Below are 53,046 nucleotides of genomic sequence, written 5' to 3' on the forward strand. Positions count from 1 at the left end.
TAGGCGGCATCGATGGCCTTGGTCGCTTCCGTCGCGTCGGTCAGGAACGCGCCCATCGTGGCCTGCCGGTAACGCGGCGCCCAGATTTCCGATGCGGCGTTGAAGGGGCTGGCCATGCCGCGCAGATAGATGCGGGCGATGCGTTCTGCCTCGGGGTCGCCGCCATTTTCCAGCGGGGCGTTCCAGCTTGACCGGTTGAGGAAGCTGGTCGGGTGGACGAAGAACACCGCAAAACGCTGCTTCGGTTCGGCAGGCGTGGGCAGCAGGCCGCGATCGCTGGCATAGGCGGGCTGCCAGCGGGCCGGATCGCTCACCCCGATGCCGGGGCGCGAATACCACAGCCTGGGGTCTTCATAGGCGTTGTCTTCAAGCGGCTTGACCGGTGCAAACTCCGCCGAAGGCACCAGCGCGATCTGGGCCAGCTCGTCCTGAAACAGCTCGTAGGCAATCCGCCCGGCGATGAACAGGACGATGAAGAAAGCGACGATATAGAGGAACTTGCGGGCCATGGCTCAGCGCGCCTTTCAGCTATTGCGCGGCAGGCTTGGCAGCAGTGCCTTCGGCCTGCGGCGGGCGCAGGGTGGTCCAGGCCCGGTCACCGCGCAGGCTGGAGAACCAGCTTGCCGGGTTCCAGGTGGTGGAGCCATCGAGGCTGAAGGTGATGAACTCCGCCCGTCCGCCGATATTGGCGAGGGGCACCGCGCCGCCCAGCCCGCTTTCCTCGGCGGCAGCGCGGCTGTCGGCGCTTTCGTCGCGGTTGTCGCCCATCACGAAGACATGGCCTTCGGGCACGGTGTAGGGCCCGTAATTGTCGAGCCGCTGGTCGGTGTAATCGATGGTGAGATAGGTCGCGCCATTGGGCAGGGTTTCGCGCCAGGTGGGCGGGGCGAAAAAGTCTTTCCCGTCAGGGCCGGTCTCGCGGTAATTCTCGAAGGCGCTGAGGCACGGCGCGCCGCGGCACAGCAGGTCGGGTTCGAACGGCAGGCGCACCGGCGGCACCACCTCGCGCTTGATTGGCACCCCGTCGAGGATGATCTGCCCGCCGCGCACTTCGATGGTATCGCCCGGCAGCGCGACCACGCGCTTGATGTAGTCCTCGTCGCGCAGGGGATGCACGGGGATCACGATATCGCCGTATTCAGGTGTGCCCGCCCAGATGCGCGTGTCGCTGCGCGGGAGGAGGTGGAAGCTCGCCGAGGCCCACGACCAGCCATAGGGATACTTGCTCACCACCAGCCGGTCCCCCACCCACAGGCTCGGCATCATCGAGGTCGAGGGGATGTAGAAGGGCTTGGCCACAAGACTGTGGAAGGCGAGCACCGCCAGCAGCATGATCGCCAGCCCGCGGATTTCCGCGATCCAGTCAACCTTTTCGGCGGGTTGCGTAGTGTCGGTGGTTGCCATTGATGGAGCCGCTTCAGAGAGGGATGGCTTCGATGATCACGAAGGCCTGCGCCCAGGGGTGATCATCGGTGAGGGTCAGGTGGATGCGGGCCTCATGGCCTGCCGGGATCATTTCTTCAAGCCGCTTTGCCGCGCCGCCGGTCAGCGCCAGCGTCGGCGCGCCCGAGGGGGCGTTGACGACGCCGATGTCCTTCATGAACACCCCGCGCTTGAACCCTGTCCCGACCGCCTTGGAGAAGGCCTCCTTGGCGGCGAAGCGCTTGGCATAGGTGCCGGCAATGGTGAAGGGCCGGCGGCGGGCCTTGGCAATCTCGACCTCGGTGAACACGCGGTTCTCGAACCGCTCGCCATAACGCGCGAGGGAATTGCCGATCCGCTCGATATTGCAGAGGTCGCTGCCCATGCCGATGATCACGACGGCTCCCCCAAGCCGTCGCCCCGGACTTGATCCGGGGTCCCGCTTCCTTGATCGCAACGCTTCATTTGAACGCTCTTATGATAACAGCCACCAGCAAGCCGACCGCCACCACGTGCAGCATCACCTGCGCCTTGAACAGCGGGTGAGCGAAGTCGCCCTTGGCGACGCGGCCTGCGCCGACGAAGCCGAAAATCATCAGCGCCAGCCAGCCGACCGCAAAGACCTTCATCACGCCGGTGTTGAGCGCAAAGCCCAGAAAACCCACCGCCAGCAGGAACAGCCCGGCGGCGGCAAAGGCCCAGCGCTTCTGCTCGCCGGAAAGGGCAGGGAGGTCAGGCTCGCTCACCGCACCTCGTCCATCAGCTCGCGCATCCGGCGGATCGCGCCCTCAAGCCCGACGAACACCGCCTCGCCGATCAGGTAGTGGCCGATGTTGAGTTCGGCGATCTGCGGGATGGCGGCGATGGGCTGGACGTTGTCGAAGGTGAGGCCGTGGCCCGCGTGCGGCTCGATCCCGTTCTTGGCAGCCAGCGCAGCCATGTCGGTGATGCGGCGCAATTCGCGCTCCACCCGTTCGCGGTCGCCATCAAGGAAGGCGTGGGCATATTCGCCGGTGTGGAATTCCACCACCGGCGCGCTCAATCGCAGGGCAGCGTCAAGCTGCCGCTCGTCCGCCTCGATGAACAGCGAGACGCGGATGCCGGCACTGCGCAGTTCTTCGCAGATCGGCACCAGCGTGTTGTGCATCCCTGCCGCGTCGAGCCCGCCTTCGGTGGTGCGTTCCTCGCGCTTTTCGGGGACAATGCAGGCAGCGTGCGGCTTATGACGCAAGGCGATGGCGAGCATTTCCGGCGTCGCGGCCATTTCGAGGTTCAGGGGCAGGCTGGTCGCCGCCTGAATACGTGCCAGATCCTCGTCACGGATATGGCGGCGGTCTTCGCGCAGGTGTGCGGTGATCCCGTCCCCGCCCACGGCCGCAACGATTTCTGCCGCGCGCACCGGATCGGGATGATCCCCGCCGCGCGCGTTGCGGATCGTCGCGACGTGATCGATGTTCACGCCGAGACGAAGTGGGCGGGGATGGGCGGTCTGGTTCATTCTTTCCTGCTTCCGGGCTTTGTCACTTCTACGCGTGCCAAGGCCTCGGGGATGTCGCTTTCGTCGTATGTCGGAAAATCAATGGCGAGCAGCGGGTAGAACGGCACGCCCAGATCGACCGAACCGCAAGACCGGTCGATGATGGCGCATTCGGCGATCACCTCGCCGCCTTCACGCGCTACGGCAGCGATGGCCTCGCGGCTGGAAAGCCCTGTGGTGACGACATCTTCCACCATCAGCACCCTTGCGCCCTTTTCCAGCGCGAAGCCGCGGCGCAGGTGGAACACGCCTTCGGGCCGTTCAAGGAAGAGTGCATCCTTGCCCAGCGCCCGGCCGACCTCATGGCCGATGATGATCCCGCCCATCGCGGGCGAGACCACCACATCGATGGAATCGCGCACCGCCGCGGGGATGCCTGCGACCACCGCTTCGGCCAGCCGGGCAGCGCGGGCGGGGTTCATCAGCACGCGGGCGCATTGCAGGTAATGTCCACTATGGCGGCCTGAAGACAGCTTGAAGTGGCCTTCGAGCAATGCACCCGAGGCGCGGAATTCGGCCAGCACTTCATCTTCGGTCACGGGCGAACTCCTCGGAATACAAAGGGGAAAATGCCGACTTGCGCGGCAAACATGGAGGCTTGCATAATTTTCTCCCTAGAAGCGCTTGAGGCACTCGGCAAGCGCGGCTAAGGGCGAGGATGAAGCTGGCCTATGGGCTGGCCAAACGCTGTCATGCATACCGATCCGAGGGGGCCGGACTGCGGGCAGTATGGGATCAGATTCGAACCACTTGGGCACATGATAATGGGTCAGAGGCACACCCGTATGAAAAAGGCTATTCTGGCAGTTCTGGCTGCCGGGTTGACGGCGTTTGCGCCGATGACCGTTGCGGCGCAGGACGCCGCCGCTCCCGCTCCTGCTGCTGTCGAGGCGGCGGCCACGTCGGTCGCCACGCAGGCCACCGCGCCCGATGCCGCGACAGTCGAGGCGGTGGCTGCGGCCTCGACCGAGACTGCGGGCTCCTACACCCCGATGGCTCCGACCAAGGGCAAGGGCATGCCGACATCGTATCAGGATGATGCGATGAAGAGCCTGACCTTCCAGGACCAGTATTCCGATAACGGCGCCTATGCGCTGTGGATGCACGACGCGATCCTGCTGCCGGTGATCACCTTCATCAGCCTGTTCGTGCTCGGCCTGCTGCTCTACGTGGTGGTGCGTTTCAATCGCCGGTCCAATCCGGTCGCTTCGAAGACCACGCACAACACCATGATCGAAGTGGTCTGGACGATCGTTCCGGTGATCATCCTGGTAATCATCGCCGTGCCCTCGATCACGCTGCTGGCCCGCCAGTACGAAACCCCGCCGGCGGACGCGGTCACCATCAAGGCGACCGGCTACCAGTGGTACTGGGGCTACACCTACCCCGATCACGGCGAGATCGAAGTGATCTCGAACATGCTGCCCGAGGAAGAAGCGCTGAAGCGTGGCGAGCCGGGCCAGCTGGCGGTCGATAACCGCATGGTCGTGCCTGCCGGCGTGCCGCTGCGCATCCAGACCACTGCCACCGACGTGATCCACGCCTTCGCGGTGCCGTCGCTGTGGTTCAAGATGGACGCGGTGCCGGGCCGTCTCAACGAAAAGCTGCTGACCATCAAGGAGCCGGGCGTCTATTACGGCCAGTGTTCCGAACTGTGCGGCGCGCGTCACGCCTACATGCCCATCGCCATCGAGGCGCTGCCCCCCGAGCAGTTTGCCGAGTGGGTGAAGTCGCAGGGCGGCTCGATGCCGGGCGCCGAGGAAGCTGCTCCGGCAGCGGCGCCGGCCCCGGCCGAAGCGGCTGCGCCGGTCGCCGGCTGAGCTCCGCGTCAAGACGTTTGAACGAATAACATCAGAGAGTATCTGCAAATGGCTACCACCGCAGAAGGCTTCGATATCCATGATCACGGGCACGACGCCCACGATCATGCGGATCACAAGCCGGGCTTCTTCGCCCGCTGGTTCATGTCCACCAACCACAAGGACATCGGCACGATGTACCTGATCTTCGCGATCATCGCGGGGATCATCGGTGGCGGCATTTCGGGCATCATGCGCGTCGAACTCGCCGAGCCCGGCATCCAGTACCTGCAGTGGTGGGCCGAATTCATGGGCGGCGGGAACGATCTCAACACCGCGCTGCACATGTGGAACGTGTTCATCACCGCGCATGGCCTGATCATGGTGTTCTTCATGGTCATGCCGGCGATGATCGGCGGCTTCGGCAACTGGTTCGTGCCGCTGATGATCGGCGCACCGGACATGGCCTTCCCGCGCATGAACAACGTGTCGTTCTGGCTGACCGTGGCGGGCTTCTTCAGCCTGCTGTTCTCGCTGTTCGTTCCCGGCGGCTCCGGCCCCGGCGCGGGCACCGGCTGGACGGTCTATGCCCCGCTGTCGACTTCGGGCTCGGTTGGCCCGGCGGTCGATTTCGCGATCTTCTCGCTGCACCTTTCGGGTGCCGGCTCGATCCTGGGTGCGACCAACTTCATCACCACCATCTTCAACATGCGCGCGCCGGGCATGACCCTGCACAAGATGCCGCTGTTCGTTTGGTCGGTGCTGGTTACCGCCTTCCTGCTGCTGCTCGCGCTGCCGGTGCTGGCCGCTGCCATCACCATGCTGCTGACCGACCGCAACTTCGGCACCACCTTCTTCGATCCGGCCGGTGGCGGTGATCCGGTGCTCTATCAGCACCTGTTCTGGTTCTTCGGTCACCCCGAAGTCTACATCATGATCCTGCCGGGCTTCGGCATGATCTCGCAGATCGTTGCCACCTTCTCGAAGAAGCCGGTGTTCGGTTACCTTGGCATGGCCTACGCGATGGTCGCGATCGGCGTCGTCGGCTTCATTGTCTGGGCGCACCACATGTACACCGTGGGCCTCGACGTGAACACCAAGATGTACTTCACCGCCGCGACCATGGTGATCGCTGTGCCGACCGGCGTGAAGATCTTCAGCTGGATCGCGACGATGTGGGGCGGCAGCCTCAGCTTCAAGTCGCCGATGGTCTGGTCGCTGGGCTTCATCTTCCTGTTCACCGTGGGCGGCGTGACCGGCGTGGTGCTGGCCAACGGCGGGATCGACGACAACCTGCACGACACCTACTACGTGGTGGCTCACTTCCACTACGTGCTGTCGATGGGCGCCGTGTTCTCGATGTTCGCGGGCTTCTACTACTGGTTCCCGAAGATGAGCGGCCGGATGCACTCCGAACTGCTGTCGCACATCCACTTCTGGACCTTCTTCGTCGGCGTGAACGTGATCTTCTTCCCGCAGCACTTCCTCGGGATGCAGGGCATGCCGCGTCGTTACCCCGACTATCCGGAAGCCTACACCTACTGGCATGAAATCAGCACCTTCGGGTATTACATCATGGCCGGTTCGATGGTGTTCTTCTTCGTCAACATCCTCTACGCGCTGGTCGCCGGCAAGAAGGCCGAAGCCAATCCGTGGGGCGAAGGTGCGACGACGCTCGAATGGACCCTGCCGAGCCCGCCGCCCTACCACCAGTTCGAAACGCTCCCCGTCATCACGGATGCGCACGACTACCACGATCACCGTCCGGTGACGGCCTGATCGGCTCCCTCACCGGAGCATGACACAAGGGCAGGAGCGCGGCTGAACCGGTCGCGCTCCTTGCCGATGGAACCTGGAACACGATGGCAAGCACAGCACCCAAGAGCGCCGCGATGCTCCCGACGGAATGGCGTGATTTCTTCGCGCTGACCAAGCCGCGGGTGATGACGCTGGTGATCTTCACCGCGATCTGCGGCGTGCTGGCCGCGCCGGGTTCGATCCACCCCGTGATCGCCTTTACCGCAATCCTTGCCATCGCCATGGGCGCGGGCGGATCGGCGGTGCTGAACATGTGGTGGGAAGCCGATATCGACGCCGGAATGAAGCGCACCATGAGCCGTCCGCTGCCCGGCGGGCGGATGCGGCGCGAGGATGCGCGCGATTTCGGCATCTTCCTTTCCGGCGTGTCGATCGTGCTGATGGGCCTGGCGGTGGGCTGGCTGGCGGCGGCGCTGCTGCTGGGCGCGATCATTTATTACGCTGTCATCTACACCATGTGGCTGAAGCCGCGCACCCCGCAGAACATCGTCATCGGTGGCGGCGCGGGCGCCTTTCCGCCGCTGATTGGCTGGGTCGCGGTGACGGGCGAGATCACCGCCATGCCGCTGCTGCTGTTCGCGATCATCTTCTTCTGGACCCCGCCGCATTTCTGGGCGCTGGCGCTGTTCGTGCAGACCGATTACGCGAAGGTCGGCATCCCGATGCTGCCGGTGGTTGCGGGCGAGAAGGCCACGCGTCGCCAGATCATGGGCTACACCCTGCTGCTGGCCCCGATCGCAATTGCGCCCTGGGCCATCGGCGGGACAAGCTGGATCTACGGCTCGGTTGCGGTGGTGCTTTCGGCGCTGTTCGTGGCGCTCGCCATGCCGGTCTTTACCCGTATGCGGGCAGAGGCCGACGCGATGCTGCCCGAAAAGAAGCTGTTCAAGTTCTCGATCGTCTATCTCTTCGTGCTGTTCGCAGCCCTCGTGGCGGACCGTGTGGCCGCCTATCAGGGGTGGACCCTATGACGCCCGAAGAAGAGGCCGAATTCACCCGCCGCCGCAAGGCGCGCAACTGGGTGGTGGCCGGCACGCTGCTGTTCTTCGTGATCCTGTTCTATGCGATCACCATGGTGCGCATCGGAGGGCAGGGCTGATGGCCACGCTTCCGCAGACCGATAGCCAGACCGCACGCAGCAACCTGCGTGTCGGGCTGATGGCGTTTGCGGGTGCCTGCGCGATGCTGGGGCTGGGCTATGCCTCGGTGCCGCTTTACCGCCTGTTCTGTCAGGTCACCGGATTCGGCGGCACGACCATGACCGCCACCGAGGCGCAGGCCGCCAACGCGGCGGCTCTGGCCACGGGGCAGAAAATCTCGATCCGCTTCGATGCCTCCGCGTCGAGCGATATGCCGTGGACCTTCCGCCCTTCGCAGGCGACCGACACCGTCACCATCGGCGAGCGTGACATCGCGACCTATGTGGCGAAGAACGAAGGTTCGAAAGCTGTCACCGGCATGGCGACGTTCAACGTCACCCCCGAACAGGCGGGCAAGTATTTCAACAAGATCCAGTGCTTCTGCTTCACCGAACAGACGCTGGCACCGGGGCAGGAAGTGACCATGCCGGTGCTCTATTTCGTCGATCCGGCGATGCTGGATGATCCGAACATGGCTGGCGTGGAGCAAATCACGCTCAGCTACACTTTCCACCGCGTGAAGGAGCCGCTAGCAGCGGCGCCCGAAGGCTCGAATTAATCGCACATCCTAGGGACGGGAACGACCAATGGCTGGCAAGGCAAACCACGATTACCACATTCTCGAACCCGATATCTGGCCGCTGGTCGGCTCGATCTCGGCGCTCACCTTCACCAGCGGCATGGTGCTCAGCTGGCACCCCGCGCTGTTCGGCAATGCCGCCAGTTTCGTGATGTGGGCGGGCCTTGCGGGCCTGATCGCCACCTTCTTCATGTGGTTCAAGAACATCGTGATCGAAGCCGAGCGCGGCGATCACACCCCCGTGGTGCAGTTGCACATGCGTTACGGCATGATCCTGTTCATCGCGTCCGAAGTGATGTTCTTCGTCGGCTGGTTCTGGAGTTTCTTCGACTTCGCGCTGTTCCCGACCCCGCTGACCTATGACGCGGCGGCCGGCACCACCACCAGCCTGTTCGGCGAGGCCGGGGCGATTGCGAGCTTCATCCCCGAAGGGATGGAGGTGCTCGATCCCTTCGCGCTGCCGCTGCTCAACACGCTGATCCTGCTGTGTTCGGGCACCACGGTGACCTGGGCGCACCATTCGCTGATCCATGGCGACCGCGAGGGCCTCAAGCAGGGTCTGTGGGCGACGATTGCGCTGGGCGTGCTGTTCAGCTGCATCCAGGCCTATGAATATGCGGTCGCGCCGTTCGGCTTCGGCGGCAACACCTACAGCTCGGCCTTCTACATGGCGACCGGCTTCCACGGCTTCCACGTGGCGATCGGCACCATCTTCCTCGCCGTGTGTCTGTTCCGCGCCTACAAGGGCCACTTCACCCCGCGCCAGCACTTCGGCTTCGAAGCGGCGGCGTGGTACTGGCACTTCGTTGACGTGGTGTGGCTGTTCCTGTTCGTCGCCATCTACGTGTGGGGCGGCTGGGGCGCTGAATACCACTGATGGAGGCTGCCCACCCCGCTGCGACTAACCTCGCCTGCGGCTCGGCAAGTCTCGCTCCCCTCCCGCTTGCGGGAGGGGTTGGGGGTGGGTCCTGAAATGGCCCACCCTTCGCTTTTCCGGGCTGCCTTTTCCGGTTTGTGCCCCCGCTGCGGCGCCAAGACCCTGTTCGCCGCGCCTGCTGCGCTGGCAGATGAGTGCGCCAAGTGCGGGCTGGATTTCCGCAAGCTGGAGCGCGGCGGGCGGTTTGTCGGCATCCTGACGATGCTGCTGGCGCTGGTGCTGATCCTCGCCGCGCTGGGCGTTGACGAATGGCTGAGGCCACCGCTGTGGGCCAGCGTCCTGTTCTGGGGGCCGGTGACGGTGGGGAGCGTCATCGGGGCCTTGCGGTTCTACAAGACCATGTGGGTCTATCACCAATACGAGGAACGCGCTGAATGACGCGCCGCATCCCCATCATCCCGACAATCATCGTGCTGGCGGCGGTGGCGACGATGATTGCGCTGGGCGTGTGGCAGTTGGGGCGCAAGGCCGAGAAAGAGGCGCTGATTGCGCGCTACGAGGCGGCCTTGCGGGACAATGCCGAAGTGCCCTGGCCGATGCCTGCCGATTATGAGAACTCCCTGTTCCGCCGCACGACGATCGACTGCGACGTGGTGCGCGGCATTGATCCGATTTCCGGCAAATCGGCCACGGGCCGCTCGGGTTGGGTGCATGTCGCACGGTGCAGCCATGCGGGTAAGGGTGTTGCAGATGTGACCATCGGCTGGTCGCGCTCACCTGACGCGCCGCAGTGGGAGGGCGGACCTGTTACGGGACGGCTTGCCACCTACGGCGAGACCATCCGCCTTGTCGCAGAGACGCCGCAGGCCGGGCTTGAACCTCTTGCAGCCCCCGATCCCGGCGATCTGCCCAACAACCACTTGGCCTATGCCGGGCAGTGGTTCTTCTTCGCGCTGACCGCGCTCGTCATCTACGTGCTGGCATTGCGCCGCAAGCGGCGCTAACCCGCGCCCCCATGCAATACGTCTCGACACGCGGCAGCGCACCGGCGCTCGATTTCGAAGGGGTGACCCTGGCAGGCCTCGCCAGCGACGGGGGGCTGTATCTGCCTGACCAGTGGCCGCGCTTCAGCGAGGCAGAGATCCGGGCGATGCGCGGGCTGGCCTACCCCGATCTCGCCGCGCGGATCATGGCGCCCTTCGTCGCGGGCAGCCTCACCGACGACGAGCTCTCCGCGATCTGCCACAAGGTCTATGGCGATTTCGGCCACGCCGCGGTCACCCCGCTGGTGCAGATGGACGCGCAGCACTGGCTGCTGGAGCTGTTCCATGGCCCGACGCTCGCTTTCAAGGACGTCGCGCTGCAACTGCTCGGCCGTTTGTTCGAGACCTTCCTCGAACGCCGGGGCGAAAAGCTCACCATCGTTGGCGCGACCAGCGGAGACACGGGTTCTGCCGCGATTCAGGCGGTGGCGGGGCTCGACCGGGTCGAAATCTTCATGCTCCACCCCAAGGGGCGGGTCAGCGATGTGCAGCGCCGCCAGATGACCACGGTGCGTGCGCCCAATGTCCACAACCTCGCGATCGAAGGCAGCTTCGATGATGCGCAGGCCCATGTGAAGCGGATGTTCACCGATGCGGACGTCACGGGGCGGCTCAACCTCGGCGCGGTCAATTCGATCAACTGGGCGCGGCTGATGGCGCAGGTGGTCTATTACTTCGCCAGCGCGCTGCAACTCGGCGCGCCCGACCGGACGGTGGCCTATTCCGTCCCCACCGGCAATTTCGGCGATGTCTTCGCAGGCTATGTCGCCGCAAAGATGGGGCTGCCGATCGAACGCCTGATCGTTGCCACCAACATCAACGACATTCTCCACCGCGCCCTGTCGAACGGGGATTACTCCGCAGGCGGTGTCACGCCGACCATTACCCCTTCGATGGACATTCAGGTGTCCTCGAACTTCGAACGCCTGCTGTTTGACGCCGGCGGGCGTGATGGCGCCGCGATGGTGGAGCAGATGCGCGCTTTCGAAGCATCGAAGGCGATGCAGCTCACCAATGCGCAGGCGGAGGGCGCTTCGGCCCTGTTCGCCTCGGCGCGGGCCGATCAGGTCGAAACCGCGCGCGCCCTGCAATGGGCATGGCGCCATGCGGGGCAGGTGATCGATCCGCACACAGGTGTCGGCCTGCACTGCGCGCTGGCGGTAGCGGCGGCGGGGACCGTGCCTGCGGGCGTGCCGCTGGTGACGCTCGCCACCGCGCATCCCGCCAAGTTCCCCGACGCGGTCGAACGCGCCATCGGCGTGCGCCCGGCGCTGCCCGCCCGCGTGGGCGACCTGTTCGGGCGCGAGGAGGCCTTCACCGAACTCGCCGGCGATTATGCCACCACCCGCGATTATGTGCTGGCGCACGCGGCGGGCGCGAAGGGCTGATGGCCGACCTCGTCCAGCAACCGCTGGTGATGACCTGCGAGGGGTGGGATGGTTACCGCCTGCTCGACAGCGGGGCAGGGCGCAAGTGGGAGGCGTTCGGCCCGCACAGCTTCATCCGTCCCGAACCGCAGGCCCTGTGGCAGCCGCGCCGCGAGGACTGGCAGGCGGCAGGCGAATTCATCCCCGGTTCCGACGAGGACGGCGGCGGGCGCTGGAACTTCACCGAACGACTGCCCGACGAAGGCTGGGAGCTGGCGTGGAACGAGGTCCGCTTCACCGCCCGCCCCACGCCCTTCCGCCACCTGCAATTCTTCCCCGACATGGCCCCCGTGTGGGACTGGATGCGCGGCCAGCTCGAAGGGATGGACGCCGCGGAGACGCTCAACCTGTTCGGCTATACCGGCCTTGGCACGCTCGCGCTGTCGCGGCACGGCAAGGTCACCCATGTCGATGCCTCGAAGAAGTCCGTGGCGCAGGCGCGCGAGAATGCCGCGCTGTCTGGCATGACCGATCGCCCGATCCGCTGGCTGACCGACGATGCGGCGAAATTCACCGCGCGCGAGGTGCGGCGCGGCAGACGATATGACGGGATCATCCTCGATCCGCCCAAGTTCGGGCGCGGGCCGGATGGCGAGGTGTGGCGGCTGGAAGAGCATCTCCCCGGCCTGATCGCCGATTGCGCGAAGCTGCTCGACGCGGATAGCCGCTTCCTGTTCCTCACCGTCTATGCCGTGCGGATGAGCAGCCTTGCGATTGCGGGCCTGCTGCATGAGGCGCTTGGGGCGCTGCCGGGCCGGATCGAACACGGCGACCTTGCCGTGCGCGAGGAAGGGGCCAAGGAACCGGGGTGCAGCAGGCTGCTGCCCACTGCGATTTTCGCCCGCTGGTCGAACGTCTGACAGGCGCAGGCCCACCCCGCTGCGACTAGGCTCACCTTCGGTTCGCCAAGTCTCGCTCCCCTCCCGCTTGCGGGAGGGGCAGGGGGTGGGCGCGAGCCTAGACTGGACTTAAGTGCCCCATCCTGCCAACGGGCGCGGCAATGACCGATACCCTTACCCTTGAAGTCAACGATCTCGTCGTCGATGTCCTCACCGGCATCTATTCCGAGGAGACCGGCAAGCCCCAGCCGCTGCGCATTTCGATCGCGGCGCGCTATGCCGTGGCAGAGCGCTATGATCCCGAAACCCCGCTCGATGCCTCGAAGAACTACATGGACCTGAAGTTCGCGGCGGGCGACGGCCTGCCCAAGGGCGTGCATTTCACCCTGATCGAAGCGGTGGCCGATCACATCTGCCAGACCCTGTTCGTGCAGGATGCGAAGGTTCAGGCGGTGACGGTCAAGATCGTCAAGCTGGCGATTGCCGAGGCGGGTGAGCAGATCGGGATCACCCTGCACCGCGAACGTCCCGCCAGCCACGGGGCCTGACCGGGTGCAGCGGCAGATCGAAGCCGGACTGCTGCCCGACGGCGCACTGGATGCGGGCGCCGCTTTCATGGCGTTTCACCTGCCCGCCGCCCGCGCCATGCTGGCCGAGGCCGATTGCACCGCGCTGGTCATCATCCTGCCGCCCGCCGCACATGATCACCGCGACTGGCGGCTGGCGCTGGCGCGCGATCTGGCGCGCGAGGCCGCGCCCAAGCGGGTCAATGTCGTCGCAGGCCATGCGGGCGAGTCGCTGGCCGCGACGCTGCGCTTTTTGGCAGATGCACCGGGGGTGACAGGCCAGTATCTGTCATGCCATGACCAATGATGTGCCCATCCACGCGCCCCGCAAGCCCGATCTGATCCTGCTGCGCGATCCGGCAGAGGCACCGCCGCCGCTGGTGGACAGCTTTCAGCGCCGCATCACCTATCTGCGCCTGTCAGTCACCGACCGCTGCGATCTGCGCTGTTCCTACTGCATGCCCGAGCGCATGACCTTCCTGCCCAAGAAGGAGGTCCTCAGCCTTGAGGAACTCTATGATCTCGCCACCGGCTTCATCGCCCGCGGCGTGACCAAGATCCGCATCACCGGCGGGGAGCCGCTGGTGCGGCGCGACATCATCGACCTGTTCAGCGCGCTTGGCCGCAGGCTGGGGCATGATCTGGCCGAACTGACGCTGACGACCAACGGCACGCAGCTGGCGACCCATGCCGAAGCGCTGGCGAGGGCGGGCGTGCGGCGGGTCAATGTCTCGCTCGACACGCTCGACCGTGAACGCTTTGCCGCGCTGACCCGGCGCGACAGCCTGCCGCAGGTGCTCGAAGGGATCGCGGCGGCCAAGGCGGCAGGGCTGAAGGTCAAACTCAATGCCGTGGCGCTCAAGGGCGTCAACCAGGGCGAGCTGCCCGATCTGATCGCATGGGCGCACGCGCAGGGGCATGACATGACCCTGATCGAGGTCATGCCGCTCGGCGATGTCGAGGAGGAACGGCTCGATCAATACCTGCCGCTCGATGATGTGCGCCGCCAGCTGGAAGCGCGCTGGACGCTGAAGGACATTGCCTACTCCACCGGCGGCCCGGCGCGCTATGTCGAGGTGGCCGAGACCGGTGGCAGGCTCGGCTTCATCACGCCGCACACGGGCAATTTCTGTTCGGGCTGCAACCGGCTGCGGGTGACGGCGACGGGGCAGCTCTACCCCTGCCTTGGCGGGGGCGAGCGGGTGGACCTGCGCGCCGCGCTGCGGTCTGACGCGCCGGAGGCAAACCTCGCCGCCGCGCTGGACGAGGCGCTGCGGATAAAGCCCGAAAAGCACCATTTCCGCATGGACAGGCGCGGGGCCGATCCGGCACTGCCGCGGCATATGTCGATGACGGGGGGATAGGGTGATCACCGTGGTTCTGCTGGGCAAGCTCGCCGATCTCGGCGGTGCGCCGGTGCTGCAAGTGGCCGGCCCGCTCGACTGGGCGGGGCTGGCAGAGGCGCTGCCAGCGGCGCTGGCCGAAGCCATTGCCGACCCGCGCAACCGCGTGGCGGTGAACGGTGCGCTCCTGGCCGACAAGGCCGCCTTGCAGGCGGCCAATGGCGACGAGATCGCGCTGCTCCCGCCGGTATCGGGGGGCTGAGGCCGTGCGCGACATTCGCCTGCTCCACCAGATGTTCATTCCCGGCACGCTGATCGGCCCCTTCACGCAGGCCAATCCGGGGCTGGGCGGGGTGTGCACCTTCGTGGGCGAGGTGCGCTACGATCAGGGGGTCGAGGCGCTGGAGCTCACCTATTACGAACCGCTGACCCTGCCGGGGATGCATGAACTGGCCGACCGGGCGTTCGAACGCTTCGAACTGATGGGCCTCCTCATGGTCCACCGCGTCGGCATGATGCGCCCGGGCGAGCCGATCGTCTGCGTCTCGGCGGCCGCGCTGCATCGCCGCGATGCGATCGATGCGGTCGATTTCTGCATGGATCACCTCAAAAGCGCCGCGTGGTTCTGGAAGCGCGAGAAGCGCGCTGACGGGTGGCACTGGATCGAACCGCGCGCACAGGATCACAGCGATCTGGCGCGCTGGCAAAACTGATTTGATCCCGATCAAGGCACCGGTGCGCCTCGCCCGGTAATTCTCCGTCCAACATTACGGAGGATCACCCATGAGCCATATCGTCCACAATCTTATCGCCCGCGGGGATGCCCGCGTTGTCGATCTGCCCGCTGATGCGCCGGTGCGCCATCAGGTCGAGGCGGATCGCAATTTCGGCCTTCCCACCGCGCTCTATGGCGCGACGATTGCCTGCTATCTCGGCTTTCTGGTGATCGTCGGCAGCGCCTTTGCCAATCCGGTGCTGGCGATCCCGATGGCGATCATCGTGCTGCTGATCGCGGCGTTTTTCGGGGTTCCGGCGGTGTGGACGCGGCTGAAGGGCAATGTGTCGCAGCCGCAGACGCTGGGCGAATTCGAGACCCGCGGGATCATGACCAACACCGGCCGCCTGAGCGCGGGCGAGGCGAGCGCGCAGGTGCTGGTGCTGCCCGTGCTGCTGGTGTGCTGGGGCCTCGCGATTGCGGTGATCGCCGCGATTGTGACCTGACAAGCTCCCCTCGGGGCGGCATCCCTCTCCCATGATGCCGCCCCGAAACCTTCTTTGGGGCCACCTTCGGTGGCGCAGACCACCCGCCCCGAAACCTTACCTTCCCGAAATCTCGTGCAGCAGTTCCGGATCGCGCAGCGCGATGCCGCGTTTGCCCTCGCGCCGGATCGCGCCCATGTCTTCCAGCTCGCCCAGCTTGCGGCTGACCGTTTCGATGGTGAGGCCGAGCATGTTGGCAATCTCGCCGCGGGTCAGCGGCAGTTCGAAATGCTGCGCCAGATGGCACGAGCTTTCGCTCGCCGCAGCGGCGAAATCGTGGAGCAGCGCCGCCAGCCGCGCCTCGGCGCTGGCGTGGCCGGTCAGTTCGAGCAGATTGCGCGTCGCCAGGAGATCGGCCTGGCTGCGGCGCAGCAGGGCGCGGGCGAGGGCGGGGTAATCCTCGATCGCGCGTTCGATATCGCGGCGGGCGAAGGTGCACAGGCGGCTTTCGGTCAGCGCCACCACATCGTGATGGGCAAAGGGCGCGAACAGCTCGCCGATGAAGCCCGCAGGATGGACCAGCGCGAGGATCTGTTCATTGCCATCGGCATCCACCGCCGACACCTTGAGCGCGCCGCTGAGCAGCGTGGCGCAGGCGGCTTCCTCGTCCCCGGCGGCGAACAGCATTTCGCCGCGCTTCAGCACGCGGGTGCGCCCGGCGGCGGCCATGGCGTCGCGCTCCTCGGGGGTCAGCACCGCGCAGGCGGCCGTCTCTCTCACCGGACAGGTGCTGCACGCGAGGTTCATGATCCCATTATCTCCCACAATTGCGCCAGCGCCTCGTCCTCGCGCACCATCAGCGCGGTGACTTCCGCCTGAGCCGCCGCGATCGCCGGATCGGGGGCGAGCGCGGTATCGGCCCCGGCCCGCAGCACATCGAGATCGGCCAGCACCGCAACGGTGGCACCGCGCTTTGACGCGAGATCGGCCATCGCCACCAGCGCCGCAGCACGCTGGCGGCTTTCGAGCGGCTGGCCGGTAGCGGCGCGGGCGAGTCGGGCGGTGCTGTCGCGCGCTGCCATGAAGGCGGCATGGGCACTCGCTGCGCGGGCGCGCAGGTCAGCCAGCGTGGCAGGGTCGGTCGCAGGGCGAATCGGGGCAGGCGGCGATGCGGGTGGGGCGCTGGCCGTCCCGGTTTCGAACGGCCGCAGCGCCAGCGAGGGATAGCGCCCGTCGCTCCCCGCACAGGCGGAAAGAGACAGCAGCAAACCTGCAAAAGCAGAAGTTTTCATCCCGACTTGCATAAAAATCCCATGTCTCGTTACCATGACACCTGCAAATGGCAAAGCCGGCTGTCAGAATCCTCTACCAGACCTTTTGGTGATGTTTCACGGCGGTCAGGCGTTGACTTGGCGGCGCCTTTCACCTAACGGCACCCATCTTTGACGGGGGTGCACCCTTGCACCCCTCGCATTGCCGTCCGGCTGGCGGGGCGTTTCCTGCCCATCCGGACACCGCACAGTTTTGAGAGTATAAAGCCATGTTCGCTGTAGTGCGCACTGGCGGCAAGCAGTACCGTGTTGCCGCCGGAGACAAGATTGCCGTTGAAAAGCTCGCAGGCGAAGCCGGCGACACGATCACGCTGGGCGATGTCCTGCTGGCCGGTGAAGGCGAAACGCTTGCCGATGCCAAGTCGGTGACCGTCTCGGCCGAAATCATCGCCCAGGCCAAGAGCGAGAAGGTGGTCGTTTTCAAGAAGCGTCGCCGCCACAACTATCGCCGCAAGAACGGCCATCGCCAGCAGATGACCCTGCTGCGCATCACCGCCGTGGGCGCGGGCGAAGCCGCCAAGCCGGCCAAGAAGGCCGCTGCCAAGAAGACCAAGACCGAAGCCGCCGAAGCGGCTGCCTCGGCTGAATAAGGAGCGACTGAACCATGGCACACAAGAAAGCAGGCGGTTCGTCGCGTAACGGTCGTGATTCGGCCGGTCGTCGCCTTGGCGTGAAGAAGTTCGGCGGTCAGGAAGTGATCGGCGGCAACATTATTATCCGTCAGCGCGGCACCCGCGTGTATCCGGGCGTGAACGTGGGCATGGGCAAGGACCACACCCTCTACGCGCTCGACGCCGGTGTGGTGCGCTTCCACGCAGGCAAGCTCGGCCGCAAATACGTCTCGGTAGACGTGATGGCCGAAGCCGCCGAGTAAGCGGACGATTCGCTGAAGGGATCGTCCGCAAGGATGGTCCCGGCGGGTGCAAGACCCGCCCATTGAGGGAGACAGGACCATCCTCGCCAGAGGGGGTCCGTCTCCCTTTTCGCGTTCTCCCTCGCCATATCTGCGGAATCATAAAGTTTCGCGGCCTTAAAATTGTCATGCGTCACCTTTAGAGGCGGCGCGGGGCATGGTTGGGAGTGATCGCGTGTTCCATCGCACCGAGAGACTGTTCCTGAGACCGGCTTTTCCCGAGGATTGGCAAGCCGTGCACGCCGCCATCACCGATGATGCGGAACTGGCGCGCAATCTCGCCCGCGCTCCGTGGCCCTATGGCGAACAGGCGGCCCGCGATTTCGTCGCCCGGTCGCAGGACTGGCGCCTGCCGCATTTCCTCGTCACGCTGCCCGGCACCGGGGTGATCGGCAGCACCGGGCTGGGCGATCTGACCGGCGTGGCAGAGCTGGGCTACTGGATCGCGCGCCCCTATCGCGGGCGCGGCTATGCCACCGAGGCGGCGGCGGCGGTGCTGCGGATTGCGCAGACCATCGGCCACCGGCGGCTGAGCGCGGGACACTTCATCGACAATCCGGCTTCGGGCAAGGTGTTGAGGAAGCTCGGCTTTGCGCCGACAGGCAGGATTGTCCCCCGGCACAGTCTGGCACGCGGCGAAGCGGTGGAGACGGTCGAATATGCGATCGACCTTGGCGAAGAGGGCGCGATGCCGCCGGTAAAGCGCGCTGCCTGACAAAAAGGGGCAGGGCGCATGCCTTGTTCGCCCCCGCGAAAAGGGTTAACGCCTGCCAAATCATGAAGCCACGCAGACGTCTTTCGCCCGAGGAATCGCGCAGTTCCGCGCTTGAGGCAGCGCGTGCGCTGCTGATCGAGACGGGGCCGCAATCGGTGACGCTGAAGGCGGTCTCGGCCCGGATCGGCCGCACCCATGCCAACCTGCTGCACCATTTCGGCTCGGCATCGGGGTTGCAGAAGGCGCTGGCCGAACATCTGGCGCGCACCGTGTGCGAAACGATCATCGATGCGGTCCGCGCCAGTCGCGCAGGGCTTGGTTCCCCCCGCGAAGTGGTTGATCTGGCCTTCGATGCCTTCGACCGCGAAGGCGCGGGCGCGCTGACCAGCTGGATGCTGCTGACCGGCAATGAAGATGCGCTCGATCCGATCATTTCGACCATCCACGATCTGGTCGATGAACTTGCGCCGGGCGAGGCGGATCACGCGGGCGGCGAACAGCGCATCCACAACGACACGCTGGCACTGGTGCTGATGGCGCTGGGCGATGCGCTGATCGGCGGCGCGCTGGCAAAATCGCTCGGCCTGCCGCGCGATTCGGCCCGCGCCCGCGCCACGGCGATGCTCGAAGCGAGCCTCGCCGCGCACCAGACTGCCTAGGCGTCGGTCGCGGCCACGCCGGCGCGCTGCCAATCGGGCAGGGCAGCAGGATCGAGGGTTTCGACCCGCAGGTGATCCACCGCCCACCCCAGTTCGGGATAGGCCGCCACGCGCCGCGCTTCGTCGGACTGCGGCAGCGGCACCACCACCAGCCGGCGATTGACCTTCTGCCGCCAGTTCATGCGCGCGGTGTTCTCCTGCCCGACATAGCAGCCTTTGGTGAAGCTGACCCCGTTCAGTTCCACGGCGTTGGTTTCCAGCCACAGAATATCGCCCAGCTCGGCGCGGCCTTCGGGCACGCCGAGCGACAGGCGGTGGGCGAGGTAGATGCTATCCGCGCTCTCGCCATCGGGCGCGGCGAGCCAGCGGTGACCGAGCGCAGGCAGGCGCGGATCGGGGGCGGCACCGCCGCGCGGTTCGATGCTCCAGTGCACGGCGAGGCTGTCGTCCCGCGCAATCGCGATTCTGCGGCGCAGGCGATACATCGACAGGCGCTTGACCAATTCGTCGGCGTGGGCGGCTTCGCAATCGAGCAGCAGCCCTGCAGCATCGCCCTCCCACACCAGAAAATCGAACAGGTGCTTGCCCTGCGCCGAAAGCAGCGCGGCATAGCAGGGCAGCGGGCCTTGCACATCATTGGTGACGAGGCCTTGCAGGAAGGCGGCGACATCCTCGCCCGGTTCGAGCGGGGTGAGGCGGATGATGGCGCGGGATACGAGGCAGGTTGCAGTCATGCGTGACAGATAGGATCGCACATGGCTAAGGGGAAGCCATGACCGACCGCCTCACGATCCGCCGCCCCGATGACTGGCACCTGCACTTCCGCGATGGCGACATCATGCGCGAGGTGGTGCCTTACACGGCCCGGCAGTTTGCGCGGGCGATCGTCATGCCCAACCTCACCCCGCCGGTGACGACCACCGCGCTTGCCGCGGCCTATCGCGACCGCATTCTTGCCGCAGTGCCGGAAGGCGCGGCGTTCGAGCCGCTGATGACCTGCTATCTCACCGACCACACCGATGCCGATGATCTGGCACGCGGCGCGGCCGAGGGCGTGTTCACCGCGGCCAAGATGTATCCGGCCAATGCCACCACCAATTCGGCGGCAGGCGTCACCAATGTCGAAAACCTCTATCCCGTCCTTGCCCGGATGGAGGCCGAGGACATCGTGTTGTGCATCCACGGCGAGGTGACCGATCACAGCATCGACGTGTTCGATCGCGAAAAGGAATTCATCGAGAGGCACTTGCGCGGCATTGTTGCTGCCTTCCCGAAACTGCGCGTGGTGTTCGAACATATCACCACATCCGATGCGGTCGATTTCGTGATGGCCGCAGGGCCCCAGGTTGCCGCGACCATCACGCCGCAGCACCTGCACATCAACCGCAATGCGATGCTGGTGGGCGGGATCCAGCCGCACAATTACTGCCTGCCTGTCGCCAAGCGCGAGGAGCACCGGCTGGCGCTGCGCAAGGCGGCGACATCAGGCAGCCCCAAGTTCTTCCTCGGCACCGATTCCGCCCCGCACCTGCGCAGCGCCAAGGAAAGCGCCTGCGGCTGCGCGGGGATTTTCGGCGCGCCCTTTGCGCTCGAATCCTATCTCACCGTGTTCGACGAGGAAGGCGCGCTGGAGCACTTCGAAGGCTTTGCCTCGCTCCACGGCCCGGCCTTCTACAAGCTGCCCGTGAACACGGACACCGTAACGCTGGAGCGGGCCGAAGTGCCGGTGCCGCCCTGCCTGCACGTGACGGGCGAGGAAATTGTGCCCTGGCACGGCGGGCAAGTGTTGGGATGGCGGTTTGTTGGTTGATTAGCGCGCCGCGCGTTTCCTCGCCCACAAATCCGCCACGAAGATCGCCACCGCCACCCAGATCAGCACGAAGCTGAACAGTTTCACCGGCGACAGCGGCTGTTCGAACACGAACAGGCCGAGGAAGAACACGATGGTGGGGGCGAGATACTGGATGAAGCCCAGCGTCGAATAATCCATCCGCCGCGCCGCAATCGCGAACATCAGCAGCGGCACGGCGGTGACCACGCCGGAAAACACGATCAGCAGGCTCAGCCACGCATCATGGCCAAAGGATGATCCGGCAGGGCTCGCGCCATACCATGCGGCAATGCCGATGGCCGGCAGCAGCAGGATGGCGCTTTCGATCGTGAGGCCGGGCAGCGATCCGACCGAAACCTGTTTGCGGACAAGCCCGTAAAGCCCGAAGCTCAAGCCCAGCGTCAGGCTGATCCACAGGCTGGTGAGCGCACCCGCCGCCAGCAGCACCACCGCCGACAGCGCGATGGCCACCGCCAGCCACTGCCGCTTCGACAGCCGCTCGCCCAGAAACAGCGTGCCCAGCAGGACATTGATCAGCGGGTTGAGATAGTAACCAATGCTGGTGGCATAGACCTCGCCCGCCATGATCGCCCAGATATAGACGAACCAGTTGATCCCGATCAGCACCGCGCTCAAGGCCAGAGCCAGCATCGCGCGCGGCGATTTCAAGGCGGCCAGCAACTCGCCGAACTGGCGGCGGAAGGCGACGATGGCGAGGCACAGCGGCAGCGTCCAGATGATCCGCCAGCCGACGAATTCGAACGCCGGAACGCTCTCCACCAGCATGAGATAGAGCGGCAGGAAGCCCCAGATCACATAGGCGCCGATGGCGTGGGGCAGACCCGATGCGGGCGCGGCGGAAGCGGGTGAGGGGGCGGTCATGGAGGCCCGCCGTTAGGCGCGGCGGCGCACAGGCGCAAGCATCGCGGGCGGCTGAACGAAGGCTGTCAGTCATCAAGCCGATTCGTTCAGGAAGGCCGCAGTATAAATGAACGAAAGCGAGCTTGCGGCCATTCCCACCAAATGGTCGCCGGCGCGGGGCGAAGCGCCTCGCGGGAAACGCCTTCGGGTTCCAGCCGGAATCCGGAGGCGTTTTCATGTGAAGCCAGAGGCGGAATTTTAACCATCCTGTGGCAGGGCAGTCCCATGCGCTGTGCCATTGCCCCGATCCTGTGCCTGCTCCCCGTGCTTGCCGCCTGCGGTGATCCCGCCGAACAGGCGGCCGCCGATGCCGCGCTGCTGGCGAAAGACCCGGTTATGGCCCGCGCCCTCAACGATCCGCTGATGAGCGATCCCGATCTTGCCACCCGCAACGAAGCCAATGCTGCGGTCGGTTTTGCCGATAGCAGCGCCTTGCCGACGTTCCCCGCTTCGGGCGCGGCGGCGCAGGCGGCGCGCGATGCGGCGCGGCGCGAACTGCTGGACGAGGGCAGCATCCCGGATCTGCCGCTGCCGAGCACCACGCCGCGGGGCGAGCCGCTGGGGCCCGCGGCGAAGGCAGATGAACTGGTCGCCGCCCTCGGCGCGCCTGCCAGCTGCGCTGCGCAATTGCAGCAGGATTTCGGCTACTCCGCCAGTCTCCCGCCGGTCGCCTCGGTGATGCCGCATGGCATGGTGGTGCAGGCCGCCGGCGCCGACACCCCCACCTGCGGGCTGCGGATCATCCGTTACCAGACCGCCGCGCTTCCGGCCGATGTGCTGGAATACCACCACGCCCGCGCCGTGCGCGCCGGGCTGAGGGCGCTGCGCTACACCGCGCCCGAAGACATCATCGCCGCCGATGGTGCGCGCGAGGAAAGCCTCGTCGTCCACGTGCGCAAGGGCGCCGGTGGCCTCAGCGCCGTAACCCTGCTCTACCGCGCCCCCTAAGGACGAAGGCCCACGCCGATATTGGCGCGCGGCTGATCCATTTCGGTGCTGGCGACGGGATAGGCGCAGTAATCCGCGGCGTAATAGGCAGCCGGGCGATGATTGCCCGAAAGCCCGATCCCGCCAAACGGGGCCTTGGACGAAGCGCCGTTGGTCGGCCCGTTCCAGTTGATGATCCCGGCGCGGATATTGGCCCAGAACCGCCCGTAATCTTCCGGCGTGCCCCCGATCAGCGAGGCCGAGAGGCCGAAGCGGGTGTTGTTCGCCTCGGCAATCGCGGAATCGAGATCGGGCACGCGGATCACTTGCAGGATCGGGCCGAACAGTTCGATGTCGGGCCGTTCGGGAATGTCGGTCACATCGATGATGCCGGGGGTCAGGAACGGCAGATCGGGCACGGTGCGGCGCATGTGCAGCAGCGCCCGCCCGCCGCCGGTCATCAGCGCGACAAAGCTTTCGGACAAGAGATCGGCGGTTTCATTGTCGATCACCGGCCCCATGAAGGGCTGCGGTTCGCCCAGCGGATCGCCGACCATCAGCTTGCGGGTCAGCGGCAGCAACTGGGCCATCAGGTCGTCAAACACCGTGTCCTTCACGATCAGGCGGCGGGCCGCGGTGCAGCGCTGTCCGGCGCTGGTAAAGGCGCTCTGGATGATCAACGCGGCGGCATCGGCCAGCAAAGGCGTGTCGATCACCACGATGGGATTGTTGCCGCCCATTTCCAGCGCCACGATCTTGCCCGGATTGGCCGCCAGCTTGCGGTTGATCGCGATGCCTGCCTGTGCCGATCCGGTGAACAGCACGCCGTCCACACCGGGGTGGGCGACCAGCGCCTTGCCTTCGTCCGGCCCGCCGATCACCAGCTGGATCACATCTTCGGGAACGCCCGCCGCATGGAAGCAGGCGACCAGCGCCTCGCCCACGGCGGGGGTCTTTTCCGAAGGCTTGAACAGCACCGCATTGCCCGCGATCAGCGCCGGCACGATGTGGCCATTGGGCAGGTGCGCGGGGAAATTGTAGGGGCCGAGCACCGCCATCACCCCGTGCGGCTTGTGGCGCAGCGCGGCGCTTGCCCCGATCCCGGCATCGAATTTCTTCTTGCCGGTGCGTTCGGCATAGGCCTGCACCGAGATATCGACCTTGTTCACCACCGCATCGACTTCGGTGCGGGCTTCCCACAAGGGCTTGCCCGCCTCGCGCGCGATCATTTCGGCGAGCGCTTCGCTCTGGCGGCGCACTTCGTTGGCGAAGGCACGCAGTTTCTCGATCCGTTCGGTCAGCGGGCGCGCAGCCCAGGCGGGCCAGGCGCGGCGGGCGGTGCTGACCGCGGCATCGACATCGCTGATCGTGCCGCGCCACAATTCCTCGCCGCTGGCCGGTTCATGGGAGATGAGGATGTTGTCGCTCAAACCGCCGGTTCCTGTCTGCTTGTCGCACTCTGGACAGATGCCACGCGGGTATCGCGGATGGTCCCGAAAAGATAGGGGGTGCGACTTGTAAAATCCTGCAATCAGGCAGTTGGGCAGGCAGGATGACCGGCAGGCACAGGCGGCGGGCCATGTGCCTCGCCCATGCGGCGGATCGCGGCAACCTTGGCGTGGAGCGGGCCCCAGTCATCGCTCTCGTCGATCGCGGCCCAGATCGCCTCGACCTCGTCGATCAGCATGGATTGCGGGGCGGGATCGGCCCAGTAGGGGTGGGTGTCGCCAACCGGTCGGTAGCCCGCCAGCGCCTCGCCAAGTGCGCCATCGGCCCCGCCGCGTCCGCCCCTGTGCGCGAAGAAAAAGGCATCGGGCTGCGCCTTGCCCTCGCGCATGGCCTGTTCGCAGGCGGCGACCAGCTGCGTATCGGCTGCGATCCCCTGCGGCTCCACCCCCAGCCGCCAGCACCAGCGCCGTGCGACGTTTTCCATGTAGAGCGGCCCGAAGCGTTCGAGCGCGGCGATCAGCGGCGCGGAATCCGCCAGCAGCCGCAGCGCCACGGCAAACTGCCCGCAGTTCCAGTGCAGCGCTTCGGGCTGGCGGCCAAAGGCGTAAAGCCCGGCGTGATCGAAATAGGCAGCGGTAAAGCCCGGCTCCCACGCGGGCAGCCAGCGCCAGGGGCCGTAATCGAAGCTCTCGCCGGTTACGTTCATGTTGTCGGTGTTGAGCACCCCGTGGACGAAGCCCGCCACCATGTAGCTGGCGGCCAGATCGGCCATGCGTTCGACCACGGCATGCATCAGCCGCACCGCGGGTTCGTCCGTGCCCGGAGCATCTTCGGGCGGGGGCGGGGCGGGGAAGCGGGCGAGGCAATAATCGACCAGCGCGGCCATTTCGTCCGCCTGTTCGTGGGCGAGCAACCGCTGGAAGGTGCCGATGCGGATGTGCGCGTGCGACAGGCGCACCAGCACGGCTGACCGCGTGGGGCTTGGCTCGTCACCCCGCCACAGCTTTTCGCCCGTTTCGATCACGCTGAAGGTCTTCGAGGTGTTGACGCCGAGCGCCTCCAGCATCTCGGTGGCGAGGATCTCGCGCACGGCGCCTTTCAGCGTCAGCCGCCCGTCGCCGCTGCGGCTGTGCGGGGTGGTGCCCGAACCCTTGGTGCCGAGGTCCATCAGCCGGCCGTCGGCCCCGCGAAGCTGGGCGAACAGGAAGCCCCGCCCGTCGCCGATTTCGGGGTTGTACACGCGGAACTGGTGGCCGTGATAGCGCAGCGCCAAAGGCTGGGGCAGATTGCCGGGCAAGGGCGCAAAGCGCCCGAAGGCCTGCACCCACGCGTCGTCCGAAAGGCTCGCCAGCCCCACGCTCTGCGCCGCCCTGTCGTTGCGCCAGCGCAGGCGCACTTCGGGGAAGTCTGCCGCCGCCACCGGATCGCCCAGCCAGTCTGCCAGTGCAAGGATTGCAGGGTCGGGGTGGTAGTCCTCGCCGAAATCGGGCAGTTGCGCAGCATCGCTCATCCCGCGATAGTGGGGGCAAGGGGCCGCGTGCGCAAGCGCTGCGGGCCGATGATCAAAGGGAATATCGCCGCCGATGGCCGCCAATTACGAAGACCGCTACTGGACCAGCAGCGACGGGCTGACCCTGCATTACCGCAATTATCCCGGTCCCGACGGGGGCGACAAGCTGCCGGTGCTGTGCATGCACGGCCTCACCCGCAACGCCCGCGATTTCGCCGCGCTGGCGGATGAACTCAGCGCCACCCGCCGCGTGATCGTGACCGAGATGCGCGGGCGCGGGATGAGCGATTATGCGCCCGATTCCGATACCTATTCCCCCGTCACCTATGTGCAGGATGTGGAAAAGCTGCTTGAAGAACAGGGCATCGCCCGCTTCGTGGTGATCGGCACCTCGATGGGCGGGCTGATGACGATGCTGATGGCCGCAGCCAGGCCCGGGCGGATGGCGGCGGTGGTGATGAACGATATCGGGCCGGAGGTCGATGCCGCAGGGCTGGCGCGCATTTCGGGCTATGTCGGGCAGGGCCGCTCCTATCCCACCTGGGTCCATGCCGCGCGCGGGTTGGCCGAGGCCCATGGCAGCGCCTTTCCCGGTTACAATCTCGACCAGTGGCTCGAAATGGCCAAGCGCACCATGGTGGTGAGCCAGAACGGGCGGATCGTGTTCGATTACGACATGGCCATCGCGGAACCCTTCGCCAAACCCGGCAACGCCGCGCCGCCCAACCTGTGGCTGGCCTTCGAGGCGCTGGCGGGGGTGCCGATGCTGCTGGTGCGCGGGGGGCTGTCCGATCTCCTCAGCGCCGAGACGGTGAGGCAGATGGGTGTGCGCAATCCGGCGATGACAGTGGTGACGGTGCCCGATGTCGGCCACGCGCCGACGCTGGACGAGCCCGAAGTGCGCGCCGCGATTCACGCGCTGCTTGGCGGGGTCGAGTGACCAGGCCTTCGGGGCCAGCCTCCCCGAACCCGCCGCGCATCCTGCACCTGCATTCGACCTTCTCGGCGGGCGGCAAGGAGGTGCGCTGCGCCCGCTTGATGAATGGCTGGGGGGCGCGGCTCGATCACACGATTATCTCCGGCCAGCCCGAAGCAATGGGCGCCGCCGCGCTGGTGGATGCGGCTGTGCCGGTGCATTACCCGCAGGATTTCCCCCCGCTGACCGGCAGGCCCACCCCCGGCAGGCTCGCCGCGCTGGCGCAGGCGATGGCGGGCTATGACCTCGTATGCACCTACAACTGGGGCGCGATGGATGCGGTGATGGCGCACCGGCTGTTCGCGCAGCACTTCCGCCTGCCGCCGCTGGTGCATCACGAAGACGGCTTCAACGAGGACGAGGCGGCAGGGCTGAAGCCTGCCCGCAACCTCTTCCGCCGCGCCGCGCTGCAACGGGCGGCGCGGGTGATCGTGCCCTCCACCATCCTCGAAGCCATCGCGCGCGATGTCTGGCGCCAGCCGCGCGCGCGGGTGGAGCGGATCGTCAACGGGATCGACACCGCCGCCTTCGCCCGCAAGCCCGATCCTGCGGCGCTGCCCATCACCAAACCGGCAGGCCAGCGCTGGGTCGGCACGCTTGCGGGTCTCAGAGCGGTGAAGAACCTCCCCGCGCTGGTCGCCGCCTGCGCCGCGCTGCCGCCCGAATGGCAGCTGGTGATCGTGGGCGAGGGGCCGGAGCGGCCTGAGATCCTCGCCGCGGCCGCCGCGCACGGCATGGCAGCCCGCGTCCACCTGCCCGGCGCGGTTGCCGATCCGGCGCGTGTTGTGGGCCTGTTCGATATCTTCGCGTTGTCATCGCGTTCCGAACAGTTCCCGCTGTCGGTGGTGGAGGCGATGGCCGCCGGCCTGCCCGTCGCCGCGCCTGCGGTGGGCGATATCGCGGCGATGGTGGCGGGGGAAAACCGCGCCCACATCACCGATCCTGCCGACCCCGAGGCGCTGGCACGGGCGCTCGCCAGCCTCGCCGCCGATCCTGCCCTGCGCTCGCGGCTGGGCGCAGCCAACCGGGCGCGGGCGCGGGCCGAGTATGACATCGCCGCGATGCTCCGGCGCTACGAAGCGGCCTACAGCGCCGCCATGGGGCGCGGGTTCTAGGCCGTGGCGCGCTTCATCCCCCGTTCAATCGCCGGTCGGCACACCCCCGCTTGCCCCCGGCAGAGCAAAGCGCCCGCCATTGCGCGAGCCGCTCCACCTGCCTAAAGAGCCGCATTGCCCCGCGCCTGCGGGCGCACCGCATCAGTCAACGAGGATTACCAGCCAGCATGGCGCGCCTTCCCACCAATCCTTCCGCCCCCGCCATTCCGTCCGAGGACGAAGTGCTGATCCGCGAGATCGACGAGGCCGTGCGCGAAGACGCGCTGCTCGAATTTCTGCGCAACCACGGGGTCAAGCTGTTGGGCGGGATCATCGCCCTGATCGCGATGCTGGGCGCGTGGATGCTGTGGGACAATCACCGCGAAAGCCAGCTTGAAGCGCAGTCGGAAACCCTGATTTCCGCGCTCGATTACGCCGACCAGCGCGATTTCAAGACCGCGAGCGAAAAGGTCGAGCCGCTGCTGGCGGACGGCAAGTCGGCCGGTGCGCAGGCTGCGGCGCGGTTCCTGCAGGCGGCCGCCGCGCTCGAACAGGGCGAAACCGCCAAGGCGATCGGTCTCTACAAGGCGATTGCCGATAACGAGGACACCCCGCCCGCGCTGCGCGATCTGGCGCGCGTGCGCGAAGTGGCGACCGGCTATGACAGCATGAAGCCCGCCGATGTGATCGCGAAGCTCGGCCCGCTCGCCAAGCCCGACAATGCCTTCTTCGGCAGCGCGGGCGAGCTGGTGGCGATGGCCCATCTGGAAAGCGGCAACCGCGCCGCTGCGGGCAAGCTGTTCGCCGACATCGCCAAGGATGAAGACCAGCCCGAAACCCTCCGTTCGCGCGCGCGCCAGATGGCCGGGCTGCTGGGGGTCGATGCGATTGTCGATGTCGAAAAGCTGCTGAAGAACGAAGGCGTGGCCACCGCCGCGCCCTGAGCGCGGGCTGGGCTGGCACAAGGGATACGGGTTTGAAACGGACGGGTATGACACAGACGAGAATTGCACGCGCCGCCTTGCTGGCCGGCATGATGGCGATGGGCCTGACAGGCTGCAAAGGCGGGCTGTTTGGCGGCGGGGATGAAAAGACCACGCCGACCGTGGGCAACCGTATCCCGATTCTTTCGCGCATCGAAAGCGGGGCGGAAGTCGATCCCGCGCTCGCCTCGATCTCGGTGGTGCTGCCGCCGGCGCGCTCCAACCCCGAATGGGCGCAGGTCGGCGGCGCGGCGAGCAAGAGCTACGGCCACCTCGCGCTGGCCGAAAACCCTGCCAAGGCGTGGACCGCCAGGATCGCCGGATCGAGCAACCGCATGCGGCTGGCATCGCCGCCGGTGATCGGCGAGGGCAAGCTGTTTGCCGAGGGCACCGATGGCACGATTGTCGCCTTCGACAAGCAGACCGGCGCGCGCCTGTGGAGCCGCGGCGATGATGATCTGACCAAGGACCAGACCCCCTCGGCCTTCGGCGGCGGCGTGAGTTACGAGGCCGGGCGGCTCTATGCCACCAACGGCGTGGGCGATGTGAAGGCGCTGAATGCCGGCACCGGCGAAGTGCTGTGGAAGGTCAAGCCCGCAGGCCCGCTGCGCGGCGCGCCGACCATCGCCTTCGGCCAGCTGTTCGTGATGACGCAGGATAACCAGCTGATCTCGCTCGGCATCAATGATGGCGCGCTGGTATGGGACGAAAGCGGCTCCAACACCCAGTCGGGCGTGTTCGGTGTTGCGGCTCCGGCGGCGGGGCAGGGCACCATCGTTGCGGGCTATTCCAGCGGCGAGCTGACCGCCTACCGTTATGAAAACGGGCGCACGCTGTGGTCCGATGCGCTGGCGCGTACCAATATCTCGACCACGGTGGGCACCATCACCGACATCGACGCCGATCCGATCATCGATTCGGGCCGCGTCTATGCACTGGGGCAGGGCGGGCGCATGGCCGCCTATGAACTGGTCACCGGCCAGCGCATCTGGGAATTGAACCTCGCGGGCATTTCCACCCCTGCTATTGCGGGCGAGTGGATCTTCACCCTCACCGACGATGCCCGCCTGCTGGCGATCGCCCGGTCGAGCGGGCGGGTGCGCTGGATCACCCAGCTTCAGGCCTACAAGGACGAAAAGGACAAGAAGGGCCCGATCTTCTGGACCGGTCCGGTGCTGGCGGGCGGCCACCTGTGGGTCGCCAGTTCGCGCGGCGAATTGTGGAAGGTGAGCGCGGGCGAAGGTTCGGCGCAGCTGTTCGCCGATATCGGCCAGCCGGTCAGCCTGCCGCCGGTGGTGGCGGACGGCTTCCTCTACCTGTTGGACGACAGCGGCACGATCCACGCCTGGAAGTGACGATCCAAACGGGGTTTTGGCGCCGATTGTCGCCAGACCCCGTTTAGACCCCCTCCAGACCGGTCTTGACCCCTTTTAGACCCCGTTCAGGGGCACTTCGGGCGGGCATAACCAAGCTGTTAACCCTTATGCGGTAGGACGCGGGCATCATGTCTGCGCCCGCTTCGCCTGTTCCAACCGCCTTGCCCCAAAGCGATGTTTCGACCGGTGTCGGGCTGGTCGGGCTGGCGGGCCTTGCCGCGTGGATCCTGTTCTGCCGCTCCTACCCGGCGATTGCCGGTCTGTTGGGGTTGGAAGGCAGCCTGTCCGGCGCGCGCGGCGTGCTGTCCGGGCCTACAGCGGCGCTTGTCGCCATGCTGGCGACGGCACTGCCGATGGTGCTGTGGTCGGTGTTTGTCGACAAGGTGCACCTGCGCCCCTCCACGGGTATCGACTGGAGCCGCAAGCGCCCCGTGGCCGAGGTGATGCCGGTATCGGTGGTGAAGCTGGTCGGCCTGTGGGCGACATGGGCGATTCTCGCCTGTTTCTATGGGCTTGCGCGCTGGTATTGGGATGGAAACTATCTCTTCGCGATGGAGGTGCTGACCTTCGCCATCGTGCCGCTGGTGGCGCTTTCGGTGCCCTATGTGATCTGGCTCGACCGGGTGCTGGTGGAGCCGCGCGACGGCACCTGGCACTTCGGCGCCTTCCTGCTCGGCGGCGCGGTGATCGGGCTTGACGGGTTGGATCGCGGTGCGATTGCGAAACACTGGAGAGCGTGGATTATCAAGGGCTTCTTCGGGGCCTTCATGATCTCGATCCTGCCCGGCGGCTTCGCACAGGTGGTCGAGGCGGATCTGGCGATGGTGACCGCCCATCCGGTCGATTTTGCGATGCTGCTGGTGACCTTGCTGTTCGTGATCGACGTGCAGATCGGCACGGTCGGATACCTCCTGACCCTGCGCCCGCTGGATGCCCACATCCGTTCGGGCAACCCCCTGCTGGCCGGCTGGCTCGCCGCGCTGCTGTGCTACCCGCCGTTTGTGTGGGGGATCATCGGGCCGGACAATCAGGTGCTCAGTTACGAGCGCGCAACGCCGGGCTGGGCGCACTGGCTGGCGGGAAGCGACGCGCTGCTGTGGACCTGGGGCGGCGTTCTGGTTGTTCTGACAGGCATTTACGCCTGGGCGACGGTGGTGTTCGGCATCCGCTTTTCGAACCTCACCTATCGCGGCGTGCTGACCCACGGGCCATACCGCTTCACCCGCCACCCGGCCTATCTGTCGAAAAACCTGTTCTGGTGGGCAAGCGTGCTGCCCTTCATGGTCGACAACGGATCGCTGGCAGACGCCATCCGCAACAGCTTTTTCCTGTTGCTGGTCAATGCGATATACTACTGGCGGGCGCGCACGGAAGAGGCGCACCTGCTCGCCGAAGACCCGAAATACCGCGAATATCACGCATGGATGGAACAGCACGGGCTGATCACCGCGCCGCTCGCGAAGCTGAAGCGGATGCTGACCGGATCAGGGTCAGCGGGCGGTCCAGCGCATCACCCCTTCCCGGCGGAATAGCGCGCCGGTTCAGAACGACTGTTCGTAAACCCTTGTAATATCGCCGTTCCATTCGCCATGATAGGCGTCGAGCAGGCGCTGGGCGGGCACCTTGCCGCTCGCCACGATTTCATCGAGCGTGTCGAGGAAGCCGGTTTCGTTGTCGCCGCTGGAATTGAGCCGCGCCCGCGCTGCCAGACCCCTGTGCGCGATGGCCAGCGCCTCGCGCCCGATATCGCGCAGGGTGCCGCCGCCGGGGACAGGCGCGTCGAGCGCCAGCCGGGGGGCGGCGTTGCGGAGCGCCTCGCGTTCTTCCATGGTCCAGCCCTTGACCAGATCCCACGCCGCATCGAGCGCCGACTGGTCATACAGCAGCCCGACCCAGAAGGCGGGCAGGGCGCAGATCCGGCTCCACGGGCCGCCGTCGGCACCGCGCATTTCAAGGAAGCTCTTGAGGCGCACCTCGGGGAAGGCGGTGGAAAGGTGGTCCCACCAGTCGCTTTGGCGCGGGCGCTCGCCGGGCAGCACGCTGAGCTTGCCGTCGAGGAAATCGCGGAACGATAGCCCCGCCGCGTCGATATATTTTCCGTCGCGGAAGACGAAATACATCGGCACATCCAGCATGTATTCGGCCCAGCGTTCATAGCCGAAGCCGTCTTCGAACACGAAGGGCAGCATCCCTGTGCGCGCCGGATCGGTATCCGACCAGATGTGCGAACGGTAGCTGAGGAACCCGTTGGGCTTGCCTTCGGTGAAAGGCGAATTGGCGAACAGTGCGGTCGCCAGCGGTTGCAGCGCAAGGCCGACCCGGAACTTCTTCACCATGTCGGCTTCCGACTGGTAATCGAGGTTCACCTGGATGGTGCAGGTGCGCAGCATCATGTCGAGGCCCATCGTGCCCACGCGCGGCATGTGGCGCAGCATGATGTCGTAGCGGCCCTTGGGCATGATCGGCAGTTCGGCGCGGGTCTTGTCGGGCCACATGCCGAGGCCGAGGTAGCCGACGCCGCATTTCTCGCCGATCTCTTTCACCTGTGCCAGATGCCGCCCGGTCTCCGCGCAGGTCTGGTGCAGGTTTTCGAGCGGCGCGCCCGATAGCTCCAGCTGGCCCGCCGGTTCGAGGCTGACCGCGCCATCCGCACCCTTCAACGCGATGACATTGCCGCCTTCTTCCACCGGGCTCCAGCCGAAGGTCTCCAGCGCTTTGAGCAGATCGCGGATGCCGCAAGGCTCGTCATAGGAAGGGGCGCGGTGATCGGCGCGCTTGTAGACCAGCTTTTCGTGCTCGGTGCCGATGCGCCAGCGTTCGGGCGGTTTTTCCCCGCCGATCATCGGAGCGACAAGTTGTTCGAAGCCTTCGATCACCGGATCGTCGGCAGTGGATGCTTCGCGTGTGCTCATCGCAAGGAGGCCCTCTCTGGCCGGTTGCCTTAGAAAACTGGTCTGGACGTGGGAAGGCAAATTCGCATGGCCCCCGCGTAAACTGCAATCTGTTGCAGGTTCGCGTCGCGGCGGCTGCGGGTTACCAGTCGCCTGCGGTCGCCATCCACACCGACAGGGCGGCGATGGCGGCGGTTTCGCCGCGCAGGATCCGCGGGCCGAGGCTGATCGGGCGGGCGGCGGGATGGGCGCGGATCGCACCGCGCTCGGCATCGTCGAAGCCGCCTTCGGGGCCGGTGAGGATCGCGGCAGGCGAGCCTCTGCGGGCGGCGAAGGCGGCGGCGGCCGGTTCGCCGCCATTCTCATCGGCGAAGAACAGGGTGCGGTCTTCGGGCCATGCGGCGAGCAGCGCTTCGAGCTTCACCGGATCGGCCAGCTGCGGCAGCGCGGTGCGGGCGCATTGTTCGGCGGCCTCGGTGGTGATGGCGCGGGCGCGCTCGAGGTTCAATTTGTCCGCCACACAGCGCCGCGTGATCACGGGCGCTATGCGGCCCACACCCAGCTCGGTTGCCTTCTCAAGCACCAGATCGAAGCGGTCTTTCTTGAGCAGGGCTGCGCACAGCCACAGATCGGGCACGGCCTCGCGCGGGCGCAGACGCTCGGTGACGGTCACATCGATCCGGTGCTTGCCCACCTGCCCGATCCGCGCGGCCCATTCGCCGGTCATGTCGTCACACAGGATCACGATATCGCCTTCCCGCATCCGCATCACCTTGCCGAGGTAATGCGCCTGCGGACCATCGAGCGCGAATGTCCGCCCCTCTCCCAACTCGTCGGAGAGGAACAGGCGCGGGGCGCTTTTCGGAGGCCATGCGGGGGTTGCGGGCATGGCTTTGCACTAGGCGCACGGGGCGCTAGGGAGCAAGTCATGTCCGCACGCACCGCACAATTCCTGATCGCCGCCGTGTTTCTGCTGCTGGGCGGCTGGTGTCTGTTCGCGCCGGCGAGCGTGATCGAACTGGCCTTTACCGAGGCGTTCCGCGACACCGGCTTCATCAACCGCTTTACCATCGCCTGCTTCGGCGCGCAGGCGGTGCTGTTCGGGATCATGGCGCTGGCTACCGAGTGGAGAGCGCGCAGCTTTGCCGTCTTTGCGGTGCTGCTGCTGCCCTTTTTCGGCTTCAATTACTGGTTCCATTACGAAGTGCCGGTGCTGACCAGCATCGGGATGCTCGATTTTGCGGGCAACCTGACCATGCTGGTGCTGGCGGTGATCGGCTGGCGGGCGGCACGGGCAGAGGAAGGCGCATGACCGAAACCATCGTCCCCGATAGCGAGCGCAAGAGTCTTTCGGGCGGCATCGTTGCCCGCCTGCCGCAGCGTCCCCGCGATCTCGCCATGCTGGCGCGGTTTGACCGGCCGATCGGCTGGTGGCTGCTGCTGTGGCCCTGCGTGTTCGCGGTGTGGCTGGCGGGGGCGGGATGGCAGCTCCCGCTGCTCGGTTGGTTGCTGCTGGGCGCCATCGCGATGCGCGGAGCGGGGTGCGTCTATAACGACATTGTCGATGCCGATCTCGACCGGCAGGTTGCGCGCACCGCGCTGCGTCCGGTGGCGAGCGGGCGGGTGTCGAAGCGGCTCGCGTGGGGCTGGCTGATTGCGCTGTGCCTCGTCGGCCTCGTCGTGCTGCTGCAACTGCGGCTTGAAGCGCAGCTGGTCGCGCTCGGCAGCCTCGCGCTGGTGGCCGCCTATCCTTTCATGAAGCGGATCACCTGGTGGCCGCAGGCGTGGCTGGGGATGGTGTTCAACTGGGGCCTGCTGGTCGGCTGGACGCAATTGCGCTGGGACAACTGGGATGCGCTCGCCGCGCTCTATGCCGGGTGCATCTGCTGGGTGATCGGTTACGACACGATCTATGCCCTGCAGGACCGCGAGGATGATGCGATGGTCGGCATCCGTTCGTCCGCGCTGGCGATGGGGGCGCGGGTGCAGGGGGGGATCGCCGGGTTCTATGCCGCCGCGATTGGCCTGTGGGGGCTGGGGTTCTGGCTCTATCGCCCCGATCCGCTGGCGCTGGCCGCGCTGCTGCCGGTGGCGGGGCATCTGCTGTGGCAGGTGGCGACGCTCGACGCGGACGATCCCGACAACCCGCTCGCCCGCTTCCGCGCCAACCGCTGGGCCGGGGCGCTGATGGCGGCGGCGTGCTTTGTCGTCGGGAACGCGGGCGCCTGAGGCGATGTGCAACCTCTACCGCATGACGAAGACCCGCAGCGAAGTCGCCGCGTGGTTCGATGCGGCAGAGGCGGGCGAGGCGGCAAATTTCGCGGGCGAGGTCTATCCCGGATACCCCGGTCTGGTGGTGGCGAGGGGGCAGGTCGGCGCGATGGTGTGGGGCTTTCCGCTGGTGCTGAAGGGCAAACAGGGCCAGCCGCTCAAGCCCAAACCGGTCAACAACGCGCGCACCGACAAGCTGGCGACATTCTTCTGGCAGCAATCCTTCGAGCGCCGCCGCTGCCTGATCCCCCTGACCGCATGGGCCGAGGCGCAGGGGGAAAAAGGCCGGATGACGCGCACGTGGCTGTCCCTGCCCGATGCCCCGCTGTTCGCCGCAGCAGGCCTGTGGCGGCGCAGCGAGGAATGGGGGGCGTGCTTTTCGATGGTGATGACCGAAAGCGCAGGCACCGATGCACAAGCGGTGCACGAACGCATGCCGGTGCTGTTGTCGCCCGATGATTACAACGGCTGGCTGGAAGGCACGCCGGAAGAGGCGCTGGCGCTGTGCCGGGGCTGGCAGGGGCCGCTGGTGATCGATCACACCGCCGAAAGCTGGGCCAGCGGCGCGGCGGGGCGCTAGCGGGTCAGGGTCAGGCTTCCGGCCCGAGGTCGGGATCAAGATCGCGGGGGCGGGCGAAATGCACCAGCTCCGCGCAATAGCGCTTCAGCTCGCTCCAGTGCGCAATATCGCATTCGAGCACGGCGTAGGCGGCGGTCGGGAATTTCACCACCGCTTCCTTGAACAGGGCGTTTTCCTTGCCCGGCGCGACCAGTTCCAGCAGAACATCCTGAAGGCCGGGATTGTGGCCCGCAATCAGGATCGCTTTGGCTTCGTCCGCGCCGCTGCCGGCATGCGCCTCGATCGTCTCGACGATGGTGTCGAAACTGGCGAGGTAGAGCCGCTGGTCATAGACCGGCGTTACATCGGGCATCGCGCCTTCCAGCGTCAGCTTCACGCGCACGGCGGGGCTGGCGATCACCTTGTCCCACTTCACCCCATGATCGCGGATGTGCCTGCCGATCAACTCGGCCCCCTTGCGCCCGCGCGCGTTGAGGCCGCGGTCGAAATCGCGCTGGCTGGTATCGTCCCAGTCGGACTTGGCATGGCGCAGGAGGCCGAGAATTTTCATGGCTGCAATGCTCCTGCGGCGGGGACAGACCCATCCTTGCTCTGGTTGCCCCCAACACCAGCGGCGAGCCGTTGTAAAGCCTCATCAAGCGTCACCCGCAGCACCGGCGTGCCGGGCGGGAAGGCGGCCAGCAGGCGGGTGGGGAAGGATGGGGAGAGGACGATGAAGTGCCCCGCATCATCCTTGCTGCGGATCAACCGCCCGAAGGCCTGCGCCAGCCGCGCGCGGATGATCCGGTCGTCATAGGCGCTGCCGCCGCCTGCCGCCCGGCGCGCCTTGTGCAGGATATCGGGGCGCGGCCATGGCACTTGCTCCATCACCACGCAGCGCAAGCTATGCCCCGGCACGTCCACGCCATCGCGAAGGGCATCGGTGCCGATCAGGCTGGCGCGGGGATCGTCGCGGAAAATGTCGACCAGCGTGCCGGTGTCGATCGGATCGACATGCTGGGCATAGACCGGCAGGCCCGCCCGCGCGAGCCGGTCGGCAATCCGGCCATAGACCGCCCGCAAACGCCGGATCGCGGTGAACAGCCCCAGCACACCGCCGCCGGTCGCCTCGATAATCCGCGCATAGGCCCCCGCCAGCGCGGGCAGATCGCCCTTTTTGATGTCGGTGACGATCAGCACCTCGGCCCGGCCCGCGTAATCGAACGGGCTTTCCGCCGCCGACAGCAGCGGCTGGCTTTCCACATGCGCCGCGCCGGAACGGGCGATGGCGCTGGCCCACACATCGTCGCTGGTGGTGCGGTCGGTCAGGGTCGCGCTGGTCAGCAGCACGCCATGCGCAGGCTCCAGCACCACGCGGGCAAAGGGCTTCATCGGATCGAGCCAGCGGCGGTGGATGGCGACATCGAATTCGCGGGCGTCGCTGCGGTCAACCGCCAGCCAGTCGACGAATTCGGGGTCAGCGGGGCCGCCCAGCCGGTCGAGCAGGGCTTCCCAAGCCGCGATCAGATCGATCCGCCACGCCAGCGCGAACCGCGCCCCTTCGATCCGCGCGCGTCCTTGCGCGTCGAGCCAGTCGGGCGGCTCGGCCAGGATCGCCTCCAGCCGCCCCCCCAGCCGGATCAACGGCACGCGGATGCTGGCGAGCGCCTCTGCCGCCGCGCCCGCGGCCTCGATCACCTCGCCCGGCAAGCCCGCTGCTTCGGTCTCGATGCCATAGCCTGCATCCACCCCGCCGCTTTCGTCGCGGGCATAGGTGGCGGTGCGCACGGCGGCGAGCAGCGCTTCGACCGGGCCGAAGGGCGCGTTTTCATTGAGCCGCTGGAGCCAGCCGTCCGAGGGGAGCATTTGCCCCGCCTTGCAGGCGGCAGCGATGGCCTCCGCGCCCGCATCGTCGTAACTTGCAAGGTCAGCAAGGCGCGCGGCGAGACCGCGTCTGCGCCCGCGCGATTCCTTCTCCGGCCCGATGATCCAGCGCCTGAGTTCGATCGTCTCCTGACCGCTGAGCGTGGCGGCGAAAGTGCTGTCGGCCGCATCGAACACGTGGTGGCCTTCGTCGAAGATCAGCCGCGTCGGGCGCTGGTTCGGGTCGCGGGCGCGGGCGGCGTTGACCATCACCAGCGCGTGGTTGGCGATGACGAGATCGGCCTGTGCCGAATCGCGGGCGGCGCGTTCGATGAAGCATTTGCGGTAATGCGGGCAGCCGGCATAGATGCACTCGCCGCGCTGGTCGGTCAGCGCCGCGATGCCCCGCTTCCTGAACAGCGTGCCGAGCCAGCCGGGCAGATCGCCGCCGATCATGTCGCCATCGCGGGTATAGGCGCCCCAGCGCGCCACCAGCTGCGCCAGCACCGCGGGCCGCCCGGCGAACCCGCCTTGCAGCGCGTCTTCCAGATTGAGCAGGCAGAGGTAATTCTCGCGGCCCTTGCGCACCACCACCGGCGGGGTGCCGTCGGGGCGGCGGACGGGCCATGCGCGGCGGCTTTCGGCGCGCAGTTGCCGTTGCAGGTTCTTGGTGAAGGTCGATACCCACACCGTCCCCCCGCTCTGCGCCGCCCACAGCGAGGCGGGCGCGAGATAGCCCAGCGTCTTGCCGATCCCCGTGCCCGCCTGCGCCAGCGCCAGATGCGGGCGGCCGGGGGCAGAGCGCGGGGCGAAGATGCGCGCCACGTCCTGCGCATAGGCGCGCTGGCCCTCGCGGCTTTCGGCGCCTTCGCCGGTTAGGCGGGCGAGCTGTTCGACCACGGCGGGCGCGGCCAGCTCCACCTGACGCGGGGCAGGGCGCTCGCCCGCTTCCTCCCATTCGGGCAGGCGGGCGAACAGCCAGCGTTCGGCGCGCTGCGGCTTGGCGATGTGGGGTTTCAGGACCTGCGCCCACGGCCAGCGCAGCCGTTCGAGGCTCTGGAGCGCGCTCCACGCGCCTTCGCGTTCGGGCCATGCGGGATCGGCGCAGGCGGCCACCAGCGCGCCTGCCGCCTGTTGCAGCAGTTCGGGCACGCCCTCGTCGCCTTCGGGCAGCGGCAGGCCCAGCGCCTCGGCCAGACCCCGCGGGGTCGGCACGCAGAAGCGCGCCGGATGGATGAAGGCAAAGGCCTCCAGCACATCCAGCCCCGACAGGTCGGGATAGCCCAGCCGGCTCGCCACCAGCGGCGCATTGATCAGCAGCACCGGCGTATCGGCGGCGGCCATGATCGCATCGCCCTTGGACACGGCATTGGTGCGGCCGTCTCCGGCGCGCAACCAATGCCCGCCATGGCTGGCGTGGAGCGCGGTGAGGGGGATGGCGGCGGGGAGCGTCACGCGCCCAAGGATGGGGCGGGCGGGGCGCAAAGTAAACGCGGGGCCAGCCCTTTTTCCCGATCCTGCAAAGCAGCACGCCAGTGCACGCCAGACCCCGTCTAGGTTGCTCTAGACCCCCTCTAGACCCCTTTTAGGCCCCTTTTCGGGCCATATCCGGCGATGTTTCACGTGAAACATTGCTCCGGTGCCCGCCTGCCATTGCCGCTTGCAAGCGGCCCGCGCATGCCTAATAGCCGCCAGCGCTATGACCATCACTCCGCAAGACCTCGTCACCGCTGCCCGCAATTCCAAGGCCTGGCCGTTTCAGGAAGCCCAGCGCCTTGCCAAGCGGATGCCGGAGGGCAAACCCGGCGGCGTGCTGTTCGAAACCGGCTATGGCCCGTCGGGCCTGCCGCACATCGGCACCTTTCAGGAAGTGCTGCGCACCACGCTGGTCCGCCGCGCCTATGAAGCGCTGACCGGCGGCGCGCCGACGCGGCTGGTGGCCTTCTCCGACGACCTCGACGGTCTGCGCAAGGTGCCCGACAACGTCCCCAATCAGGCGATGCTGGCCGAACACCTCGGCAAGCCGCTGTCGCGCATCCCCGATCCCTTCGAAAAGTTCGAAAGCTTTGCCGCGCACAACAACGCGATGCTGCGCGACTTCCTCGACCGCTTCGGGTTCGAGTATGAATTCGTCAGCTCGTCGGATTGCTACAATTCGGGCCGCTTCGATGATGCGCTGAAGGGCGTGCTCGCCAATTTCGGCGCGATCATGGACATCATGCTGCCGACGCTGGGCGAGGAACGCCGCCGCACCTATTCGCCGGTCATGCCGATCAGCCCCACCACCGGCGCGGTGTTGCAGGTGCCGATCGAAGTGGTGGACGCGGCCGCCGGCCTGATCCGTTTCACCGACGAGGACGGCACGCAAGTCGAACAGTCGGCCCTTGGCGGCATGGCCAAGTGCCAGTGGAAGGTCGACTGGGCGATGCGCTGGGTGGCGCTCGGGGTCGATTACGAGATGTATGGCAAGGACCTGACCGATAGCGGCATCCAGTCGGGCAAGATCGCCCGCGTGCTGGGCGGCCACAAGCCCGAGGGCCTGATCTACGAGCTGTTCCTCGATGCCAAGGGCGAGAAGATCTCCAAGTCCAAGGGCAATGGCCTCTCGATCGAGCAATGGCTCGAATACGGCAGCGAGGAATCGTTGGGCTATTACATCTTCGCCAATCCCAAGAGCGCCAAGCAGCTGCATGTGGGCGTGATCCCCAAGGCGATCGACGATTACTGGCAGTTCCGTGCCGCTCTGCCGGGGCAGGACATCGACAAGCAGCTGGGCAATCCGGTGTGGCACCTGCTGCGCGCCAACGAACATCATGCGGGGGCCGAGGCTCCCGGTGCGGGCGATGCCCTGCCGGTGCCGTTCAGCCTGCTGCTGAACCTTGTGGGCGTGCTGGGCGCGGGCGCGACGCATGAGGCGGTGTGGTCATACCTCGGCAATTATGTCGCCAATGCCGATCCGGCGGCGCACCCTGCGCTGGATGTGCTGGTGATGAAGGCGCTCGCCTATAACCGCGATTTCGTGGCGCCGACGCTGGTGAAGCGGGCGCCGGTCGATAACGAGGTCGCCGCGCTGTGGGCGCTTGACGCGGCGCTGGCAGCGGCGGATCCCGCCACCAGCGCCGAGGATTTGCAGACCATCGTCTATGAAATCGGCAAGCAGCCCGAGTTCGGCTTCGAAACCCTGCGCGACTGGTTCAAGGCGCTCTACGAGACGCTGCTCGGCTCCGAACAGGGGCCGCGCATGGGCAGCTTCATCGCGCTTTACGGCATTGCGCCGACCCGCCAGCTGATCGCCGAGGCGCTGGCCAAGGCCTGACCACAGGAGAAACCTGCGATGCGAACCCCTTCAGTTGCGTTTGTGACCGCACTCGCGGTGCTGGCCGTGGCCCCTGCGGGGCTGGCTCAGCCGATGTTCACCGGGGGCAACCGCCCGGTGGTGCTGACCGGCGGCGAGGGGCTGGACCCTTGCGCCTACGGCATGATCAACGATCCGCCGACCGGGCCGGAGATGGGCGCGGTGATGGTGTTTCCGGGCGACTCCACCGATCTCGAATACACCGATACGCTGGTGCACGGCGACCCGGTGTGGGTGTGCGAGGCGAGCGAGGACTGGCTCGGCATCGTCTACAGCCATAACCCCGATCTCGATTGCGAAGTCTCGTCGCCGGTCGATGAAGACATGCCCTATCTTGGGCCGTGCGACTGGGGCTGGGTCAAGGCGGAGTGGGTGGAGATCATCGCCGGGTGATCAGCACCACCGGCGGGTGCGATACCACTTGGTGATGATGTATTTCGCGCCCCGCTCCACCGGCAATCCGGCATGGAGCGTGCCTTCGTTCGGGCGGCCATCGGGCAGGGCGTTGTTCCACAGCAGCAGGACGCCGGGCTTCGGCTCGATTGCGATGCCGGGCAGGGTGAAGGCGGTTGCGCCGCCTGCCTCCACAGCATTGAGATAGGCCATCGCGGTCCAGCTTCTCTGCCCGCCGCGCGCCTCTTCCTGCGGCCAGTATCCTTCGGTTGTGTAGAACCAGTCATTATGCGGCTTGAACTGCTGGCCGGGCAGATAGCGTTGGCCCTGCACCGGCTCACCCAGCGCCGCATCGAGGCCGAGCAGCGCGTCGATGCGCTGCGAGATCCCGGCGATGAAGGGATCATGCGGATCGAGATCGCCCGAAAAGGAGGTGCGGAACCCGCTGGCGTAATCAAGCTCGTGCAAGGCCGAAGGGCGGGCGACGGCGTCGATCATGGCGCACAGCCGGATGCATTCCTCGCCGGACAGGAAATCGCCGACCGCGAAGAGTTCGACATGGTCATTGGCAATCGGGAACACCGCCGGATTGCCCGCCAGCCGCGTCCGCACCGCTGCGCCGACGCGGGCGAGGGCGTGCTGATCGGGAACGGGCGGCGCTGTCATGTGCGGGGGTTAGCGCATCTTGCGGGCAAGGAAAAACCCCCGCCGGATCGCTCCGGCGGGGGGTGCGGGGGAAGGGTTTCTCACCAGAAGAAATCGTGGATCACATCTACGACTTCACCGGTGTAGATATCGACCAGCACGACATCGTCATAATACCTGACCCACTGGTAAGGCCCGTAAACCGGCGGCAGGCGATAGGCCCAGGGATCGTTGATGAAGAAGCGCGGCTGGAAGAACAGGCTGTCGAGATAGAACCCGATGCCCACCCGGCTGTAAACGTGCGAACGGAACGGCGCGAAATACGGTCCGGGGCGATAGTGGAAGCGGTTGCCGCGCCGGAAATCGACCCAGTTGTAGCTGCGGTTCGAACGCCAGCCGCGATCCCAGCGGGTGAAGTTGCGGTTGTCTCAGCCGTCGCGACCGCGCCAGTTCCAGCGCCAGTCGTCCTGACGCCAGTTGTTGCGCCGCCAATCGTTACCGCGCCCGTCGAAGCGGCGGTCGTTGCCGCCCCGCCAGTCTCCGCGCCGGTCATTGTCACGGCGACCATCGCGCCAGTTGTCCCGGCGACCGTCGTTGTCGCGGCGGCCATCGCGCCAGTTGTCCCGACGGCCGTCGTTGTCGCGCCAGCCATCGCGGCGACCGTCATTGTCGCGCCAGTTGTCGCGTCCGGTAACCACGCGGTCTGCCCGGCGGTCGCCGCGATCCTCGATGCGATCGGCGCGGCGGTCACCGCGATCTTCGATCCGGACTGCGCGGAAATCACCGCGCCGCTCGACGCGGTCGGAACGCACCTCGCTGCGGCGGTCGACACGGTCCGCCACGTTGTCACGGCCGCGCCGGTCAAGCTGGTCGGCACGGAAATCGCCGCGACGCTCGATCCGCTCGGCGCGCCCTTCGCTCCGCCGGTCAACCTGATCGGCGCGGAACTCGCCGCGGCGGTCGACGCGGTCGGCCCGCACTTCGCTGCGGCGGTCGATCCTCTCGGCCCGCTCCACCTGCCGGGCGCGGTTGATGGTGTCCCCGCCAAAGCCGCGAGCGACAGGAGGCTGGGGGCGAACATCGACACGCGGAGGGGGCGCGGTGCGCTGGGGGGCTGTGCGCTGGGGTGCCACGCGGGGCGGAGCCGGCTGGGCGGTGCGCTCGATCCGCGCCTCGCCACGGTTGCCGCGATTTTCCATCCGCATCTGCTGGCGTTCGGCGCGCACCTGCGCCCGCGCTTCCATCCGCGCATCGGGGGCATCCTGCGCGGCGGCAGGGGCTGCGGGCAGGGTAAAGGCGAGCGCAAGGGCCAAAGCCGCCAGCGATCCGCCCTTGGCATAAAGGTTCATCATCACGAGTACCTCCAGTGTCGCCGGCCCACCACAAGCGGCTAGTTGAGGAGTCGGGGACTACGCCGCGCAGACTGTCGCAGGGATGAACCGGATCACCGATATTCAGAAAAATTGCGGATAAAATGAATGTGGCTGGTCGGGGTGTCCCACCGGCTTGACTGGCAGGGCAATGCGCCCAAAGGCGGCAGCCTATGTTCGAGACCCTCGATGATGTCCGGCAGGACTGCCGCAACCGCCTGATTCGCGCGCCCCGCGACCGCAAGTCGCCGATGCACACGCCGGTGATCGTCACGGGCGATGTCGATGCGCGGGTGATGGTGCTGCGGGCGTTTGACAGCAACGCATGGACCTTGCGGCTCCACACCGATGCGCGGTCCCCCAAGGCGGGCGTGATCGCCGCCGATCCGCGGGTTGCGGTGCTGTTCTATGACAAGGGCGCCAAGGTGCAGATCCGGGCGCGGGGCACGGCTGCGATCCTGACCGAAGGCCCGCAGGTCGACGCCGCATGGGCAGCCGGCACCAACTTTGCCCGCCGCTGCTATCTGGGAGACGGACCGGGCACAGCGTCGGACACGCCGACATCGGGTCTTCCGCCCGAATTCGAAGGGGTCGAGCCTGATGATGCGCAGCTGATCCCGGCGCGGGAAAACTTCGCGCTGCTGATGATCACCCTGACGCACCTCGACTGGCTCTATCTCGCCCATACCGGCCATGTGCGGGCGCAGTTCGAGCGGGGCGCGAACGGGCCTGACTGGGCGGGGCGCTGGGTTTCACCCTGATTGCGCCGCTGCGGTTCAGGCCGCGCTGGCCACCTGCGAAGGCGCGGGTGCGGGGAGATAGATCACTTCCTCGATCTCGCTGGCCGCGATCACGTGATCCTCGCCGCGCGCAATCGCCGCCTGCAAGGCCTGCCGTGCGCGCATGGCGATAGTGTCGCTGCCCTCTCCCGCATCGCCCGCCGCCACACCGAAGCTGGCGGTGAGGCCGGGATGAGCGTGGCGCAGGCGGTCGAGGCTGCGGCGGAGCCTGTCGGCAATCCGCGTCGCACTGCGTTCGTCAGCGCCGGGGATGACGATGGTGAAGCCGTCGCCGGCGATCCCTTCGAAGTGGTCACCGCGCCGCAGCCCGGCGCGCATCACATCGGCAACCTGACCGCGCATCTCCTCGCGCAGGCCGGCGAGCTGGTCGATCCGGCCATAGAGCACAGCGCGGGACGCCTCGCGCATGGCATTGCGGCGGCTGGCAAGGTCGATCGCGGGGCCAAGCGTGGCGGGGTGCAGCATGGCGTCGAGCGGGCTGCTTCGCCGTTCCGGCGAGCGCTGCATGGGCCAGCGTCCCGCAGCAAGGCCCGCGCCCAGACACAGCGCGCACAGCAATCCTGCCACCTCCAGTGGCACTTCGATACCGGTGAACACGCCCCTGCGCCCCCTTTGCGACCTCTTTATCGCAAGGAGAATTGCGTAGCTCTGGTTAAGGCGGCGTAAAGCCGTTCGGCGGGACGCAACATTGCGCCCCGCACGATTGCACTATCAGCGCGTCAGCTTCTTGTAGGCGAGGCGCGTCGGACGGTCGGCGGCATCGCCCAGACGGCGGCGCTTGTCTTCCTCGTAGGCTTCGAAGTTGCCTTCGAACCATTCGACATGGCTGTTGCCTTCGAAGGCGAGGATGTGGGTGGCCAGACGGTCGAGGAAGAAGCGGTCGTGGCTGATGACCACGGCGCAGCCCGCGAAGTTTTCAATCGCGTCTTCCAGCGCCGCCAGCGTTTCCACGTCGAGGTCGTTGGTCGGCTCGTCGAGCAGCAGCACGTTGCCGCCCTGCTTCAGCATCTTGGCCATGTGCACGCGGTTGCGTTCACCGCCCGAAAGCTTGCCCACGTTCTTCTGCTGGTCCGCGCCCTTGAAGTTGAACGCCCCAACGTAAGCGCGGGTCGACATGTCCTGCCCGTTGACCTTCATGTAATCGAGCCCGTCGGAGATTTCCTCCCAGACGTTCTTGGTCGGATCGAGGTGGTCGCGGCTCTGGTCGACGTAACCGAGCCGCACCGTGGAACCGATCTCGATCGTGCCGCTGTCAGGGGTTTCCTTGCCGGTGAGGATCTTGAAGAGCGTCGATTTGCCCGCGCCGTTCGGGCCGATCACGCCCACGATCCCGCCCGGGGGGAGCATGAAGGAAAGGTTTTCGAACAGCAGCTTGTCGCCATAGGCCTTGGAGATGTTTTTGGCTTCGATCACCTTGCCGCCGAGGCGCTCGGGCACCTGGATGACGATCTGCGCCTTGCCGACCTGACGGTTGTCCTGGCTGTTCTGGAGTTCCTCGAACTTGCGGATACGCGCCTTGGACTTGGTCTGGCGCGCGGCCGGGGTCTGGCGGATCCACTCGAGTTCGCGTTGCAGCGCCTTCTGTTTGCCGCTTTCCTCGCGGCTTTCCTGCTCCAGACGCTTGGCCTTCTTTTCGAGATAGGTCGAATAGTTGCCTTCGTAGGGGTAGTAGGAACCGCGATCGAGTTCGAGGATCCACTCGACCACGTTATCGAGGAAATAGCGGTCGTGGGTGATCATCAGCACCGCACCCGCGTAATCCTTGAGGTGGTTTTCGAGCCACTGGACGCTCTCGGCGTCGAGGTGGTTGGTCGGCTCGTCCAGCAGCAGGATCGAGGGCTTCTGGATCAGCAGGCGGGTGAGCGCGACGCGGCGCTTTTCGCCGCCCGACAGGTCCTTCACCGGCCAGTCGCCCGGCGGGCAGCGCAGGGCTTCCATCGCGACTTCCAGCTGGTTGTCGAGCGTCCAGCCGTCAACCGCGTCGATCTTGTCCTGCAACTCGCCCATTTCCGCGCCGAGGGTGTCGAAATCGGCGTCAGGCTCGCACATCAGCGCGCTGACTTCGTTGAAGCGCGCGACGAGATCGGCAGTTTCCTTCGCGCCTTCACGCACGTTCTCGAGCACGGTCTTGGTCGGATCGAGTTCCGGCTCCTGTTCAAGATAGCCGACGGTGATGTTCTCACCCGGCCATGCTTCGCCGGTGAAGTCCTTGTCGATCCCGGCCATGATCTTGATCAGGGTCGATTTGCCCGCGCCGTTGGGGCCGACGATGCCGATCTTCGCGCCCTGATAGAACTGGAGCGAGATATTGTTCAGCACCGGCTTCTGCGCACCGGGAAAGGTCTTGGTCATGCCCTTCATGACATAGGCGTATTGGGCGGCCATCGGATGGGTCCTTCGGGATCGTAAGATTGGGTTGGATGTTTGCGTGCGCAGATAGGGAAGGGGAGGGGGAAGGGCAAGCGGCTAGACTTGCACGCCTTCGCCCGATAGCACCGCGAACCATGAACCGCACCCTGACCGCGCTTGCCGCCCTTTCGCTTTGTGTCCCCGCCGCCGCCAACGTTCCCCCGCCACCGCTCGATCTGGCGCAGCGGGCCGATCTGGCGCTGGCGAGCGATGATTATGCCTATGCCTTCGTCGAAGGGCTGACCACCGAAGTCGGCCCGCGGCAGGCCGGCACCGAGGCCGAGGCGCGGGCGCGCGAATGGTCGGCGGCATGGCTGAAGCAATACGGCTTTCAGAACGTTGCGATCGAACCCTTCATGATGGACACCTGGGTGCCGGGCGATATCGCCCGCGCCCGTGTGACCGGCCCCTTTGCGCAGGATCTGGTGGTGCTGCCGCTCGGCAATTCGGCTGCGACGCCTGCGGGCGGGATCGAGGCGGAAGTGGTGTTCTTCCGCACTATCGATGATTTGCGCGCCGCGCCCGAGGGCAGCCTCACGGGCAAGATTGCCTATGTCAGCCACCAGATGCGTCCGGCGCAGGACGGCTCGCATTACGGCTTTGCCGGACCTGCGCGCTGGGTCGGCCCCGGCCTTGCGGCGAGCAAGGGTGCGATTGGCGTGGTGATCAAGTCGGTCGGCACCGATCATCACCGCAACCCGCACACTGGCGGCACCAGCTTTCCGCAAGGGGTGAAGGCGATCCCGGCGGGCGCTCTCAGCCTTCCCGATGCCGAGAACCTCGAACGCATGTTTGCGCGGGCCAAGGGCAAGCCTGTCACTCTCAGGCTGGAAATGAACCCGCGCCAGATCGGCCAGACCGAGAGCGGCAATGTCGTGGGCGAGATCGTCGGGCGCAATCCGTCGCTCCCGCCGGTGCTGCTGGCCTGCCATATCGACAGCTGGTGGAATGCTCCGGGGGCCTTCGATGATGGCGCAGGCTGCGGGATCATCATCGCCGCCGCCCGCAATGTCAGCATGAGCGGCCGCCCGCTGCGCACCATCCGCGTGCTGCTGGCAGGGGCAGAGGAAACCGGGCTGTGGGGCAGCAAGGCCTATAGCGCCGCCCATATCAACGAGCCGATCGCGGTCGGCCTCGAAAGCGATTTCGGCGCGGACCGGATCTGGCGTTTCGACAGCAATTTCCGCGAGAGCAATCCGGCGCTGCACAGGAAGATCGCCGCCGCCGTCGCCCGCTTCGGCGTGTCGGCGGGCAGCGAGCCTGCAACCGGCGGCGCAGACCTCAACATCGTGCGCGACCAGAAGGGCGCACTGATCGATCTTCAGCAGGACGGCACCCGCTATTTCGACCTGCACCACACGCCCGACGACACGCTCGACAAGATCGACATTGTGCAATTGCGCCAGAATGTCGCAGTGTGGACGCAGGTGGTCGGTATTCTTGCAGCTGAGGAAGGCGATATCCGCACCGGTGGACCGGTTCCCGCCGCGCCCGCAATCATGCAAAAGTGACGACTACCCCAGCGCGGGCGAAAAGTGGTCGGGGAGACAGGATTCGAACCTGCGACCCTCTGCTCCCAAAGCAGATGCGCTACCAGACTGCGCTACTCCCCGACGTTGCCACGCCTCTGCCGGTCCTTGGCCTGCGTCCCGGTGGGCCCGGCAGGATTCGAACCCGCGACCTAGCCGTTATGAGCGGCCAGCTCTAACCGCTGAGCTACAGGCCCGTGGGAACACGGCACCGGACGGCAGGGCGTTGCGCGCCCCTACTCCGGCAGCGGCGGCGAGACAAGCAACGATCGCTGTTGCTTCAGCCGCCGGTGGCAGCGACGATCTCGCCGACTGTCACCGACCTGACGCCGCGCCGGTCAAGTTCGGCATAGATCGCCGCGAACCAGGCATAGAGCGTCTCGACACCTTCCTGCGTGGCGGCATAGGGCGTGAAGCCGGGGGCCAGAGTGGGGCTGTGGAACGACAGCACCAGCACCGGAACGCCTGTACGCAGCGCGATGTCGACCCCCCTCAACGCCTCGTCGGCGGTCACGCCCTCGGGTGTCAGGGCGATGCGTTCCAGCAGGTTGAAGCGTGAAAAGCCCGAGAAGAATGTGGGCAGGTGCCGCTGCGCCCGGTGCAGTGCCGGCCCGAACTGCCGCAAAGGTCCGGCGTAAATGCTGGTGACGGGCAATTCCAGCAGCGTCCTGTCCCTATCCACCCAGTAGGGCAGCAGCGGGTGGTTGCTGTAATCCGGCCCGCCCTGGTCGCTGTAATCGAACAGGGTTCGGACCGAGGTGTCGATCCGGATGCCGGCGCGCTTCAGCAGACCGGCGGTGTTCGGGCCCAATCCGTACCGGCCGGCGCGGTAGATCAGCGGCGCGGTGCCGAACGCGGCTTCGATCGCATCGCGCAGGCCCATGAATTTGGCCGCCTCCAGATCAGGCTGCAGGTTTCCGGCGAAGGAGTTGCGCACGCAAACCTCTTCATGGAAGGGCGGATTGACCCAGGGGTGGAGCTGCACCCCGACGTCGGCAGTGCCGCGGCGCACGGCATCGCCGATGATCTCGACTGCAGCGGCATCCTGCACGATCGGCCAATCCACCAGATAGACAGGATGGGCGCCGATGCTTTCGCAGAAGCTCTGGAAGCGGGGGATGGCGGTTACATGGCTGAGGCCGTAGCCGTCGCTGCGGAAGGGCGCGCGCCAATCGAATTCCTCTTCGGTATCGACTGTCAGCAGCACGCGCTGGCCAAAGCCGGGCGCGAATCTGGCTCTGCTGCCCGCCGATGGCACATCGAGCATCGAACCGCTTGGCATTGCGTCTATCCCCCGGAAGCTCAGGCCGTGGCGGCGTGAGTCCCTCCGGTTCCCGCGCTAGAAAAGCGGGCTGCATCGGTCAAGAGCGGCAGGGTGAGGACGGCCTCGACGCCATGGCGGACAAGATCGCCCCCGATGCTGCGGGCTTCGGCCCGGGCCAGCCGCAACGCAAAGCCCGCACCGAACAATCCGGCATTGAGCGCACCGGCTGTCGCCTGCGGCGTTGCGCCGAACAGATTGTCCTTTGCCGCCAGCCTTGCGGGCAAAGTGCAGGAAAGCCGCACCATTGCGCCGCTGGCCCCGATCAGCGGATCGAGCCGGAGCGCAAGCTGCTCGTCTTGCGAACACAGCGCCGCAAGGCTCGCCAGCACGCGCCACACCAGCGCCTCGGCATCATCGGGGTCGATCGCCGCCAGCACTGTGGTGTCAGGGGCAAAACCGGGAACAAGCGCTGCGCCTTTCGGTTCGAGCACCGGCGCGATCTGGGCAATCGTGCGGCGGAGCAGGGCGGCGAAATCGGTTTCGCCCGGATCGATGGCCATCGCTCCGGTTTCCATCCTTGCCAACCGGTCAAGCTCGTCGAAGCCTGCCAGAATGCGCGCGGCATCCGCGGCGATTGCCGCCGCCAGAGCGCGATATTCATGCGGGGCAGGGCCGAACAGCTGCTGCTGGATCACTTCGGCATAGCCCTGCACCGCAGTGACCGGAGTGCGCAATTCGTGCAGCAACTGGCGGATGCGGTCGGCTTCGCGCAGTTCCGGCCTGGGGGGCTGGCCGGAGGTCTCAGGCACACGGCGCAAGCGCCCGAGATAGCCGGCAAAATGCCCTTCCTCGCTAAAGCGCGGTTCGGCATCGATGATCCAGTCTCCGGCGATCGCAGGGGCGCCCTGTAACGTCACGGGCGCGCCGGCAACCGGCTGGCGGCGGGCGAAGGCGCGTTCGATGCCTGCCTCTGTCGCGGCCAGAAGGCGAGTGCCGATCACCATCGCGGCGACCTCGCTTGCAGCCCACTCGATCCGGCCCGTGGTGTCCGTGGCGAAGCCGAAGCTGCCGGAAATCCGTTCGGGCCGTTCAGGCACCTCGCCGAGTGGCAGACGCGGCGAATGTTCGAACTCGGCACGTGGGTCGCTGCTGCGTTCCTTGCGGAACCGGGCGATACGTTCGACCAGAGCGGAAATCTCGCTCCGTCCGGTGTCCTCGCGGTCGCGCACGGGCAGCGGGGTGGGCCGGGCCTGGGCGGGAGCAACGGGAACAACCGGCGGAGCGGGGGGATCGGCCTCGCCCTGTCGGGGTGTTGCCTGCGGCTCTGCGTTGTTGTCGGGCGCAGGTAGTCCGCGATCATGCACGCCAAGCCGTTCGAGCAGGGCATCGACATCGACCGGCAGATCGCGTCGGTTGCGCAGGAAGCCTCTGGCGCGCACCGGCATGCGCGGGATCAGCGCAGTCCACTCCGCAGTGGAAAGATCGGCGCGATTGAGAGCAGCCGAAGCAACCTCGGGCTCCTGTTCGGCAAGATGGGCGGCAAGATCGGGGTTGCGCAGCCGCCAGCCGGGCTCGCGGATCATGCGCGCCCGCTCAGCGGCGGGGATCGCTTCGGCCAGAGCGTCCATCCGCAGCCATGCTGCGGCGAGCAGGCTGTCATCGGAACTGGCGGGAGCACGAATTTGCCCCTTGCCCAGAAGATCGAGCAATTGCCTGAACTGCGTGCGCAGCCCCGCCTCGCCGGTAACGCGCTGTCGCAGCACAGTGGCAAGGCGATCATCGAAGAACAACAGGCACTCCCATATCGGCCCCATATCGGCGAGCCGGACCGAATCGCATCATCGCGGCCCGGAACGAAGGCGCAGTCCGCCTTCATGACCTGCCGGTTCTATCAGGGTGGAGCAAATGTCACACGCGGCTGTGCAAGGCGCGTTGCAAAGCGGGACAATTGCTGGCAGACCTAATAATATTAGCGAAGCGGGCCATCCGGCGCGCCTCTTGTTTCTTTGGGATCATAGTGCACCGAGCGTTGCCGGGTGGTGAACGCCGCTGTGTCTGGGGAGCTTTAGCCTAGTGGCCAATCTGGACGAAATCGACCGCCGCCTGCTGGCCGAATTGCAGGCGGAAGGCCGGGTGACCAATGTCGAACTGGCGCAGCGTGTCGGCCTGACCGCACCGCCGTGTCTGCGCCGCGTGCGCGGGCTGGAGGAAGACGGCGTGATCCGCGGCTATCATGCCGATCTCGATCCGTCCAAACTGGGCTTTGCGATCACCGTGTTCGCGATGGTCAGCCTCAAGAGCCAGGCCGAAAGCAGCTTGCGCGAATTCGAGGAGCACATGCGTGCGCTGCCCGAAGTGCGTGAATGCCATATGCTCAACGGCGAAATCGACTTCATCCTCAAGATCGTGAGCAAGGATCTTCAGAGCTTCCAGGAATTCCTGACCGGCAAGCTGACGCCCGCCCCGAATGTGGAAAGCGTGAAGACCTCGCTCACCATCCGCACCGCCAAGCAGGAGCCGGGCGTTCCGTTGTGACGGATGCAGCCCGCCTCGCGGAGCCGGTCACGGGGCACTGCCTGTGCGGCGCGGTTTCGATCACAGTCACCGCGATGCAGGCGGAAGTCGACATCTGCCACTGCGCGATGTGTCAGCGCTGGGGCGGGGCCTTCTATGCGGGCGTGAAGGGAGAGGCTGCCGACGTGACTGGCGAGGAGGCCGTCACTGTCTACCGATCAAGCCAATGGGCCGAACGCGCCTTCTGCGGCACCTGCGGCAGCAACCTGTGGTATCGCTTTTTGCCAACCGGCAACCGCTCGTTCCTAGCAGGCCTGTTCGACCTGCCTGAAGGCTTCGGGATCGAGCAGCAGATTTTCATCGATGAAAAGCCCGACTGGTATGATATCGCACAGGAAAGCCCGATGCTTACAGGCGAGCAGGTGATCGCCGAGGCGTTGGCGCAGGGGTTCAGTTTCGGCGACTAGGCGAGACGCCAAAGGGAGCGCAGACGATGACCGAGCCGCCGCCGATCCCGCCCGATCCGCCCGTATTGATTGCCGAATTGCCCACCGTTCCGACCGATCAGCTGCGCGCGGACGGAACGCTGGTGATCGACCTCACCCGGCTTGTCCCGCCGCCACCGGAAGACGATTGCGGTGATGCGGTGCCTGACCCCTTCAATCCCGAAATTGTCGTCTGTGATGCTGCCGCCGTCCCTTCGCAGCGCCTTGGCCCGCAGGTTGGCCCCGTCGATGACGGTTTCGGCGGCGCGATCCCCCGCGCACGCATCAAGCTTTCCGACAAGGCCGCCGCCGAAGCCAACGCGACCGCGCCGAGTGTCGGCGGCTGGAACGCGCAGGGCGGCGAGGTGCGGGTGAAGATCGACTTCTGATATGAAGGTTCGCTGATGCGAACCCATGCGCCGC

At 66.5% G+C, this 53,046-nt stretch carries 60 protein-coding genes and 2 tRNA genes (1 of these 62 running past the window's edge); 37 read left to right on the plus strand and 25 right to left on the minus strand.

Annotated elements, in window-relative coordinates; translation table 11 throughout:
- From ACU0AG_RS12395 to pyrE, 6 genes are all read right to left on the minus strand, one after another.
- A protein-coding gene (locus ACU0AG_RS12395; RefSeq protein ID WP_482782592.1) for a DUF3089 domain-containing protein crosses the window boundary here: on the minus strand, positions 1 to 509 show its 5' end (the start). 637 nt of this gene lie to the left of the window's left edge; only the first 509 of its 1,146 coding nucleotides appear in the window; it begins with the start codon at positions 507 to 509; the stop codon falls past the left edge of the window.
- A gap of 19 nt (positions 510 to 528) precedes the next feature.
- A complete protein-coding gene (gene lepB / locus ACU0AG_RS12400) occupies positions 529 to 1,404 on the minus strand; it encodes a signal peptidase I (RefSeq protein ID WP_482782593.1) in 876 nt (291 codons plus the stop codon).
- A 13-nt stretch (positions 1,405 to 1,417) separates the two neighbouring features.
- Positions 1,418 to 1,819 carry a holo-ACP synthase gene (gene acpS / locus ACU0AG_RS12405; protein WP_482782594.1) on the minus strand — a complete coding sequence of 134 codons (402 nt, stop codon included), beginning with the start codon at positions 1,817 to 1,819 and terminating at the stop codon, positions 1,418 to 1,420.
- A gap of 64 nt (positions 1,820 to 1,883) precedes the next feature.
- On the minus strand, positions 1,884 to 2,168 hold the full coding sequence (locus tag ACU0AG_RS12410) for a pyridoxal phosphate biosynthetic protein (protein WP_482782595.1): 285 nt from the start codon (positions 2,166 to 2,168) through the stop codon (positions 1,884 to 1,886).
- The gene (locus ACU0AG_RS12415; protein WP_482782596.1) at positions 2,165 to 2,920 is read right to left on the minus strand and encodes a pyridoxine 5'-phosphate synthase; all 756 of its coding nucleotides are present in this window, start codon (positions 2,918 to 2,920) and stop codon (positions 2,165 to 2,167) included. Before ACU0AG_RS12415 ends, ACU0AG_RS12410 begins: the two co-directional genes overlap by 4 nt.
- The gene (gene pyrE, locus ACU0AG_RS12420) at positions 2,917 to 3,498 is read right to left on the minus strand and encodes an orotate phosphoribosyltransferase (RefSeq protein WP_482782597.1); all 582 of its coding nucleotides are present in this window, start codon (positions 3,496 to 3,498) and stop codon (positions 2,917 to 2,919) included. The genes ACU0AG_RS12415 and pyrE overlap by 4 nt, the downstream gene beginning before the upstream one ends.
- Before the next feature lie 246 nt (positions 3,499 to 3,744).
- Here pyrE and coxB point away from each other — a divergent pair, with 246 nt between their 5' ends.
- The 16 genes from coxB (at position 3,745) to ACU0AG_RS12500 (ending at position 15,611) form a co-directional block, all read left to right on the plus strand.
- Entirely contained in the window at positions 3,745 to 4,779 is a 1,035-nt protein-coding gene (coxB, locus tag ACU0AG_RS12425; protein ID WP_482782598.1) for a cytochrome c oxidase subunit II, read from the plus strand.
- Between the two features lie 48 nt (positions 4,780 to 4,827).
- Positions 4,828 to 6,537, plus strand: a complete 1,710-nt coding sequence (ctaD, locus tag ACU0AG_RS12430) for a cytochrome c oxidase subunit I (protein WP_482782599.1) — start codon at positions 4,828 to 4,830, stop codon at positions 6,535 to 6,537.
- 83 nt (positions 6,538 to 6,620) lie between these two features.
- A complete protein-coding gene (locus ACU0AG_RS12435; RefSeq protein ID WP_482782600.1) occupies positions 6,621 to 7,547 on the plus strand; it encodes a heme o synthase in 927 nt (308 codons plus the stop codon).
- A complete protein-coding gene (locus ACU0AG_RS12440; RefSeq protein WP_482782601.1) occupies positions 7,544 to 7,675 on the plus strand; it encodes a hypothetical protein in 132 nt (43 codons plus the stop codon). Before ACU0AG_RS12435 ends, ACU0AG_RS12440 begins: the two co-directional genes overlap by 4 nt.
- Positions 7,675 to 8,274: a cytochrome c oxidase assembly protein gene (locus ACU0AG_RS12445; RefSeq protein WP_482782602.1), complete on the plus strand. Its 600-nt coding sequence runs from the start codon at positions 7,675 to 7,677 to the stop codon at positions 8,272 to 8,274. The genes ACU0AG_RS12440 and ACU0AG_RS12445 overlap by 1 nt, the downstream gene beginning before the upstream one ends.
- Before the next feature lie 28 nt (positions 8,275 to 8,302).
- Positions 8,303 to 9,172, plus strand: a complete 870-nt coding sequence (locus ACU0AG_RS12450) for a cytochrome c oxidase subunit 3 (RefSeq protein WP_482782603.1) — start codon at positions 8,303 to 8,305, stop codon at positions 9,170 to 9,172.
- Positions 9,173 to 9,268: 96 nt separating this feature from the next.
- On the plus strand, positions 9,269 to 9,610 hold the full coding sequence (locus ACU0AG_RS12455) for a DUF983 domain-containing protein (RefSeq protein WP_482782604.1): 342 nt from the start codon (positions 9,269 to 9,271) through the stop codon (positions 9,608 to 9,610).
- Positions 9,607 to 10,176 (plus strand): SURF1 family cytochrome oxidase biogenesis protein, encoded by a 570-nt coding sequence (locus ACU0AG_RS12460; RefSeq protein WP_482782605.1) that lies wholly within the window; start codon positions 9,607 to 9,609, stop codon positions 10,174 to 10,176. The genes ACU0AG_RS12455 and ACU0AG_RS12460 overlap by 4 nt, the downstream gene beginning before the upstream one ends.
- A gap of 11 nt (positions 10,177 to 10,187) precedes the next feature.
- Positions 10,188 to 11,603: a threonine synthase gene (gene thrC, locus ACU0AG_RS12465; RefSeq protein WP_482782606.1), complete on the plus strand. Its 1,416-nt coding sequence runs from the start codon at positions 10,188 to 10,190 to the stop codon at positions 11,601 to 11,603.
- Positions 11,603 to 12,502, plus strand: coding sequence for an RsmD family RNA methyltransferase (locus ACU0AG_RS12470; RefSeq protein WP_482782607.1), 900 nt, complete (start codon positions 11,603 to 11,605; stop codon positions 12,500 to 12,502). The genes thrC and ACU0AG_RS12470 overlap by 1 nt, the downstream gene beginning before the upstream one ends.
- Positions 12,503 to 12,642: 140 nt before the next feature.
- On the plus strand, positions 12,643 to 13,029 hold the full coding sequence (locus ACU0AG_RS12475; RefSeq protein ID WP_482782608.1) for a dihydroneopterin aldolase: 387 nt from the start codon (positions 12,643 to 12,645) through the stop codon (positions 13,027 to 13,029).
- Between the two features lie 4 nt (positions 13,030 to 13,033).
- The gene (locus ACU0AG_RS12480) at positions 13,034 to 13,354 is read left to right on the plus strand and encodes a Rossmann fold domain-containing protein (RefSeq protein ID WP_482782609.1); all 321 of its coding nucleotides are present in this window, start codon (positions 13,034 to 13,036) and stop codon (positions 13,352 to 13,354) included.
- On the plus strand, positions 13,344 to 14,411 hold the full coding sequence (gene moaA, locus ACU0AG_RS12485) for a GTP 3',8-cyclase MoaA (RefSeq protein ID WP_482782610.1): 1,068 nt from the start codon (positions 13,344 to 13,346) through the stop codon (positions 14,409 to 14,411). The genes ACU0AG_RS12480 and moaA overlap by 11 nt, the downstream gene beginning before the upstream one ends.
- A 1-nt stretch (position 14,412) precedes the next feature.
- On the plus strand, positions 14,413 to 14,652 hold the full coding sequence (locus ACU0AG_RS12490) for a MoaD/ThiS family protein (RefSeq protein WP_482782611.1): 240 nt from the start codon (positions 14,413 to 14,415) through the stop codon (positions 14,650 to 14,652).
- 4 nt (positions 14,653 to 14,656) lie between these two features.
- Entirely contained in the window at positions 14,657 to 15,103 is a 447-nt protein-coding gene (locus ACU0AG_RS12495; RefSeq protein ID WP_482782612.1) for a molybdenum cofactor biosynthesis protein MoaE, read from the plus strand.
- Between the two features lie 70 nt (positions 15,104 to 15,173).
- Entirely contained in the window at positions 15,174 to 15,611 is a 438-nt protein-coding gene (locus ACU0AG_RS12500) for a hypothetical protein (RefSeq protein ID WP_482782613.1), read from the plus strand.
- A 96-nt stretch (positions 15,612 to 15,707) separates the two neighbouring features.
- Here the strand turns inward: ACU0AG_RS12500 and ACU0AG_RS12505 are convergent, their stop codons facing one another.
- Positions 15,708 to 16,397: a Crp/Fnr family transcriptional regulator gene (locus ACU0AG_RS12505; protein WP_482782614.1), complete on the minus strand. Its 690-nt coding sequence runs from the start codon at positions 16,395 to 16,397 to the stop codon at positions 15,708 to 15,710.
- Positions 16,394 to 16,858, minus strand: coding sequence for a hypothetical protein (locus ACU0AG_RS12510; protein ID WP_482782615.1), 465 nt, complete (start codon positions 16,856 to 16,858; stop codon positions 16,394 to 16,396). The genes ACU0AG_RS12505 and ACU0AG_RS12510 overlap by 4 nt, the downstream gene beginning before the upstream one ends.
- Positions 16,859 to 17,130: 272 nt before the next feature.
- Here ACU0AG_RS12510 and rplU point away from each other — a divergent pair, with 272 nt between their 5' ends.
- From rplU to ACU0AG_RS12530, 4 genes are all read left to right on the plus strand, one after another.
- Positions 17,131 to 17,511 carry a 50S ribosomal protein L21 gene (rplU, locus tag ACU0AG_RS12515; protein WP_482782616.1) on the plus strand — a complete coding sequence of 127 codons (381 nt, stop codon included), beginning with the start codon at positions 17,131 to 17,133 and terminating at the stop codon, positions 17,509 to 17,511.
- Positions 17,512 to 17,525: 14 nt separating this feature from the next.
- Positions 17,526 to 17,795 (plus strand): 50S ribosomal protein L27, encoded by a 270-nt coding sequence (gene rpmA / locus ACU0AG_RS12520; RefSeq protein ID WP_482782617.1) that lies wholly within the window; start codon positions 17,526 to 17,528, stop codon positions 17,793 to 17,795.
- 196 nt (positions 17,796 to 17,991) lie between these two features.
- Entirely contained in the window at positions 17,992 to 18,549 is a 558-nt protein-coding gene (locus ACU0AG_RS12525; protein WP_482782618.1) for a GNAT family N-acetyltransferase, read from the plus strand.
- A gap of 62 nt (positions 18,550 to 18,611) precedes the next feature.
- Positions 18,612 to 19,208, plus strand: a complete 597-nt coding sequence (locus ACU0AG_RS12530) for a TetR/AcrR family transcriptional regulator (protein ID WP_482782619.1) — start codon at positions 18,612 to 18,614, stop codon at positions 19,206 to 19,208.
- Here the strand turns inward: ACU0AG_RS12530 and ygfZ are convergent.
- The gene (gene ygfZ, locus ACU0AG_RS12535) at positions 19,205 to 19,942 is read right to left on the minus strand and encodes a CAF17-like 4Fe-4S cluster assembly/insertion protein YgfZ (RefSeq protein WP_482782620.1); all 738 of its coding nucleotides are present in this window, start codon (positions 19,940 to 19,942) and stop codon (positions 19,205 to 19,207) included. The two genes, ACU0AG_RS12530 and ygfZ, sit on opposite strands and share 4 nt — an antisense overlap.
- Positions 19,943 to 19,980: 38 nt before the next feature.
- Here ygfZ and pyrC point away from each other — a divergent pair, with 38 nt between their 5' ends.
- Complete coding sequence (pyrC, locus tag ACU0AG_RS12540) at positions 19,981 to 21,018, plus strand: dihydroorotase (RefSeq protein ID WP_482782621.1); 1,038 nt, start codon at positions 19,981 to 19,983, stop codon at positions 21,016 to 21,018.
- Here the strand turns inward: pyrC and rarD are convergent, their stop codons facing one another.
- A complete protein-coding gene (rarD, locus tag ACU0AG_RS12545; protein WP_482782622.1) occupies positions 21,019 to 21,921 on the minus strand; it encodes an EamA family transporter RarD in 903 nt (300 codons plus the stop codon).
- A 264-nt stretch (positions 21,922 to 22,185) separates the two neighbouring features.
- Between rarD and ACU0AG_RS12550 the strand changes: the two genes are divergently transcribed.
- Positions 22,186 to 22,908: a hypothetical protein gene (locus ACU0AG_RS12550; protein WP_482782623.1), complete on the plus strand. Its 723-nt coding sequence runs from the start codon at positions 22,186 to 22,188 to the stop codon at positions 22,906 to 22,908.
- On the opposite strand, the gene astD is transcribed toward ACU0AG_RS12550, so the two are convergent.
- Together astD and ACU0AG_RS12560 are read right to left on the minus strand one after the other, a co-directional pair.
- Positions 22,905 to 24,317 carry a succinylglutamate-semialdehyde dehydrogenase gene (gene astD / locus ACU0AG_RS12555; protein WP_482782624.1) on the minus strand — a complete coding sequence of 471 codons (1,413 nt, stop codon included), beginning with the start codon at positions 24,315 to 24,317 and terminating at the stop codon, positions 22,905 to 22,907. The two genes, ACU0AG_RS12550 and astD, sit on opposite strands and share 4 nt — an antisense overlap.
- Positions 24,318 to 24,418: 101 nt before the next feature.
- Positions 24,419 to 25,846 (minus strand): protein adenylyltransferase SelO family protein, encoded by a 1,428-nt coding sequence (locus ACU0AG_RS12560; protein WP_482782625.1) that lies wholly within the window; start codon positions 25,844 to 25,846, stop codon positions 24,419 to 24,421.
- 73 nt (positions 25,847 to 25,919) lie between these two features.
- Here ACU0AG_RS12560 and ACU0AG_RS12565 point away from each other — a divergent pair, with 73 nt between their 5' ends.
- From ACU0AG_RS12565 to ACU0AG_RS12585, 5 genes are all read left to right on the plus strand, one after another.
- Positions 25,920 to 26,786, plus strand: coding sequence for an alpha/beta fold hydrolase (locus ACU0AG_RS12565; protein ID WP_482782626.1), 867 nt, complete (start codon positions 25,920 to 25,922; stop codon positions 26,784 to 26,786).
- Positions 26,783 to 27,937 carry a glycosyltransferase gene (locus ACU0AG_RS12570; protein WP_482782627.1) on the plus strand — a complete coding sequence of 385 codons (1,155 nt, stop codon included), beginning with the start codon at positions 26,783 to 26,785 and terminating at the stop codon, positions 27,935 to 27,937. Before ACU0AG_RS12565 ends, ACU0AG_RS12570 begins: the two co-directional genes overlap by 4 nt.
- Positions 27,938 to 28,104: 167 nt before the next feature.
- A complete protein-coding gene (locus tag ACU0AG_RS12575) occupies positions 28,105 to 28,860 on the plus strand; it encodes a tetratricopeptide repeat protein (protein WP_482782628.1) in 756 nt (251 codons plus the stop codon).
- A gap of 47 nt (positions 28,861 to 28,907) precedes the next feature.
- Positions 28,908 to 30,254, plus strand: coding sequence for a PQQ-binding-like beta-propeller repeat protein (locus ACU0AG_RS12580; protein ID WP_482782629.1), 1,347 nt, complete (start codon positions 28,908 to 28,910; stop codon positions 30,252 to 30,254).
- Between the two features lie 149 nt (positions 30,255 to 30,403).
- Positions 30,404 to 31,807: a methyltransferase family protein gene (locus ACU0AG_RS12585; RefSeq protein ID WP_482782630.1), complete on the plus strand. Its 1,404-nt coding sequence runs from the start codon at positions 30,404 to 30,406 to the stop codon at positions 31,805 to 31,807.
- Between the two features lie 9 nt (positions 31,808 to 31,816).
- Here the strand turns inward: ACU0AG_RS12585 and ACU0AG_RS12590 are convergent, their stop codons facing one another.
- Positions 31,817 to 33,187, minus strand: coding sequence for a glutamate--cysteine ligase (locus tag ACU0AG_RS12590; protein WP_482782631.1), 1,371 nt, complete (start codon positions 33,185 to 33,187; stop codon positions 31,817 to 31,819).
- A gap of 121 nt (positions 33,188 to 33,308) precedes the next feature.
- Positions 33,309 to 34,055 (minus strand): 16S rRNA (uracil(1498)-N(3))-methyltransferase, encoded by a 747-nt coding sequence (locus ACU0AG_RS12595; protein ID WP_482782632.1) that lies wholly within the window; start codon positions 34,053 to 34,055, stop codon positions 33,309 to 33,311.
- Positions 34,056 to 34,094: 39 nt separating this feature from the next.
- On the opposite strand from ACU0AG_RS12595, the gene ACU0AG_RS12600 reads away from it, so the two are divergent.
- From ACU0AG_RS12600 to ACU0AG_RS12610, 3 genes are read left to right on the plus strand one after another with little or no spacing between them, the layout of a single operon-like run.
- On the plus strand, positions 34,095 to 34,478 hold the full coding sequence (locus ACU0AG_RS12600; RefSeq protein ID WP_482782633.1) for a hypothetical protein: 384 nt from the start codon (positions 34,095 to 34,097) through the stop codon (positions 34,476 to 34,478).
- On the plus strand, positions 34,475 to 35,395 hold the full coding sequence (gene ubiA / locus ACU0AG_RS12605) for a 4-hydroxybenzoate octaprenyltransferase (protein ID WP_482782634.1): 921 nt from the start codon (positions 34,475 to 34,477) through the stop codon (positions 35,393 to 35,395). The genes ACU0AG_RS12600 and ubiA overlap by 4 nt, the downstream gene beginning before the upstream one ends.
- A gap of 4 nt (positions 35,396 to 35,399) precedes the next feature.
- On the plus strand, positions 35,400 to 36,017 hold the full coding sequence (locus tag ACU0AG_RS12610) for an SOS response-associated peptidase (RefSeq protein ID WP_482782635.1): 618 nt from the start codon (positions 35,400 to 35,402) through the stop codon (positions 36,015 to 36,017).
- Between the two features lie 10 nt (positions 36,018 to 36,027).
- On the opposite strand, the gene ACU0AG_RS12615 is transcribed toward ACU0AG_RS12610, so the two are convergent.
- Together ACU0AG_RS12615 and ACU0AG_RS12620 are read right to left on the minus strand one after the other, a co-directional pair.
- Positions 36,028 to 36,567, minus strand: coding sequence for a SixA phosphatase family protein (locus ACU0AG_RS12615; protein ID WP_482782636.1), 540 nt, complete (start codon positions 36,565 to 36,567; stop codon positions 36,028 to 36,030).
- Complete coding sequence (locus ACU0AG_RS12620) at positions 36,564 to 39,203, minus strand: ATP-dependent DNA helicase (RefSeq protein WP_482782651.1); 2,640 nt, start codon at positions 39,201 to 39,203, stop codon at positions 36,564 to 36,566. The genes ACU0AG_RS12615 and ACU0AG_RS12620 overlap by 4 nt, the downstream gene beginning before the upstream one ends.
- A gap of 355 nt (positions 39,204 to 39,558) precedes the next feature.
- Here ACU0AG_RS12620 and ACU0AG_RS12625 point away from each other — a divergent pair, with 355 nt between their 5' ends.
- The gene (locus ACU0AG_RS12625; RefSeq protein ID WP_482782637.1) at positions 39,559 to 41,175 is read left to right on the plus strand and encodes a lysine--tRNA ligase; all 1,617 of its coding nucleotides are present in this window, start codon (positions 39,559 to 39,561) and stop codon (positions 41,173 to 41,175) included.
- 42 nt (positions 41,176 to 41,217) lie between these two features.
- Entirely contained in the window at positions 41,218 to 41,607 is a 390-nt protein-coding gene (locus ACU0AG_RS12630; protein ID WP_482782638.1) for a hypothetical protein, read from the plus strand.
- Here the strand turns inward: ACU0AG_RS12630 and ACU0AG_RS12635 are convergent, their stop codons facing one another.
- The 3 genes from ACU0AG_RS12635 to ACU0AG_RS12645 all read right to left on the minus strand — a co-directional run bounded on the left by ACU0AG_RS12635 (position 41,608) and on the right by ACU0AG_RS12645 (position 43,604).
- Positions 41,608 to 42,273 (minus strand): prolyl hydroxylase family protein, encoded by a 666-nt coding sequence (locus ACU0AG_RS12635; RefSeq protein WP_482782639.1) that lies wholly within the window; start codon positions 42,271 to 42,273, stop codon positions 41,608 to 41,610.
- Between the two features lie 80 nt (positions 42,274 to 42,353).
- Positions 42,354 to 42,539, minus strand: coding sequence for an RcnB family protein (locus tag ACU0AG_RS12640; RefSeq protein WP_482782640.1), 186 nt, complete (start codon positions 42,537 to 42,539; stop codon positions 42,354 to 42,356).
- A 141-nt stretch (positions 42,540 to 42,680) separates the two neighbouring features.
- Positions 42,681 to 43,604 (minus strand): hypothetical protein, encoded by a 924-nt coding sequence (locus tag ACU0AG_RS12645; protein WP_482782641.1) that lies wholly within the window; start codon positions 43,602 to 43,604, stop codon positions 42,681 to 42,683.
- Between the two features lie 191 nt (positions 43,605 to 43,795).
- On the opposite strand from ACU0AG_RS12645, the gene ACU0AG_RS12650 reads away from it, so the two are divergent.
- A complete protein-coding gene (locus tag ACU0AG_RS12650) occupies positions 43,796 to 44,383 on the plus strand; it encodes a pyridoxamine 5'-phosphate oxidase family protein (RefSeq protein WP_482782642.1) in 588 nt (195 codons plus the stop codon).
- Between the two features lie 15 nt (positions 44,384 to 44,398).
- Here ACU0AG_RS12650 and ACU0AG_RS12655 read toward each other — a convergent pair whose 3' ends face one another.
- Complete coding sequence (locus tag ACU0AG_RS12655; protein ID WP_482782643.1) at positions 44,399 to 45,019, minus strand: diguanylate cyclase domain-containing protein; 621 nt, start codon at positions 45,017 to 45,019, stop codon at positions 44,399 to 44,401.
- A gap of 114 nt (positions 45,020 to 45,133) precedes the next feature.
- Positions 45,134 to 46,807, minus strand: coding sequence for an energy-dependent translational throttle protein EttA (gene ettA / locus ACU0AG_RS12660; RefSeq protein WP_482782644.1), 1,674 nt, complete (start codon positions 46,805 to 46,807; stop codon positions 45,134 to 45,136).
- A 119-nt stretch (positions 46,808 to 46,926) separates the two neighbouring features.
- Between ettA and ACU0AG_RS12665 the strand changes: the two genes are divergently transcribed.
- Positions 46,927 to 48,342, plus strand: coding sequence for a M28 family peptidase (locus ACU0AG_RS12665; RefSeq protein ID WP_482782645.1), 1,416 nt, complete (start codon positions 46,927 to 46,929; stop codon positions 48,340 to 48,342).
- Positions 48,343 to 48,367: 25 nt separating this feature from the next.
- On the opposite strand, the gene ACU0AG_RS12670 is transcribed toward ACU0AG_RS12665, so the two are convergent.
- The 4 genes from ACU0AG_RS12670 to ACU0AG_RS12685 form a co-directional block, all read right to left on the minus strand.
- Positions 48,368 to 48,444: transfer RNA gene (locus tag ACU0AG_RS12670), tRNA-Pro, on the minus strand.
- Between the two features lie 40 nt (positions 48,445 to 48,484).
- Positions 48,485 to 48,557 (minus strand) — tRNA-Ile (locus ACU0AG_RS12675).
- Positions 48,558 to 48,640: 83 nt separating this feature from the next.
- The gene (locus ACU0AG_RS12680; RefSeq protein WP_482782646.1) at positions 48,641 to 49,642 is read right to left on the minus strand and encodes a polysaccharide deacetylase family protein; all 1,002 of its coding nucleotides are present in this window, start codon (positions 49,640 to 49,642) and stop codon (positions 48,641 to 48,643) included.
- Positions 49,643 to 49,662: 20 nt separating this feature from the next.
- Entirely contained in the window at positions 49,663 to 51,414 is a 1,752-nt protein-coding gene (locus ACU0AG_RS12685; protein ID WP_482782647.1) for a histidine kinase dimerization/phospho-acceptor domain-containing protein, read from the minus strand.
- A 283-nt stretch (positions 51,415 to 51,697) separates the two neighbouring features.
- On the opposite strand from ACU0AG_RS12685, the gene ACU0AG_RS12690 reads away from it, so the two are divergent.
- The 3 genes from ACU0AG_RS12690 to ACU0AG_RS12700 are packed head-to-tail and all read left to right on the plus strand — an operon-like array spanning position 51,698 to position 53,012.
- Positions 51,698 to 52,159 carry an Lrp/AsnC family transcriptional regulator gene (locus ACU0AG_RS12690; protein WP_066525791.1) on the plus strand — a complete coding sequence of 154 codons (462 nt, stop codon included), beginning with the start codon at positions 51,698 to 51,700 and terminating at the stop codon, positions 52,157 to 52,159.
- Positions 52,156 to 52,605, plus strand: coding sequence for a GFA family protein (locus tag ACU0AG_RS12695; protein ID WP_482782648.1), 450 nt, complete (start codon positions 52,156 to 52,158; stop codon positions 52,603 to 52,605). Before ACU0AG_RS12690 ends, ACU0AG_RS12695 begins: the two co-directional genes overlap by 4 nt.
- Before the next feature lie 26 nt (positions 52,606 to 52,631).
- Positions 52,632 to 53,012 carry a hypothetical protein gene (locus tag ACU0AG_RS12700; protein ID WP_482782649.1) on the plus strand — a complete coding sequence of 127 codons (381 nt, stop codon included), beginning with the start codon at positions 52,632 to 52,634 and terminating at the stop codon, positions 53,010 to 53,012.
- Positions 53,013 to 53,046 lie beyond the last annotated feature (34 nt).

It is taken from the genome of Erythrobacter sp. RANMB8 (assembly GCF_056848235.1).

Bases quoted from the DNA above. Each gene is read 5' to 3' on its own strand.
- lepB (WP_482782593.1), bottom strand. From the start codon at position 1,404: ATGGCAACCACCGACACTACGCAACCCGCCGAAAAGGTTGACTGGATC.
- ACU0AG_RS12415 (WP_482782596.1), bottom strand. From the start codon at position 2,920: ATGAACCAGACCGCCCATCCCCGCCCACTTCGTCTCGGCGTGAACATC.
- coxB (WP_482782598.1), top strand. From the start codon at position 3,745: ATGAAAAAGGCTATTCTGGCAGTTCTGGCTGCCGGGTTGACGGCGTTT.
- ctaD (WP_482782599.1), top strand. From the start codon at position 4,828: ATGGCTACCACCGCAGAAGGCTTCGATATCCATGATCACGGGCACGAC.
- ACU0AG_RS12435 (WP_482782600.1), top strand. From the start codon at position 6,621: ATGGCAAGCACAGCACCCAAGAGCGCCGCGATGCTCCCGACGGAATGG.
- ACU0AG_RS12440 (WP_482782601.1), top strand. From the start codon at position 7,544: ATGACGCCCGAAGAAGAGGCCGAATTCACCCGCCGCCGCAAGGCGCGC.
- ACU0AG_RS12445 (WP_482782602.1), top strand. From the start codon at position 7,675: ATGGCCACGCTTCCGCAGACCGATAGCCAGACCGCACGCAGCAACCTG.
- ACU0AG_RS12450 (WP_482782603.1), top strand. From the start codon at position 8,303: ATGGCTGGCAAGGCAAACCACGATTACCACATTCTCGAACCCGATATC.
- ACU0AG_RS12455 (WP_482782604.1), top strand. From the start codon at position 9,269: ATGGCCCACCCTTCGCTTTTCCGGGCTGCCTTTTCCGGTTTGTGCCCC.
- ACU0AG_RS12460 (WP_482782605.1), top strand. From the start codon at position 9,607: ATGACGCGCCGCATCCCCATCATCCCGACAATCATCGTGCTGGCGGCG.
- thrC (WP_482782606.1), top strand. From the start codon at position 10,188: ATGCAATACGTCTCGACACGCGGCAGCGCACCGGCGCTCGATTTCGAA.
- ACU0AG_RS12470 (WP_482782607.1), top strand. From the start codon at position 11,603: ATGGCCGACCTCGTCCAGCAACCGCTGGTGATGACCTGCGAGGGGTGG.
- ACU0AG_RS12475 (WP_482782608.1), top strand. From the start codon at position 12,643: ATGACCGATACCCTTACCCTTGAAGTCAACGATCTCGTCGTCGATGTC.
- moaA (WP_482782610.1), top strand. From the start codon at position 13,344: ATGACCAATGATGTGCCCATCCACGCGCCCCGCAAGCCCGATCTGATC.
- ACU0AG_RS12500 (WP_482782613.1), top strand. From the start codon at position 15,174: ATGAGCCATATCGTCCACAATCTTATCGCCCGCGGGGATGCCCGCGTT.
- ACU0AG_RS12505 (WP_482782614.1), bottom strand. From the start codon at position 16,397: ATGAACCTCGCGTGCAGCACCTGTCCGGTGAGAGAGACGGCCGCCTGC.
- rplU (WP_482782616.1), top strand. From the start codon at position 17,131: ATGTTCGCTGTAGTGCGCACTGGCGGCAAGCAGTACCGTGTTGCCGCC.
- rpmA (WP_482782617.1), top strand. From the start codon at position 17,526: ATGGCACACAAGAAAGCAGGCGGTTCGTCGCGTAACGGTCGTGATTCG.
- ACU0AG_RS12525 (WP_482782618.1), top strand. From the start codon at position 17,992: ATGGTTGGGAGTGATCGCGTGTTCCATCGCACCGAGAGACTGTTCCTG.
- ACU0AG_RS12530 (WP_482782619.1), top strand. From the start codon at position 18,612: ATGAAGCCACGCAGACGTCTTTCGCCCGAGGAATCGCGCAGTTCCGCG.
- ygfZ (WP_482782620.1), bottom strand. From the start codon at position 19,942: ATGACTGCAACCTGCCTCGTATCCCGCGCCATCATCCGCCTCACCCCG.
- pyrC (WP_482782621.1), top strand. From the start codon at position 19,981: ATGACCGACCGCCTCACGATCCGCCGCCCCGATGACTGGCACCTGCAC.
- rarD (WP_482782622.1), bottom strand. From the start codon at position 21,921: ATGACCGCCCCCTCACCCGCTTCCGCCGCGCCCGCATCGGGTCTGCCC.
- ACU0AG_RS12550 (WP_482782623.1), top strand. From the start codon at position 22,186: ATGCGCTGTGCCATTGCCCCGATCCTGTGCCTGCTCCCCGTGCTTGCC.
- ACU0AG_RS12560 (WP_482782625.1), bottom strand. From the start codon at position 25,846: ATGAGCGATGCTGCGCAACTGCCCGATTTCGGCGAGGACTACCACCCC.
- ACU0AG_RS12565 (WP_482782626.1), top strand. From the start codon at position 25,920: ATGGCCGCCAATTACGAAGACCGCTACTGGACCAGCAGCGACGGGCTG.
- ACU0AG_RS12575 (WP_482782628.1), top strand. From the start codon at position 28,105: ATGGCGCGCCTTCCCACCAATCCTTCCGCCCCCGCCATTCCGTCCGAG.
- ACU0AG_RS12580 (WP_482782629.1), top strand. From the start codon at position 28,908: ATGACACAGACGAGAATTGCACGCGCCGCCTTGCTGGCCGGCATGATG.
- ACU0AG_RS12585 (WP_482782630.1), top strand. From the start codon at position 30,404: ATGTCTGCGCCCGCTTCGCCTGTTCCAACCGCCTTGCCCCAAAGCGAT.
- ACU0AG_RS12590 (WP_482782631.1), bottom strand. From the start codon at position 33,187: ATGAGCACACGCGAAGCATCCACTGCCGACGATCCGGTGATCGAAGGC.
- ACU0AG_RS12595 (WP_482782632.1), bottom strand. From the start codon at position 34,055: ATGCCCGCAACCCCCGCATGGCCTCCGAAAAGCGCCCCGCGCCTGTTC.
- ACU0AG_RS12600 (WP_482782633.1), top strand. From the start codon at position 34,095: ATGTCCGCACGCACCGCACAATTCCTGATCGCCGCCGTGTTTCTGCTG.
- ubiA (WP_482782634.1), top strand. From the start codon at position 34,475: ATGACCGAAACCATCGTCCCCGATAGCGAGCGCAAGAGTCTTTCGGGC.
- ACU0AG_RS12610 (WP_482782635.1), top strand. From the start codon at position 35,400: ATGTGCAACCTCTACCGCATGACGAAGACCCGCAGCGAAGTCGCCGCG.
- ACU0AG_RS12615 (WP_482782636.1), bottom strand. From the start codon at position 36,567: ATGAAAATTCTCGGCCTCCTGCGCCATGCCAAGTCCGACTGGGACGAT.
- ACU0AG_RS12620 (WP_482782651.1), bottom strand. From the start codon at position 39,203: ATGGCCGCCGCCGATACGCCGGTGCTGCTGATCAATGCGCCGCTGGTG.
- ACU0AG_RS12625 (WP_482782637.1), top strand. From the start codon at position 39,559: ATGACCATCACTCCGCAAGACCTCGTCACCGCTGCCCGCAATTCCAAG.
- ACU0AG_RS12635 (WP_482782639.1), bottom strand. From the start codon at position 42,273: ATGACAGCGCCGCCCGTTCCCGATCAGCACGCCCTCGCCCGCGTCGGC.
- ACU0AG_RS12645 (WP_482782641.1), bottom strand. From the start codon at position 43,604: ATGATGAACCTTTATGCCAAGGGCGGATCGCTGGCGGCTTTGGCCCTT.
- ACU0AG_RS12650 (WP_482782642.1), top strand. From the start codon at position 43,796: ATGTTCGAGACCCTCGATGATGTCCGGCAGGACTGCCGCAACCGCCTG.
- ettA (WP_482782644.1), bottom strand. From the start codon at position 46,807: ATGGCCGCCCAATACGCCTATGTCATGAAGGGCATGACCAAGACCTTT.
- ACU0AG_RS12665 (WP_482782645.1), top strand. From the start codon at position 46,927: ATGAACCGCACCCTGACCGCGCTTGCCGCCCTTTCGCTTTGTGTCCCC.
- ACU0AG_RS12680 (WP_482782646.1), bottom strand. From the start codon at position 49,642: ATGCCAAGCGGTTCGATGCTCGATGTGCCATCGGCGGGCAGCAGAGCC.
- ACU0AG_RS12700 (WP_482782649.1), top strand. From the start codon at position 52,632: ATGACCGAGCCGCCGCCGATCCCGCCCGATCCGCCCGTATTGATTGCC.